General features: G+C 73.6%; 45 protein-coding genes and 2 pseudogenes (1 of these 47 running past the window's edge). 23 read left to right on the forward strand and 24 right to left on the reverse strand.

Annotation, left to right across the window (positions count from 1 at the left end):
• Positions 1 to 199 (forward strand): hypothetical protein (locus ACZ34W_RS25155; RefSeq protein ID WP_465607251.1); only part of this gene is annotated, 199 nt, incomplete at its 5' end.
• Between the two features lie 64 nt (positions 200 to 263).
• On the opposite strand, the gene ACZ34W_RS25160 is transcribed toward ACZ34W_RS25155, so the two are convergent.
• Entirely contained in the window at positions 264 to 2,351 is a 2,088-nt protein-coding gene (locus ACZ34W_RS25160; RefSeq protein WP_465607253.1) for a HelD family protein, read from the reverse strand.
• Positions 2,308 to 2,973, reverse strand: a complete 666-nt coding sequence (locus tag ACZ34W_RS25165) for a DUF8189 domain-containing protein (protein ID WP_465607255.1) — start codon at positions 2,971 to 2,973, stop codon at positions 2,308 to 2,310. The genes ACZ34W_RS25160 and ACZ34W_RS25165 overlap by 44 nt, the downstream gene beginning before the upstream one ends.
• 103 nt (positions 2,974 to 3,076) lie before the next feature.
• Between ACZ34W_RS25165 and ACZ34W_RS25170 the strand changes: the two genes are divergently transcribed.
• From ACZ34W_RS25170 to ACZ34W_RS25180, 3 genes are all read left to right on the forward strand, one after another.
• Complete coding sequence (locus ACZ34W_RS25170; RefSeq protein WP_396489303.1) at positions 3,077 to 4,060, forward strand: aldo/keto reductase; 984 nt, start codon at positions 3,077 to 3,079, stop codon at positions 4,058 to 4,060.
• Between the two features lie 278 nt (positions 4,061 to 4,338).
• Positions 4,339 to 5,202 (forward strand): helix-turn-helix domain-containing protein, encoded by an 864-nt coding sequence (locus ACZ34W_RS25175; protein WP_465607258.1) that lies wholly within the window; start codon positions 4,339 to 4,341, stop codon positions 5,200 to 5,202.
• A gap of 241 nt (positions 5,203 to 5,443) precedes the next feature.
• Positions 5,444 to 6,847 carry an amidohydrolase family protein gene (locus ACZ34W_RS25180; RefSeq protein ID WP_465607260.1) on the forward strand — a complete coding sequence of 468 codons (1,404 nt, stop codon included), beginning with the start codon at positions 5,444 to 5,446 and terminating at the stop codon, positions 6,845 to 6,847.
• A 190-nt stretch (positions 6,848 to 7,037) separates the two neighbouring features.
• On the opposite strand, the gene ACZ34W_RS25185 is transcribed toward ACZ34W_RS25180, so the two are convergent.
• On the reverse strand, positions 7,038 to 7,898 hold the full coding sequence (locus ACZ34W_RS25185; RefSeq protein ID WP_465607262.1) for an NAD(+)/NADH kinase: 861 nt from the start codon (positions 7,896 to 7,898) through the stop codon (positions 7,038 to 7,040).
• A gap of 163 nt (positions 7,899 to 8,061) precedes the next feature.
• On the opposite strand from ACZ34W_RS25185, the gene ACZ34W_RS25190 reads away from it, so the two are divergent.
• Positions 8,062 to 8,931 carry a serine hydrolase gene (locus ACZ34W_RS25190; RefSeq protein ID WP_465607264.1) on the forward strand — a complete coding sequence of 290 codons (870 nt, stop codon included), beginning with the start codon at positions 8,062 to 8,064 and terminating at the stop codon, positions 8,929 to 8,931.
• Between the two features lie 30 nt (positions 8,932 to 8,961).
• Here the strand turns inward: ACZ34W_RS25190 and ACZ34W_RS25195 are convergent.
• From ACZ34W_RS25195 to ACZ34W_RS25225, 7 genes and pseudogenes are all read right to left on the reverse strand, one after another.
• Positions 8,962 to 9,210: pseudogene (locus ACZ34W_RS25195) on the reverse strand (NAD(P)H-binding protein); the annotation flags it as partial.
• 74 nt (positions 9,211 to 9,284) lie between these two features.
• Positions 9,285 to 10,454, reverse strand: coding sequence for an acyl-CoA dehydrogenase family protein (locus tag ACZ34W_RS25200; RefSeq protein ID WP_329485452.1), 1,170 nt, complete (start codon positions 10,452 to 10,454; stop codon positions 9,285 to 9,287).
• Between the two features lie 170 nt (positions 10,455 to 10,624).
• Positions 10,625 to 10,939, reverse strand: coding sequence for a hypothetical protein (locus ACZ34W_RS25205; protein ID WP_465607267.1), 315 nt, complete (start codon positions 10,937 to 10,939; stop codon positions 10,625 to 10,627).
• Between the two features lie 156 nt (positions 10,940 to 11,095).
• Positions 11,096 to 13,471: a protein kinase domain-containing protein gene (locus ACZ34W_RS25210; protein WP_465607269.1), complete on the reverse strand. Its 2,376-nt coding sequence runs from the start codon at positions 13,469 to 13,471 to the stop codon at positions 11,096 to 11,098.
• A 2-nt stretch (positions 13,472 to 13,473) separates the two neighbouring features.
• On the reverse strand, positions 13,474 to 15,723 hold the full coding sequence (locus ACZ34W_RS25215) for a protein kinase domain-containing protein (protein WP_465607271.1): 2,250 nt from the start codon (positions 15,721 to 15,723) through the stop codon (positions 13,474 to 13,476).
• 180 nt (positions 15,724 to 15,903) lie between these two features.
• Entirely contained in the window at positions 15,904 to 17,403 is a 1,500-nt protein-coding gene (locus ACZ34W_RS25220; protein WP_465607273.1) for an FAD-dependent oxidoreductase, read from the reverse strand.
• A 225-nt stretch (positions 17,404 to 17,628) separates the two neighbouring features.
• Positions 17,629 to 18,138: a GNAT family N-acetyltransferase gene (locus tag ACZ34W_RS25225; protein WP_465607275.1), complete on the reverse strand. Its 510-nt coding sequence runs from the start codon at positions 18,136 to 18,138 to the stop codon at positions 17,629 to 17,631.
• Positions 18,139 to 18,332: 194 nt separating this feature from the next.
• Here ACZ34W_RS25225 and ACZ34W_RS25230 point away from each other — a divergent pair, with 194 nt between their 5' ends.
• The 4 genes from ACZ34W_RS25230 (at position 18,333) to gndA (ending at position 22,047) form a co-directional block, all read left to right on the forward strand.
• Positions 18,333 to 19,550, forward strand: coding sequence for an aminotransferase class V-fold PLP-dependent enzyme (locus ACZ34W_RS25230; RefSeq protein ID WP_329485445.1), 1,218 nt, complete (start codon positions 18,333 to 18,335; stop codon positions 19,548 to 19,550).
• 122 nt (positions 19,551 to 19,672) lie between these two features.
• Positions 19,673 to 20,059, forward strand: a complete 387-nt coding sequence (locus tag ACZ34W_RS25235) for a VOC family protein (RefSeq protein ID WP_465607278.1) — start codon at positions 19,673 to 19,675, stop codon at positions 20,057 to 20,059.
• A gap of 257 nt (positions 20,060 to 20,316) precedes the next feature.
• A complete protein-coding gene (locus ACZ34W_RS25240) occupies positions 20,317 to 20,577 on the forward strand; it encodes a co-chaperone GroES (RefSeq protein ID WP_465607280.1) in 261 nt (86 codons plus the stop codon).
• Positions 20,578 to 20,601: 24 nt separating this feature from the next.
• Positions 20,602 to 22,047, forward strand: a complete 1,446-nt coding sequence (gndA, locus tag ACZ34W_RS25245; RefSeq protein WP_465607282.1) for an NADP-dependent phosphogluconate dehydrogenase — start codon at positions 20,602 to 20,604, stop codon at positions 22,045 to 22,047.
• Positions 22,048 to 22,119: 72 nt separating this feature from the next.
• On the opposite strand, the pseudogene ACZ34W_RS25250 reads toward gndA, so the two are convergent.
• A pseudogene (locus ACZ34W_RS25250) lies at positions 22,120 to 22,323 on the reverse strand (alcohol dehydrogenase); the annotation flags it as partial.
• A gap of 335 nt (positions 22,324 to 22,658) precedes the next feature.
• Between ACZ34W_RS25250 and ACZ34W_RS25255 the strand changes: the two are divergent.
• Positions 22,659 to 23,843 carry a zinc-dependent alcohol dehydrogenase gene (locus ACZ34W_RS25255; protein WP_465607284.1) on the forward strand — a complete coding sequence of 395 codons (1,185 nt, stop codon included), beginning with the start codon at positions 22,659 to 22,661 and terminating at the stop codon, positions 23,841 to 23,843.
• Positions 23,844 to 23,946: 103 nt separating this feature from the next.
• The gene (locus ACZ34W_RS25260; RefSeq protein WP_396489285.1) at positions 23,947 to 24,930 is read left to right on the forward strand and encodes an SDR family NAD(P)-dependent oxidoreductase; all 984 of its coding nucleotides are present in this window, start codon (positions 23,947 to 23,949) and stop codon (positions 24,928 to 24,930) included.
• 126 nt (positions 24,931 to 25,056) lie between these two features.
• Here the strand turns inward: ACZ34W_RS25260 and ACZ34W_RS25265 are convergent, their stop codons facing one another.
• From ACZ34W_RS25265 to ACZ34W_RS25295, 7 genes are all read right to left on the reverse strand, one after another.
• Entirely contained in the window at positions 25,057 to 26,226 is a 1,170-nt protein-coding gene (locus ACZ34W_RS25265) for a hypothetical protein (RefSeq protein ID WP_329485439.1), read from the reverse strand.
• Between the two features lie 169 nt (positions 26,227 to 26,395).
• On the reverse strand, positions 26,396 to 26,884 hold the full coding sequence (locus ACZ34W_RS25270; protein WP_465607287.1) for a GNAT family N-acetyltransferase: 489 nt from the start codon (positions 26,882 to 26,884) through the stop codon (positions 26,396 to 26,398).
• 116 nt (positions 26,885 to 27,000) lie between these two features.
• Positions 27,001 to 27,360, reverse strand: a complete 360-nt coding sequence (locus ACZ34W_RS25275) for a nucleoside triphosphate pyrophosphohydrolase family protein (RefSeq protein WP_465607289.1) — start codon at positions 27,358 to 27,360, stop codon at positions 27,001 to 27,003.
• A 276-nt stretch (positions 27,361 to 27,636) separates the two neighbouring features.
• Positions 27,637 to 28,497 carry a hypothetical protein gene (locus ACZ34W_RS25280; RefSeq protein WP_465607291.1) on the reverse strand — a complete coding sequence of 287 codons (861 nt, stop codon included), beginning with the start codon at positions 28,495 to 28,497 and terminating at the stop codon, positions 27,637 to 27,639.
• Between the two features lie 25 nt (positions 28,498 to 28,522).
• The gene (locus ACZ34W_RS25285; RefSeq protein WP_329485435.1) at positions 28,523 to 29,086 is read right to left on the reverse strand and encodes a papain-like cysteine protease family protein; all 564 of its coding nucleotides are present in this window, start codon (positions 29,084 to 29,086) and stop codon (positions 28,523 to 28,525) included.
• A gap of 213 nt (positions 29,087 to 29,299) precedes the next feature.
• Positions 29,300 to 29,536 (reverse strand): hypothetical protein, encoded by a 237-nt coding sequence (locus ACZ34W_RS25290; RefSeq protein ID WP_465607293.1) that lies wholly within the window; start codon positions 29,534 to 29,536, stop codon positions 29,300 to 29,302.
• 5 nt (positions 29,537 to 29,541) lie between these two features.
• A complete protein-coding gene (locus ACZ34W_RS25295) occupies positions 29,542 to 30,027 on the reverse strand; it encodes an NUDIX domain-containing protein (RefSeq protein ID WP_465607295.1) in 486 nt (161 codons plus the stop codon).
• 782 nt (positions 30,028 to 30,809) lie between these two features.
• Between ACZ34W_RS25295 and ACZ34W_RS25300 the strand changes: the two genes are divergently transcribed.
• Both ACZ34W_RS25300 and ACZ34W_RS25305 read left to right on the forward strand, forming a co-directional pair.
• Entirely contained in the window at positions 30,810 to 33,515 is a 2,706-nt protein-coding gene (locus tag ACZ34W_RS25300) for an SdrD B-like domain-containing protein (protein WP_465607296.1), read from the forward strand.
• Positions 33,516 to 33,640: 125 nt separating this feature from the next.
• A complete protein-coding gene (locus ACZ34W_RS25305; RefSeq protein WP_465607298.1) occupies positions 33,641 to 34,519 on the forward strand; it encodes a hypothetical protein in 879 nt (292 codons plus the stop codon).
• A gap of 65 nt (positions 34,520 to 34,584) precedes the next feature.
• On the opposite strand, the gene ACZ34W_RS25310 is transcribed toward ACZ34W_RS25305, so the two are convergent.
• Positions 34,585 to 35,754 carry a right-handed parallel beta-helix repeat-containing protein gene (locus ACZ34W_RS25310; RefSeq protein ID WP_465607300.1) on the reverse strand — a complete coding sequence of 390 codons (1,170 nt, stop codon included), beginning with the start codon at positions 35,752 to 35,754 and terminating at the stop codon, positions 34,585 to 34,587.
• 235 nt (positions 35,755 to 35,989) lie between these two features.
• On the opposite strand from ACZ34W_RS25310, the gene ACZ34W_RS25315 reads away from it, so the two are divergent.
• Positions 35,990 to 37,201 (forward strand): Dyp-type peroxidase, encoded by a 1,212-nt coding sequence (locus ACZ34W_RS25315; RefSeq protein ID WP_465607302.1) that lies wholly within the window; start codon positions 35,990 to 35,992, stop codon positions 37,199 to 37,201.
• 161 nt (positions 37,202 to 37,362) lie between these two features.
• On the opposite strand, the gene ACZ34W_RS25320 is transcribed toward ACZ34W_RS25315, so the two are convergent.
• The 3 genes from ACZ34W_RS25320 to ACZ34W_RS25330 form a co-directional block, all read right to left on the reverse strand.
• Entirely contained in the window at positions 37,363 to 39,288 is a 1,926-nt protein-coding gene (locus tag ACZ34W_RS25320; RefSeq protein ID WP_465607304.1) for a family 20 glycosylhydrolase, read from the reverse strand.
• Positions 39,289 to 39,546: 258 nt separating this feature from the next.
• On the reverse strand, positions 39,547 to 41,352 hold the full coding sequence (locus ACZ34W_RS25325) for a hypothetical protein (protein ID WP_465607305.1): 1,806 nt from the start codon (positions 41,350 to 41,352) through the stop codon (positions 39,547 to 39,549).
• Between the two features lie 248 nt (positions 41,353 to 41,600).
• Positions 41,601 to 42,350 (reverse strand): FadR/GntR family transcriptional regulator, encoded by a 750-nt coding sequence (locus ACZ34W_RS25330; RefSeq protein WP_329485424.1) that lies wholly within the window; start codon positions 42,348 to 42,350, stop codon positions 41,601 to 41,603.
• Positions 42,351 to 42,575: 225 nt separating this feature from the next.
• Here ACZ34W_RS25330 and ACZ34W_RS25335 point away from each other — a divergent pair, with 225 nt between their 5' ends.
• From ACZ34W_RS25335 to ACZ34W_RS25370, 8 genes are all read left to right on the forward strand, one after another.
• Complete coding sequence (locus ACZ34W_RS25335) at positions 42,576 to 44,150, forward strand: amino acid permease (protein WP_465607308.1); 1,575 nt, start codon at positions 42,576 to 42,578, stop codon at positions 44,148 to 44,150.
• A complete protein-coding gene (locus ACZ34W_RS25340) occupies positions 44,147 to 45,502 on the forward strand; it encodes a glutamine synthetase family protein (protein WP_329485423.1) in 1,356 nt (451 codons plus the stop codon). Before ACZ34W_RS25335 ends, ACZ34W_RS25340 begins: the two co-directional genes overlap by 4 nt.
• Positions 45,503 to 45,656: 154 nt before the next feature.
• Positions 45,657 to 46,394: a gamma-glutamyl-gamma-aminobutyrate hydrolase family protein gene (locus tag ACZ34W_RS25345; RefSeq protein WP_465607310.1), complete on the forward strand. Its 738-nt coding sequence runs from the start codon at positions 45,657 to 45,659 to the stop codon at positions 46,392 to 46,394.
• Entirely contained in the window at positions 46,391 to 47,764 is a 1,374-nt protein-coding gene (locus tag ACZ34W_RS25350; protein ID WP_465607311.1) for an aldehyde dehydrogenase family protein, read from the forward strand. Before ACZ34W_RS25345 ends, ACZ34W_RS25350 begins: the two co-directional genes overlap by 4 nt.
• Positions 47,761 to 48,537, forward strand: coding sequence for a 3-oxoacyl-ACP reductase (locus ACZ34W_RS25355; RefSeq protein ID WP_465607313.1), 777 nt, complete (start codon positions 47,761 to 47,763; stop codon positions 48,535 to 48,537). The genes ACZ34W_RS25350 and ACZ34W_RS25355 overlap by 4 nt, the downstream gene beginning before the upstream one ends.
• A gap of 596 nt (positions 48,538 to 49,133) precedes the next feature.
• Entirely contained in the window at positions 49,134 to 51,224 is a 2,091-nt protein-coding gene (locus tag ACZ34W_RS25360; RefSeq protein ID WP_465607315.1) for a transglycosylase domain-containing protein, read from the forward strand.
• 134 nt (positions 51,225 to 51,358) lie between these two features.
• Positions 51,359 to 51,976 (forward strand): hypothetical protein, encoded by a 618-nt coding sequence (locus ACZ34W_RS25365; RefSeq protein WP_329485418.1) that lies wholly within the window; start codon positions 51,359 to 51,361, stop codon positions 51,974 to 51,976.
• Positions 51,973 to 52,740, forward strand: coding sequence for an isocitrate lyase/PEP mutase family protein (locus tag ACZ34W_RS25370; protein ID WP_465607317.1), 768 nt, complete (start codon positions 51,973 to 51,975; stop codon positions 52,738 to 52,740). The genes ACZ34W_RS25365 and ACZ34W_RS25370 overlap by 4 nt, the downstream gene beginning before the upstream one ends.
• 75 nt (positions 52,741 to 52,815) lie before the next feature.
• Here the strand turns inward: ACZ34W_RS25370 and ACZ34W_RS25375 are convergent, their stop codons facing one another.
• Entirely contained in the window at positions 52,816 to 54,075 is a 1,260-nt protein-coding gene (locus ACZ34W_RS25375) for a pyroglutamyl peptidase (RefSeq protein WP_329485416.1), read from the reverse strand.
• A 165-nt stretch (positions 54,076 to 54,240) separates the two neighbouring features.
• Between ACZ34W_RS25375 and ACZ34W_RS25380 the strand changes: the two genes are divergently transcribed.
• The gene (locus ACZ34W_RS25380; protein WP_465607320.1) at positions 54,241 to 55,464 is read left to right on the forward strand and encodes a saccharopine dehydrogenase family protein; all 1,224 of its coding nucleotides are present in this window, start codon (positions 54,241 to 54,243) and stop codon (positions 55,462 to 55,464) included.
• A gap of 69 nt (positions 55,465 to 55,533) precedes the next feature.
• Here the strand turns inward: ACZ34W_RS25380 and rph are convergent, their stop codons facing one another.
• Positions 55,534 to 57,671 carry the 3' portion of a rifamycin-inactivating phosphotransferase gene (gene rph / locus ACZ34W_RS25385; RefSeq protein WP_465607322.1) on the reverse strand. Its footprint extends 460 nt past the window's final position, so 2,138 of the gene's 2,598 nt are visible here — the last part of the coding sequence; its start codon lies off the right edge, out of view; the stop codon is at positions 55,534 to 55,536.

Below are 57,671 nucleotides of genomic sequence, written 5' to 3' on the forward strand. Positions count from 1 at the left end.
CAACGGCTCCAACGCAGGACCACGACGACGCACCGGCACATCCGAAGAATCACTCACGCAAGATCTAACGACGGATCTCGGGCGCAGGACACTAGCCTGGTGGCGGGAGGCCGGTGAACCGGGCGTCGACCGTCTCGGTCTCACCGTCACCCCACGCGGTTGGCACGCCTGGCTCGACGATCCCGGTCAGGTGGTCTGACGGGTGGTCTGACGGCTGCGGTGGCGGGCCCCGGCCGTCGGGTGACGGCCGGGGCCGGGCCGTGTCAGCCGGTGGCCTCCGCGGCGAGGGTGCACAGGCGCTTGGTGGCGCGGGTGAGGGCGACGTACAGGTCGCGATCGCCGCCGGGGCGGGCGGCGGTGATGCCGTCCGGGTCGAACACGACGGCGGTGTCGAACTCCAGCCCGCGCGCCTGTGAGGCCGGCACCAGCCGGGCGTGCCGTTCGACGCCCGCGGCCGCGAGCTGCGCCGTCCGGTCGTCGGCGCAGATCACCCCGATCAACTCGCCGGGGTGCGTGGCGCCTTGCTCGCGCAGCTCCCGCAGGAGGGCGGTGACGAGCGACGCGCGGTCCGCGGCGAGGGTGCGCGGCACCTCGCCGTGCCGGATCGAGCGGATCGGTGTGCGGTCCGGGGCGATCCGGGCGAGCAGGTCCTCGGTGACGGCGAGGATCTCCTGGGTGGTCCGGTAGCTGACGGTCAGGGTGCGCAGGTCGTAGCGCCGTCCGAGGTCCGGGCCGAGCGCCTCCTTCCAGTCCCGGGCCACCGTCGCCGGGCCCGCCTGGGCGAAGTCCCCGACCAGGGTCATCGACCGGCCCGGGCAGCGGCGCACGATCATCCGCCACTGCATGGCGGTGAGTTCCTGCGCCTCGTCGACGACGACGTGCCCGAACGTCTGCTCCGGCGGGCCGTCGACCAGGCCGGCCGCCTCGTCGAGGAGCGGCACGTCGCCGTCCGTCCAGGGCGCCTCCGGCGTGCGCCGCAGCAGGGCCAACTGCCCGTCCGTGAACCGCTGCAGGTGCCCGGCCGGATCGTCGCCCTCCGCCAGCAGGGTGTGGACCACCTGGCCCGGCGTGAGCCGGGGCCACAGGTCTTCGACGGCCCGGTCGAGCGAGGCGTCGTCCAGCAGGTCGGCGCGGACGGCGTCGGCGTCGAACTCGTCGGCCCCGGTGGCCGGCGCGTCGTCGAGACCGAGGCGGCGCAGGTCCGCCGCGGCGGCCCGGTCGAGGTCGAGTCCGGTCAGCTCGGCGACCTGGGCGTCGATCTCCTCCAGCACCTCGGCGCCGCTGCGGGCCAGCTCGTCGACGAGGGCGTCGACCAGCAGCTCCTTGAACAGCCGGCGCGCCGGGTTGTGCGCGATACCGTTGCTCCGCGCCGACTCCCGGGCCCGGACGACCTCCGCCTCCGGGAGCCGGATCCACTCCCGGCCGACCCGGACCTCGAAGTCGCCGCCCGGGGCCTGCCGGGACCGGACCACGGCGGCCAGCGCGTCGGCGAGTACGGAACTCCCCTTGAGGCGCGCCACCTCGAAGGGGTCCGCCGCGCCCGCTGCGACGCCTGCCAGTTCCTCGCACGTCGCCAGGACGACGTCGTTCTCGCCGAGCGAGGGCAGCACCTGGGAGATGTAGTCGAGGAACCGCGCGTTCGGCCCCAGCACGAGCACACCGCGCTCGGCCGCCCTCGGGAACGCGTACAGCACGTACGCGGCCCGGTGCAGCGCCACCACCGTCTTCCCGGTGCCCGGACCGCCCTGCACCACCGTCACCCCGCGGTGCGGCGACCGGACGATCGCGTCCTGCTCGACCTGGAGCGTGGCGACCGCCGCCCCCATCCGGCCGGTCCGCCTGGCCTGGAGCGCCGCCGCCAACGGACCGTCACCGACCACGTCCTGCTCGGTCGGTGCGGAGCCGTCGAGCAGTTCGTCGCTCACCCCCACCACCGTCCGGCCCGTCAGCCGCAGATGGCGCCGTCGCCGCAGCCCCATCGGGTGCACCGGCGTCGCCTCGTAGAACGGCCGTGCGGCCTCGGCCCGCCAGTCCACCAGTACCGGCAGCTCATCGGAGTCCCGTTGCAGCCCCAGCCGCCCGATCCGCAGGACGGTCCCGTCCGCCAGGTCGATCCGGCCGAAGGCCAGCCCGTCCTCGGCCCCTTCCAACCGTCGCACCTCGCGCGCCAGTTGTCCGGCCGCCAAGTCCCTCTCGTACACCTCGCCCGCGCCGTCGGACGGCGCCGCGAGGACGCGCGCCAGCTGCTCCCGCACCCCGGCCAGCCGCTGGTCGAACAGGTCGCCCAGGGCGGAGACGTGCACCCGCTCAAGCTCCACCTCGCGGGCGGCAACCTCGTTGATCTGAGACAAGAAAGCCCTCTCGGCTCGATCCACCACTGTTTCGAGGCGCCACTATGCAGAGGGAATCCGGGAAAGTAAATATTGACCGAACCGGGTGGAATATGACCTCTGGTGCACACCACCGGGCCGACCTGCCGTTCCGGGGGAGGATGCCCTCGCCCCGTCGCCCGGTCGCGTGCTCGGCCGCGCCGGCCGGTCGAGGACTGCCGAGTGACTGCCAGTCCGACCAGGCGGTCGAGCCGGCGGTGACCTGCCGGATGTGCCGGATGTGCCGGATGCTGCCGCCGGTGAAGGGGGCGAAGACCTCCAGGCGGCCGTCGGTGTTCCGGGCGACGACCGGGGCTCCGGCGACACCGCCGACGAGCGGCCGCCAGTTCGACCAGCTCCCGTCGTCACCGGCGGTGTACTGCCAGCTGTGCCAGAGCGGCCCGCTCGCGCCGTCGTGGACGAAGATTTCCGAGCGGCCGTCCGCATTGCGCCCGACCCAGGAGAATTGGGCACGGCGGCGCGGGTTTCTGACTAGACATCGGGAGACCGGGAAGGCGACTGCCCAGGGCTCCGGCCGAGGCGCTCCCGGTCCGCGCGCTCCCCGTGCCCGAGGGCGCGCCGGAGAGGCGTCCGAGGGCGTCACGGCCGGTGCGCGCGTAACGTACAGGTGTCAACTACCTGCCGCCGGCCCGCACCGGGCCGGCCGGTCACCGGTCACCGGTCACCGGTCACGTAAGGGGAAGATCATGGAAGACCGAGCACTGGGCAGCCAGGGCCTGACCGTAGGCGTACAGGGTCTCGGCTGCATGGGGATGAGCGCCTTCTACGGCGCCACCGACGAGACCGAGTCCCTGGCGACCATCGACCGTGCGCTGGAGCTCGGCGTCACCCTGCTGGACACCGCCGAGAGCTACGGACCGTTCCGCAACGAGCAGCTGCTGGCCAAAGCGCTGCACGGGCGCCGGGCGGACGCGGTGGTGGCCACCAAGACCGGAGTGGAGCTCGCGGACGACGGTCGGGCGTCCGGGCTCAACGGCCACCCGGAGTACGTGCGGCGGGCGCTCGACCGGTCGCTGCGGCATTTGGGCACGGACTACGTCGACCTGTACTACCTGCACCGCATCGACCCCGGGGTGCCGATCGAGGAGACCGTCGGCGCGCTGGCCGAGCTGGTGGCCGCCGGCAAGATCCGCTACATCGGCGTCTGCGAGGCGTCCGCGCGGACCATCCGGCGTGCCCACGCCGTCCACCCGCTCACCGCCGTGCAGACCGAGTACTCGCTCTTCGAGCGCGGCATCGAGCACGACGGGGTGCGGGAGACGCTGCGGGAGCTGGGCATCGGTCTGGTCGCCTACTCCCCGCTGGGCCGCGGCTTCCTCTCCGGCGCGATCACCAGCCCCGACGACTTCGCCGCGGACGACTGGCGCCGGACGGATCCGCGCTTCCAGGGGAAGAACTTCGACCGCAACCTGGAGGTCGTGCGCGAGGTTCGCCGGATCGCCGCCGCCAAGGGCGTGACGCCCTCCCAGCTGGCGCTCGCCTGGGTCCGGCACCAGGGCGCCGTCGCCATCCCCGGCACCAAGCGCCGCAGCTACCTGGAGGAGAACGTCGCCGCGACCGAGGTGGCCCTCACCCCCGAGGACATCGCCGCGATCGAGGCGGTCGCACCCCACGGCGCGGTCACCGGCGACCGGTACCCGCCGGAGTACATGAAGACGCTCAACGGCTGACCGCCGGCCGACGGAGCCCGCGCTCCGGGGGTGTCAGCGCCACCAGGAGGGTGCGGCGGCCCGCGGCGTCCGGGACCAGGGGCGGGGTTGCCTGGGTGCGGCAGGGCCAGGCTCACCGGCCGCCGACAGGGTAGGAATGACCTCGTGCCGCCGGGCACCGCGGACCGCGGCCCGGCGATCCGATCCGCGTCGGATCGGCCCCGCGGGTGCGGTGCGGGACGCCCGGGCCTCCCGCACCGCACCGACGGAGCCGGCCTCCTCCTCCACCGGGTCGGGTCATGAGCGACAGCAGCAGTTCCTTGGGCGAGCACCTCCGAGCACGGCGCGAAGCCCTCCGGCCGCAGGGCGTGGGCCTGCCGGAGCACGGCCGCCGTCGGGTCCCGGGGCTGCGCCGCGAGGAGGTCGCGATGCTGGCGGGCGTGAGCGCCGACTACTACACGCGCCTGGAGCAGGGGCGCGAGACCAATCCCTCGCCCCAGGTCGTCGACGCCGTCGCGGCCGCCCTCCACCTCGACGGCGAGGCGCTCGACCACCTGCGCCGACTCGTCCGGGCACCCCAGGAACGCCGGGGCGCGCCCGCCGGGCACGAACGCGTCGGCCCCCAGCTGCGGCGACTGCTCGACAGCTGGCCCGACACGCCCGCCTTCGTCCTGGGGCCCGCCCTGGACGTCCTGGCGCACAACCGCCTCGCCGGCGCCCTGCACAGCGGGTTCCAGAGGTTCGACAACCTGGCCGGGATGGCCTTCCTCGACCCCGCCGGCCGCTCCTTCTACCGGGACTGGGAGCGCTCCGCGCACTCCTGCGTCGCCGAACTCCGCGCCGCCCACGGACACCACCCCGACTCGCCGCGGATCGCCGAAGTCGTCGCCACCCTGCGCGCGCGGAGCCCGGAGTTCGGCGAGCTGTGGGCCCGGCACGACGTGCGGGCCAAGACCCAGCAGTCGAAGCGGCTCGCGCACCCCGAGGTGGGCGCCCTGGAGATCGAGTTCTCCGCCTTCACCGTCAACGGCGCACCGCACCAGCAACTGGTCGTCTACCAGGCCGAACCCACCGCTGTCGCCGCCCTGGCCGGGCTCCGCGCCCGGGCCGGGCTCACCCCGGCGACGCGGGTGGCACCCGCCCGCGCGCTCAGCACCGGCTGACCCGGCGCCCCCTTCGCGGCACACCCCCGACCCCGCGTGCCCTCCCGCCACACCCGCAACCCGGCCCGCCTCCATCGAGGCGGGCCGGGTGTTCCGCATTCCTCGGCGCGGGTCGGCACCGCCGCGCGCCGCGGCGGGTGGGTGCCCGGCACCCGGGGACGGCGCGGCCTGGTTCCGGCCACGGCGGAGCAGCAGGCTGGCTCCGCGGCAGTCGCCGCACCCACCGCCGGAAGGGAACCCCGTGCACGTCCCCCACACCCGCCCCACCGCCGAAGACGCCGCCCTCGCCCGGATCCGGAGCCTGCCCGCCGACCGGCGGCGGATCCTGTTCACCGGCGCCACCGTCGTCACCATGGACCCGGCGCTCGGCGTCCTCGACCGGGGCGACGTGCTCGTCGAGGGTGACACCGTCGCCGCCGTCGGGCCCGGCCTGAGCGCGGTCGACGCCGTGGTCGTCGACGCCACCGGCACGATCCTCTGCCCCGGTTTCGTCGACACCCACCGCCACGCCTGGGAGGCCCAGTTGCGCCGGATCATGCCGGACGTCGACGACCTGGGCGGCTACGTCACCGCGACCCTGGCCGGTTACGCCACCGTCTACCGGCCCGAGGACATGTACACCGGGACCAGGCTGGCCGCCCTGACCGCGATCGACAGCGGTATCACCACCATGCTCGACTTCTCCCACAACTCCCGCACCGGCGGCCACTCCGACGCCGCCGTCCAGGCCCTCCTCGACACCGGCATCCGCGGCGTGCACGCCTCCATGGGCCCGCACTTCGGCACCTGGGACCAGCAGTGGCCCGGCGACCTCACCCGGCTCAGGGACCGCTACTTCGGCAGCGACGACCAACTGCTCACCCTGCGCCTGGCAGCCCTGGCCACCGAGGAGATCGCCGGCCCCGCGCTCGCCTACGGTCCCGAACTCGCCCGCGTCGCCGAGGACCTGGGCATCGGCGTGAGCGTGGACGCCGTCTTCGGCACGGCCTCCTCCGAGGCCGTGCTCCGCTGGGCGGAGCACGGCATCCTCGGCCCCGACGTCACCCTGATCCACGCCACCGGGCTCACCTCCGACGCCTGGAAGGCCATCGGGGAGACCGGCACCACCGTGGCACTCGCCCCCACCTCCGACGCCCAGATCGGCCTGGAGACCGCGATCCCCGCCGTGGACGAGGCCCTCGCCGCCGGCGTCCGCCCCGGCCTGAGCATCGACGTCGAAGTCGCCCTGGCCAGCGACATGTTCACCCAGATGCGGACCCTGCACGCCATCCAGCGAATGCGCGCCGTCAACGCCGCCCACGGCACCGACCGGCAGCCCTCCCGGATCACCACCCACGACGTGCTGGACTTCGCCACCCTCCAGGGCGCCCGCACCAACGGCCTCGCCGCCGTCACCGGCTCCCTCACCCCCGGCAAGAAGGCCGACCTGCTGGTGGTCCGGGCCGAGGACCTCAACAACATGCCGCTCAACGACCCGATCGGCACGCTCGTCCTCGGCTCCGACGCCCGCAACATCGCCGCGGTCCTGATCGACGGTGAGCCCCGCAAGTGGAACGGACACGTCCTCGACGTCGACCTGACCGCCCTGCGCGCCGACGTCCACGCCTCCCGCGCCCACGTGCTGAGCGCCCCGCCCACGTCCTGAGCGCCCCTGAGGCCCGGGGGGCACGTCACCACACCGCCGGTGACGTGGCCGGGGCCGGTCCCTCACCGGCCGCCGACGAGCGGCTCAGGCGACGAGCGGCTCGGGCGACGACGACCGCCTCCGGCCGACCCGAGCAGCGCACCGGCCGGGCACCGTCGGGAGACGGCCCTTCCTCGGGAGAGGGCCTTCCTCAGGCGGGTTCCGCCGAGCCGGTGAGCCGGAGCTTGCGCTGGGCGCGCTGGTAGAAGGTGGTGCGGCCGAGCCGGACGACCCGCGAGGCGGCGGGGAGCATCGTCACCTCGACGACGTCGCCCGGCCGGACGCGGCCGACCAGCAGGCCGTCGGCCTCGATGGCGAGGTCCCCGCTGTGCGGCAGGACCTCCAGGGCGAGCCGCTCCCCAGCGGAGAGGAACACGGACCGGTTGAACGCCGCGTGCGGGGCCACCGGCGTCACCAGCAGGCCCTCGGCGTTGGGGGAGACGATCGGCCCGCCGGCGGAGAAGCTGTACGCCGTGGAGCCGGTCGGCGTGGCCACGACGACGGCGTCGGCGGTGTACGACACGAAGGGCTGCCCCTGGACCCGGACCGCCACGGCCGCCGACCTGTGCCCGGGGCTGCGCAGCAGCACCACGTCGTTGAGCGCCGTCTCCCGGGAGTCACCGAACGTGGCCTGGACACCGGAGCGGGACTCCACGGTGAACCGCAGATCGTCGATCGCGTCGAGGGCGTCCGGCAGCTCCGGGATGTCGACCTCGGCGAGGAAGCCCAGCCGCCCGACGTTCACGCCCAGCACCGGGACCCGGCTCCCGGCGACCAGCCGCATCGCGCGCAGCATCGTGCCGTCCCCGCCCAGGCTGATCAGCAGATCGGCGGTGGCGGCCATCTCCTCGGCCCCGACCGCCACGGCGTCGCACCCGATCCGGGCCACCTCCGCCGTCAGTCCGAGGACCTTGGCGTCCCGCGCCCGGCTCCAGCGGACCACGGTGGCCACGGTGGGTGCGCTGGTCCGTTCGGGGTGGAGCACCAGCCCCACCGTGCCGATGAATCCCATCCCGGACCTCCTCGATCCCGATCGGCCCGCCTCGCTCCTCCCAGCATCCACCCGGACCGGGGGCGACGTCACCGCGACCCGGGCCGGCGCCCCCGGCACGCCGCCCCGGGCGGCCACGGTGCGTCATCGGTCGGGCGCCCGTCCCGTCCGCGATGATCGGGCGATGACCCTTCCGCTCCCCGCCGGCAGCCGCACCACGACCAGGCTGATCACCGCCGCGACCCTGCTGTTCGTGGCCTCGGAACCCGCACCGGCCGTCACCGGCCCCGCAGGCCCGGAGTCCGGCCGCTGCTCCTCGGTGGCCCACTCCCGGCCCGCCGAGGAGCTGACCCGCGCGATCACCCGCGTGGTGTCGGAGCGTCACAGCACCGTCGCCGTCGCGGTCGAGGACCCGGGCACCGGGCTGTCCTGCGCGGTCCGGGCCCGCGAGCGGTTCGACTCGGCCAGTGTCATCAAGGTGACGATCATGGGTGCGGTGCTGCGCCGCGCCCAGGACGAAGGGCGCGCGCTGACGCCGTTCGAGGAGGACAACCTGCGGCCGATGATCGTCCAGTCGGACAACGACGCGGCCACCGCCCTCTGGCGGGACCTGGGGCGGGCGCGGCTGGCGGAGTTCCTGCGCCTCTCCGGCATGGCGGACACCGTCCTCGCGGACGGCGACCGGTGGGGGCGCACCCAGATCACCGCCGGAGACGAGATGAAGCAGCTCGCCGTCTTCGCCGCACCGGGCCCGGTGCTCACCCCGGAGCACCGCGCGTTCGGCCTGGACCTGATGAACCAGGTCGAGGAGGACCAGGCCTGGGGCGCCCCGCTCGGCGCCCCCGACGGCACCACCGTCCACGTGAAGAACGGCTGGGCGCCGCGGGAGCGCCACGCCTGGCACGTGCACAGCCTCGGGATCTTCACCGACCCGGGCGAGCCGTACCGCATCGCGATCCTCACCCGGGACAACCCCAGCGAGGAGTACGGGATCGACACCGTCCAGGCGGTCGCGCAGGTCGTCCACGCCGCCCGGGTGGCGGCGAGCCGGTGACCGACCGCCGCCCTCGATCGCCTTCGTGGTCCGTGCGGCGCCCCCGTTGGATCCGGCGGCGAAGACGACGGCGTCGGCGTTCCCGAAGGCCTCCGCCAGCTCCGGCACGGACGGTCCGGCGAGGTGTCCGACCAGCGCGTGGACACCCGGCTCGGCGAGCTCCGCCCGCTGTTCCTCATGGCGTACGAGGCCACGGACGGTGTCGCCGCTGGCGAGCGGCTCCCGCGTGAGCAGGGCGCCGACCTTGCCCGTGATACCGAGGATGAAGACGTCCACCACGAAGGCTCCGATCGTTTCGGCAGGTCGGTCCGGGGGAGGGGCATCCGGCAGCGCCCGGGGGTCCTGGGCGGGCGTCAGACGAAGGCGCCGATGCCCGTCGCGGCGCGGCCGACGATCAGGGTGTTGATCTCCCGGGTGCCCTCGTAGGAGTAGAGCGCCTCGGCGTCGGCGACGAAGCGGGCGATGCTGTAGTCCAGCACGATGCCGTTGCCCGCCAGCAGCTCGCGGCCCCAGCCGACGGTCTCCCGCATCCGGCTGGTGCAGTACGCCTTGGCCAGCGCGGAGTGCTCGTCCCGGAACGTGCCGGCGTCCTCCAGCTGCGCCAGCCGCACCACCATGCCCAGGCAGGCGGTGGCGTTGCCGAGCATCCGCACCAGCAGGTCCTGGACGAGCTGGAAGCGGGCGATCGGGCCGCCGAACTGCTCGCGCTCACGGGTGTAGTCCAGGGCGATCCGGTAGGCGCCCAGCATCACCCCGACCGCCTCCCAGGCCACCCCGCTCCGGGTGTGCCGCAGCACGTCGGCGGTGTCGCGGAAGCCCTCCGCCCGCTGCAGCCGGTCCGCTTCGGGGACCAGGCACTCGGTGAGCACCACGTCCGCGTTCTCCACGGTGCGCAGGGCCATCTTGTTCTCGATCCTGGTGGCGGTGAAGCCGGGGTTGTCACCGTGCACCACGAAGCCCAGGACGTGGCCGCTCTCCTCGTCCTTGGCCCAGACGACCACCAGGTCCGCGAAGGTCGCGTTGCCGATCCAGCGCTTGGCGCCGTTGAGCACCCAGGTGTCGCCCTCCCGCCGGGCGGTGGTGCGCAGCCCGGCGGCGACGTCGGAGCCGCCCTGCGGCTCGGTCAGCGCGAAGGCGCCGATCTGCTCCATCCGGGTCATCGCCGGGAGCCAGCGCTCGCGCTGCTCCGGCGAGCCGCAACGGGCGATGCTGCCCATCGCCAGCCCGGCGTGGACCCCGTAGAAGGTCGACAGGGAGGCGTCCACCCTGGCCATCTCCAGGGCGATGAAGCCGTTCAGCAGGCTGCTGGCGGGATTCTCCCGGTAGGCGAGGCCGCAGATGCCCAGCTCGGCGTAGCGGGGGATCAGGTGGTGCGGGAACGCGGCCCGGCCCCACCACTCGTTGGCGTGCGGGGCGACCTCCTGCCGCAGGAAGTCACGGACCCGCCGCAGCACCTCGGCCTCCTCGGGGACCAGCAGGTCCTCGAACCGGTACAGGTCCTCGACCAGTACGTCGTCGGTCATGGGTGTGCTCCTCGGCTCGGTGACGACAGGGGCGGCGACATCGGTGCCGCCACCGTGCCCCGCCTACCCCTTGATCGCCCTCCAAACGCAGCCCGGCGGACGGGTGACCCCGTACGGCACCGGCCCGGCCGCGGTCGACGTGCGGGAGGCGCGGATGCCGGCGGGCCGCCTCACGGCTCCTGGGCGCGGCCCGCGGCGGCGGCCCAGGCGAGGCCGATCACCACGGCGAGCACCATCAGCACCGCGCCGAGCCCGATGGACGTCCAGCCGCCGCTGGTCAGGCTGTTCAACTGCTCCTGGTAGGTGGAGTCGTGGGGCTCGGGCATGCCCTCGGAGAACGAGCCGGTGACCTTGGGGTGACAGACGTCGCCCGGCACCATCGGTTTGCCGTAGCAGGTGGGTACGGCGGTGTTCAGCTTGCTGACGCCGGACAGGATCAGGCCCGCCCCGCCGGCGAGTACGAGCAGCAGGATGACGAATCCCATGACCGGTGCGGACCCCCGTCCCGGCGCTGCCGCCGAACCGGCGCGCCCTCGTTCGCTTCGACGCGGCACCCGGCCCGGCCGGTTCCGCTGCCCGGCGGGTTCCTCGCCCCGACCGGGTTCCCCGCCTCGCCCGGCTCCCGGCCCGGGCGGGCGGGTTCAGCCGTGGGCCGCCTTGCCGTCGGCGGCGATCGCCGCCAGTCCCTTGTCGGTCGGGCCGTAGATCCGCCCGCCGCCCGCCCAGTACGGCACGGGGGTCGTCGAACCTCCGTTGGGGTGGAACCCGAAGGTCCAGCGGGGTGCGCCGGTGGCCGGGTCCAGCGCCCAGACCTTGCCGTGGACCCAGATGTAGACGGTGCCGTCCGCGTAGTGCGCCGCCATGTCGAGGAGCGGCGCGCTCGGCAGCGAGCCCGACCAGTGGACGGCGCCGGTCCGGGCGTCGAAGGACTGGACGACCACCACTCCCTTCGCGTAGTGCGATCCCACGGCGAAGACGGCGGTGCCGTCGGGGCTCGCCACGGCGCTCCGGAAGTTCCACTCCCCGGCCGACTGCCACACCACCTTGCCGTCCGCCGGGTCGACCGCGTACAGCCGGTCGGCGAGGTGGAGGAAGTAGCCGCCGGCCGAGGTGTGCGGGCCGTCGGCGAAGTAGGGCAGCCCGGGCACGAGGGCGCCACTGCCGGGGGCCGGCTGCTCCCAGAGGCTCTTTCCGCCGTTGCCGGTGTCGAGCGCCTCCAGCTTCCCGGTCCTCCGGTAGGTGGTGAGGTCCATCGCGTAGGTCTCGAACAGCAGGCGGGTCCCGGCGGACGGGACGGCGAGCCTGGAGTTCTCCAGGACGTCGTGCGGGCGCACCAGTTGCCACCGGAGCCGGCCCGTGGCCGGCTCCACCGCCCAGACGAAGGCCGCCGCGTAGGTGACCGGTGCGGTCGGGTCGGCCAGGTGGAAGGTGCCCTTCGCCTCGCCGGCGACGTAGACGAGGCCGTCGAGGAGGCCGACCACCGAGGCGGACGGCGAGACGTGCAGGTCCGGCGGGGAGAGGGTCCAGGCGGCGGCGCCGGTCGCGAGGTCGACGGCCTTGAGGGCGTACGTCAGGTTGCCGGGGCCGCCGTAGCCCATCAGGTAGGCCATGGTGGCGTCGACGGCCACCGGGCGGTCGCCGAGGCCGGCGCCGGACGGCGAGGTGTAGTTGGTCAACGGCCCCCAGCGGGTCTGCCCGGCGCGGTCGACCGCCCACACGCCCGTCATCCCGGCGGCCACGACGGTGTCGCCGCTCCCGGTCAGCGCGATCACCGGTTCGACCAGCGGAGCCGTCCAGAGCGGGGTGGCCACCACGTCCGTGTCCAGCGAGCGCGAGGAGTCGGTCGGGTCGGCGGCCGGCGCCGTCGCCGGCGGGCCACCGGCACCGGGGGTCTTCGGCTTCTCGGGCGCGCCGCCGCCGGTGAGGAACACCGTGCCGCCGCCGGCCGCGGCCACCACGACCCCGCCGGCCAGGCCGAGCAGCAGCTTGCGGCGACCGGGCCGGGGCCGGACGTCGACCGGTCCGAGCCGCACCGTCTGCCGCGCGGTCGGCGGCGAGTCCGGGCCCGCCGCCGGCTGCCCGGGCGGCAGGGGCGGCAGGGGAGACAGCCCGGACGGCGGCTGGGCCGCCGCGGCGGACGACGGGGCCATCACGGCCGCCGCCTCCTCGATCGCCGCGACCAGCGCGGGGTGCAGCCACGTCCCCGGGGTCAGCGGTCCCGCGCCCTGGGAGGCGGCGAGCTGCTGCGGCGTCGGCCGGTCGCCCGGGGCCTTGGCCAGGCAGGCGGCGACCAGCAACCGAACTCCGGCGGGCACCGCCGTGAGGTCCGGCTCCTCGTGCACCACCTGGTACAGGACCTGTAGCGGATGCCCGCCGCCGAACGGCGCGGTCCCGCCGGTACCGGCGTAGGCCAGCGTCGAGCCGAGCGAGAACACGTCGCTCGGCGGGCCCGCCCGCTCGCCGCTCGCCTGTTCCGGCGACATGAAGGCGGCCGAGCCGAGGACGGTGCCCTCGGCGGTCAGTGCGGTGCCGTCGGCCGCCCGGGCGATGCCGAAGTCGATGACGTGCGGCCCGTCCAGCGCCAGCAGCACGTTGCTCGGCTTGAGGTCCCGGTGGGTCAGCCCGGCGGCGTGGATGTTCCTCAGTTCCTCGGCTATCCCGGCCGCCAGGATGCGCAGCACGTGCTCGGGGAACGCGCCGACCAGCCGGACCGCCTCGTCCAGCGCGATCCCGGGCACGAAGGCGGTCGCCATCCAGGGCACGGGCGCGTCGGTGTCGGCGTCCACGACCGGGGCGGTGAACGCGGAGGAGGCCGCCCGGGCCGCGTTCACCTCGGCCCGGAAGCGGGCGCGGAACCCCGGGTCGGCGGCCAGTTCGGGCCGGACCACCTTGACCGCGACGGTCCGGCCGCCCGCCGACCGGCCGAGGTAGACCACCCCCATGCCCCCGGCGCCCAGCCTGCCGAGCAGGGCGTACGGGCCGATCCGGGTGGGGTCGGCGGGTTCCAGCCGGCGCATGCTCAGGCCCCTTTCGCGGGCAGCGAGGTGATCGTCCGGGTCGTCGTGTCGGAGACGCAGAGCCGTCCGGCGCCGGCGCTCCAGGCCAGCTTCGTGGCGTCCCGGCCCTTGAGCCCGGAGTACTTCCAGCGGGCCTTGCCGTCGGCCGGGTCGAGCGCCCACAGCACGGCGTCGGCGCCCATCCGGTAGAGGTTGCCGTCGGCGCGGAGCAGGCGGGCCCCGAGGAAGGGGGCGTCGGGGGAGTCGGGCGGCAGCGGGGTCCGCCAGCCGGGGCGGCCGTTCGCCGGGTCCACGGTGCCGATCGAGCAACCGCCGTCCCCGTCCCGCCAGAGGAGGTAGAGCAGGCGGCCGTCCTCGCTGGTGGCGAAGCCGTCACCGAGCTTCGAGGCGCCGACGACGCCGCTCGCCGTCCACGCCGGGCCGCCGGTGTCCGGGTCCAGGGCGGTCAGCGTGCCGTCCTTGTCCGGGGCGAGCACGTACCTCCCGGCGGTTCCGAGACCGAACGCGGCGAGCCTGCGTTCCCAGACGGTCCCGCCCTTCGCGTCCAGGGCCTTCAGCTGGTCGAGGTCGGAGACCACGATCCGGTCGTCCGTCGGCACCGTCGACTGGAGCAGCATGGTGTCCTCGCCGTGGAACCAGAGGCTCTGCCGGGTGGCGAGGTCCACCGCCCAGACGTGGGTGCCGGCCGGGACGAGGTCACCGTGGTCGTTGCCGTCGCCGAAGCCGAGCCAGTAGGCCTTGCCGGCGCGGATCCCGGCGAAGGAGAGGACGCCCGCCGCGTTCTTCCGGCCCTGCGGCAGCCGCCAGTCGAGTCTGCCCTCGGCCAGGGTGAACGCCAGGAGCTCGGGCGCCGTGGGTGACCCTCCGATGGCGTAGAGCCGGTCGCCGTCGAGCCCGGCGACGGACCGCGGGGTGGTCGGGTCGATCGCGAAGGCGCCGCCCACGGTGGCGCCGTCCACCGTCCACTTGGTGCGGCCGGTGTCGTCCACCCCCCAGATGTTGAGGATGGAGACGCCGACCACCACGCCGTCCGCGGAGAGCACCTGGGGACAGGGGTTCGGCTGGGTCGCCTGCCAGCTCGGCCCGATCTCGGGCACGTCGGCGCCCGAGGGGCGGACGGGGGCGGACGGCGTGCTGCCGCCCGTGCTGCCGGCCGTGGCGCCGCGGCCGCCCCGGTCGTTCAGCAGCGCGATCGTGGTGGCGGCCCCCGCCGCCGCGAGCACGCCGCCGCCGACGCCGAACAGCACCGTCCGGCGGCTCGGGCGGCGGGCGGGCACCGCGTCCTCGGGCGGCCGGCCCCCGGGGCCGGGGTCGGCGGGCAGCGGAGTCGTCGCGGGGGGAGCGCCGGGCGGGCCCGGGTCCGGGAGGGGCAGGGCGGTCAGCACACCGCGTGCGGCGATCACGTCCGTCGCGACGGCCGGCGGGAGCCAGCCGTCCGCCGGGTCCGGGCGGCCGATCCGCTCCACCAGCTCGACCAGTTGGCGCGGTGTCGGGCGGTGGTTCGGGTTCTTTGCGAGGCACCCGGCGACCAGGTGCCGGATCCCGTCCGGGAGGCCGCTCAGGTCCGGGTCGGTGTTCACCACCCGGAACAGCACCGCCGCGCCGGCGCCGTCGCCGAACAGCCGGGTGCCGAGCGCGGCGTAGGCGACCGTCGAGCCCAGCGCGAACACGTCGCTCGCCGGGGTGAGCGGCTCGCCCAGCGCCTGTTCCGGCGACATGTACGGCGCCGACCCGATGACCGCGCCGGTCGTGGTCAGCCCGGTGCCGTCGGCCGCCCGGGAGATCCCGAAGTCGATGACGTGCGGCCCGTCCAGTGCCAGCAGCACGTTGCCGGGCTTCAGGTCACGGTGGATCAGCCCGGCCCGGTGCACCTCGGTTAGCGCCTCCGCCAGCCCGGCGGCCAGCGTCCGCACGGTCACCCCGGGCAGCGGGCCGTGCCGGGCCACCGCGTCCTGGAGCGGGACGCCGACCACGAACGCGGTCGCCATCCAGGGCGTGGCGGCCTCGGTGTCGGCGTCCACCACCGGGGCGGTGAACGCCCCGGAGACCTGCCGGGCCGCCGCGACCTCCTGCCGGAAGCGCGCCCGGAAGGACCCGTCCCCGGCCAGCTCCGGCCGCACCACCTTGACCGCGACGGTCCGCCCGCCGGCCGACCGCCCCAGATACACCGCGCCCATGCCGCCGGCCCCGAGCCGCCCCATCAGCGTGTACGGCCCGGCCTGACGTGGGTCCCCGGCCCCGAGTCGCTCCAACGTGTCCCCCTCCCGTGAGCCCTCACAGGCTAGGGGGAACGGTGGGGTCATGACAGGCGATCACCGGTTTCCCGCAGGAACCCGATCCGGCCGGCTGCTCACGGGCAACCGGCGATCGTCATGGGCGTGCTCCTGGAACTCGGTCGAGCAGGGGAGAGGAGGGGAGGAGCCGGGACCGCGTCAGGACGCCGGAGCGCCGAACCACCGGTCGGCGGCGGAGGCGAGCGACTTGCGGTCGGGGTCGTGGCCGTCCGCCCACGCGACGGTGCCGTCGGGCCGGACGAGTACGGCGCCGAACCCGAGGTCGTTCGCGGCCGGCCCGGCCGCGTACCGGATCCGGCTCTCCCGGTCCCCGGCCACCTCGCGCAGGTGCCGGTCGACCGTGAAGTCGAGCAGGACGCCCCGGCCGTCCCGCAGCAGCTCGCCGAGGCGGGTGCCGTCCCCGAGGAGGAAGTCCGGGGCGCTGCGGCCGACCAGCGGGTTCTCGTCGCCGAGGTCGTAGCGGACCGAGGCGCCCGATATCCGCTCGAACACGAAGGTCGCTCCGTCACGGGTGCCGATCAGCTCGCGCACCACCGCCTGGATCGCCCGCCCGTGCGGGTCCGGCCGCATGGCCGCCACCTGGGCGCGCGTCCAGTCGAGCACCGCGGCGCCGACCGGGTGGCGCTCCCGGGTGTAGCTGTCGAGGAGTCCGTCCGGCGCGTGCCCGCGCACGGTCGCCGCGAGCTTCCAGCCCAGGTTCACGGCGTCGCCGATGCCGGTGTTGAGCCCCTGGCCGCCCAGCGGGGAGTGGATGTGCGCGGCGTCGCCCGCGAGCAGGACGCGCCCCTGCCGGTAGGTCGTCGTCTGCATCGCCCGGTCGGTGAAGGTCGACACCAGGTCGACCTCGCCCAGCGTCACGTCCGTCCCGGAGACCCGGCGCAGCACCGACTGGAGGTGCGCGCGGGTGGGCGGCTGCGAGCGGTCGAACGCGCCGCCGTCGAAGTCCATCATGGCGAGGTGGCCCTTGCCGGGCATCCGGACGTACAGGCCCGTCGGCGTGAGGTTGAAGCCGAAAGCCAGCTCCTCGGGATCGGCCAGGGTGGCGCGCATCGAGTAGCCGGTGAGCTGCGGCCCGGTGCCGACGAAGTCGAAGCCCGTGAGCCGGCGCACGGCGCTGCGTCCGCCGTCGCAGCCGACCAGCCAGCGCGCCGGGTACGCGTCCTCGCCCGCCCGGGCCACCACGCCCTCGTCGTCCTGGGTGACCGCCGAGACCGTGACGCCGCGCCTGATCTCCACGCCGAGTGCGGTCGCCCGCTCGGACAGCAGCCCCTCGACCACGTCGAGGGACGCCATCATGCTCTCCGTGGCCGAGCCGGGAAGCCGGAACGGCAGGGCGGCGACGTCGATCCTGGCCGGGTCGAGCATCATTCCGCCGAAGTGGCCGCCCAGGCGCGGCCGGGCCGACCCGGGCGCGTCGTCGAGACCCGCGGCCTTCCGCAGCCGGTCCAGCAGCCCCCGGCGGTGGAACGCCTCGGCCGACGCGGTGTTGAGGCCCCGGCTCCCGAGCGGCGCCGCCCGCCAGGGGGAGCCGGGCTCGGCCTCCCGTTCGAGAACCAGGACCGAACAGCCCGCGAGGCCGAGCTCACAGGCGAGGAACAGACCGACCGGGCCGGCGCCCACGATTACCACGTCATGCACGGGAACTCCCCTCCGAAGCCTGAACCCTTCAGGCACTCCGAGGTTCCACCGGGCCACTGATGGATCGCACACAGCTCACTGACACGGCATCACAGGCCGCTGACAGCAAGCCTGCACGGGCGGGCGATCCAGGCGGTGCGCGGGCAGCACGACCGGCAGGAGGGGGCGGCCGCGGCCGGCGCGGTGTGGCGCGGGGGCAACCGCGGCCGGCGGGAGGCGGCCCGGTCAGGCGCCCTCGACGGTCTCGGTGCGGTGGACGCGCAAACCCCGGCGCAGGTAGTTGCCCAGCGCGGTCGGGTGGTCGTTCGAATCGGTGTGCAGCCACACCCTGCGGACCGACTCCGCCTCGAACGGCTCGGTCGCCCAGGCCTGCCGCAGGGCGAGGGTGAGCGCGTGGCCGCCGAGCCCCTGCCCGACGTACTCCGGCAGGAGCCCGAAGGTGACGATCTCCACCTCCCCGCCGGCCTGGGGCTCCAGGGCGGCGATCCCGGCCGTCGTGCCCGACAGTTCGACCAGCCAGTACTGGCGGTGCGGGTGCGCCCGAGCCAGCTCCGCCCACTGCTGGTCGGTCCGGCTGGAACTGCGCCAGCCGTACGCGGCCCCGACCCGGGCCTGGACCGAACGCACCAGCGCCGACAAGCCCTCCTCGCGCCGGAGCTCCATCCCGGGCACCGCCCGACCCGGCGTCAGCTCCTCGCGACCGGTCATCTCCAGATACGTGACGATCTTTCCCATCCCGGCACGCTACCGGGCCGGGCGCCGCTCCCGCACCGGAGGGCGCGAGCACCACGGGCCGCCCGGGGCCCGGGGCCCGAACCGGGGGCCGCGGTAGGCACCGTAGGCCTCGGACGTCATGATGGACCGGATTCTCCGGCAGCCCCACCGGACGACCCTCACCCTGCGACCGACGGCACCCTCCTGGAGACGACATGAGTCCCGCCCCGCTTCCCCTGCTGCTGCCGGACGGCCGGCCCGCCGCCGGCGCCTGGACGCTGGACCCGGCGCTGACCCACCTCAACCACGGCTCCTTCGGCGCCGTCCCGGAGGCCGCGCAGCAGGAGCAGCAGCGGCTGCGCGCCGAGATGGACCGGGCGCCGGTGGTGTGGTTCCCGGCCCTGCCCGGGCGGGTGGCGGCCGCCCGGTCGAAGGTCGCGGACTTCCTGCGGGTCGACCCGCGCGACCTCGCCCTCGTGCCCAACGCCAGCGCGGGCGCGAGCGTCGTGTACGGCAACCTCCCGGCCCGGCCCGGCGGCGAGGTGCTGGTCACCGACCACGGCTACGGCGCCGTCACCATGGGCGCCGAGCGGCTGGCCCGCCGCTGGGGCGGCAGCGTCCGGACAGCACGGGTGCCGCTTGACGCCACGGCCGAGGAGGCCTGCGCCGCGGTGCTCGCCGAGGTCACCGACCGGACCGCGCTGATCGTCCTCGACCACATCACCTCGGCCACCGCCCGCTGGATGCCGGTGAAGGAGATCGGAGCGGCGGCCCGGGAGCTGGGCATCCCCCTGCTGATAGACGGGGCCCACGTACCGGGCCTGGCCGAAGACCCCCTGGCCGGGCTGGAGTTTGACGTCTGGGTCGGCAACCTGCACAAGTTCGGCTGCTCCCCGCGCGGCGCCTCGGCCCTGGTGGTCCGCAGCGAACTCCGTCACCAGCTCTACCCGTTGATCGACTCCTGGGCGGCCGAAGCCCCGTTCCCCGAGCGCTTCGACACCCAGGGCACGATCGACGCCAGCAGCTACCTGGCGGCCCCGGAGGCGCTGGGCTTCATCGAGCGGACCTGGGGCTGGGCGGCCGCCCGCGACTACCTGCGCGAGCTGGCGGACTACGCCGAACGCATCGTCGGCGAGGCCGTCACGAAGCTGACCGGCGAGAGCGCCGCCGTCGACGTCGGCATGCCGGTGAACGCCCTGCGGCTGGTCCGGCTCCCCGACGGCCTGGCCGCCACCCGACTCGAAGCCGACGCCCTGCGCGACCGGGTCGCGGCCGAGCTGGGCGTCGAGGCCGCGTTCACCAGCTTCGACGGCGTCGGCTACTTCCGCCTCTCGACCCACGTCTACAACACGGCCGCCGACTACGAGGACTTCGCCGAACGCTGCGTCCCCGTGCTCGGCAGCTGGGCCCGCGGTACGGCGGAGCGGCACTGAGCCGGCCTCCGACGGGAGGCCGCCACCTCCCGTCGGAGTCCTCCGAGCCGCCGGGGACGGAACCGGCGGCTCGGGGGAGCACCGAGGCCGGCCGCCCGGCCCGGCTCCGTACACTGGCGGGCATGGCGTGCCGCATCAGTGAGCTGGTCATCGACTGTGCCGACCCCGAGCAACTCGCCGCGTTCTGGAACGAGGTCCTCGGTTACGTCGAACTCGGCCGGGAGGCCGACGGGAGCATCGAGATCGGGCCGCCCGGCGTCGGCTTCGGCGGCCCGCAGCCCACCCTGGTCCTCAGCCCCAGTGGTGACCCCCGGCCGGGGAGGAAGCTCCGGCTGCACATCGACGTCAGCCCCACCGACCGGGACCAGGACGCCGAACTGGCCCGGCTGCTCGCGCTCGGCGCCAGGCCCGTCGACATCGGCCAGACCGGCGCCGAGGACTGGCACGTGCTGGCCGACCCGGAGGGCAACGAGTTCTGCCTCCTGCGCACCCGGCTCCAGCCCCGCTGACCGCTGAGCGACCGCCCGCGGCGCTGCGCTGTCCGGGTGTGGTCCGGGCGAGGTGGCGGTGCGGTCCGCGTGTGCTCCGGGTGAGGCCCACGGAAGGACCCGGCGAGCCCCGGGAGGCCGAAGGCGCGCGGCCAGACCGTGCAGGATCCGGGAACCCCGGGAGAATCGGAGGCGGACCGGTTCGGCCGCGCGTCGGCCGCCCGGTTCCGCCGATTCCACCGGCCGTACCCGTACCGCCCAGTGCAGAGGAGCACCCCATGCCCGACTTCCGCCCGGAGCACGATCGCCTGGTCGTCAGGCCGATCGGGGAACCCGCCGCCGACGCCGACACCCGTACGGGCGAGGTGGTGGCGGTGGGACCCGGCCGGCCGCTGGAGAGCGGCAAGCCGCACCCGGTGGACGTCAAGGTCGGCGACCGGATCGTCTTCGCCACGTTCTCGGGCTCGGAGATCGAGGTCGCGGGGGAGCGTTACCTGGAGGTCCCCGAGGACGAGGTCCTCTCGCTGTCCGCCGAGTAGGAGCCCGCCGAGGAGGAGAAGGTCATGACCGAGCAGTCGAAGGCCCGGATCGGCGTCACCGGACTGGCCGTGATGGGCCGCAACCTGGCCAGGAACTTCGCCCGCCACGGCTACCGCGTCGCCGTGCACAACCGCACCCGGGCCAGGACCACCGCCCTGCTGGAGGAGTTCGGGCACGAGGGCGAGTTCGTCCCGGCCGACTCGCCGGAGGCGTTCGTCGCGGCGATCGAACGCCCGCGCATGATCGTCGTCATGGTCAAGGCCGGGGAGCCGACCGACGCGGTCATCGACGAACTCGTCCCGCTGCTCGACGAGGGCGACGTGCTGGTGGACGGCGGGAACGCCCACTTCCTCGACACCCGACGGCGGGAGGCCGCCCTGCGCGGGCGCGGGCTGCACTTCGTGGGCAGCGGCATCTCCGGCGGCGAGCAGGGCGCGCTGGAGGGCCCCAGCATCATGCCGGGCGGCACGGCGGATGCGTACCGGCTGCTGGGACCGCTGCTGGAGGACATCGCGGCCCGGGTCGACGGCAAGCCCTGCTGCACGCACGTCGGACCGGACGGCGCCGGCCACTTCGTCAAGATGGTGCACAACGGCATCGAGTACGCGGACATGCAGCTGATCGCCGAGGCCTACGACCTGCTGCGGCACGTCGCGGGCCTGCAGCCGCCGCAGATCGCCGAGGTGTTCCGAACCTGGAACGGCGGGCGGCTGGAGTCCTACCTGATCGAGATCACCGCGGACATCCTGGCCCACACCGACGCGGACACCGGCCGGCCCTTCGTCGACGTCGTGCTGGACCGGGCCGAGCAGAAGGGCACCGGGCGCTGGACGGTCCAGACCGCGCTGGAGCTCGGGGTGCCCGTCGGCGGCATCGCCGAGGCGGTCTTCGCCCGGTCGCTGTCCGGCGGCGTGTCCCTGCGCGAGGCGGGCCGCGGCCTGCCCGGACCGACCGAGACCTGGCTGGACAGCGCCGCCGCGGACCGCTTCGCCGACGACGTCGAGCAGGCCCTGTACGCCTCCAAGATGGTCGCGTACGCCCAGGGCTTCCAGCAGATCCAGGCCGGCAGCGCCGAGTACTCCTGGCGGATCGACCCCGGCGAGATGGCCGCCATCTGGCGCGGCGGATGCATCATCAGGGCCAGGTTCCTCGACCGGATCAAGGCCGCCTACGACGGGAACCGGGAGCTGCCCACCCTGCTGACCGACGCCCACTTCACGGAGGCGCTCGGGTCCGCCCAGTCGGCCTGGCGGCGGGTGGTCTCGACGGCGGCCCAGCTGGGCGTGCCGGCGCCGGGCTTCGCGACCGCGCTCGCGTACTACGACAGCCTGCGGGCCGAGCGGCTGCCGGCCGCCCTGGTCCAGGGGCAGCGGGACTTCTTCGGCGCGCACACCTACCGGCGGGTCGACCGCGACGGGGTCTTCCACACCCGCTGGGAGGAGCCGCAGCGCCCGGAGGAGCGGCGCTGAGCGGCCCGCCCGCAGCGTGGCTCGGCCCTCCCGGGTGCACCCCGGAGGGCCGAGCCACGCGGGCGCCACGGGTCAGCCGGTGGTGACGACCAGCCGCAAGCGGGCGGCGCCGGCCGGCATCCGCTCGTAGGCCGCGGTGGTCCCGTCCAGCGGCACCGTCTCGATCATCGGCCGGATGCCGTGGAGCACGCTGAACTCCATGGTGTCCTGCACGTCCCGCGCGGTGCCCGAGGGATGACCGCGGATGATCTTGCCGCTCATCAGCAGCTGGTTCGGCCCGGACCTCTCCCGAGCGCTGGCACGACCGGGTACTGATGCGCACGACCGGGTACGGGCACGACCGGGTGCGGGTACGGCATCCCGCGCGGAAGGCACATCCGCACCCAGCAGAGCAGTTTCGGCCCGATCGCGCACGGCGGGCGAGGGCGACGGCGGCGACCCGCCCCCCCCTGCGCGGGGGGCGTTTCACGTTCCCGCGCCCGGGCAGGCGCGGGCCGTGCGGGAGGGCGGGCACCAGTCGCCTCCCGGTGGGCGCGCACCGGCAATCGCGCGTCCGCGCGGCTCGCGTGCGAGCCGCGGCGCCGAGGGGGGATCCAGTGAGAGGAGTGGCCGTGAAGGCTCTGACCTGGCAAGGAAGGCGGGACGTACGGGTCGAATCGGTGCCCGATCCCGTGATCGAGGACCCGACCGACGTCATCGTGAAGATCACCACCACCGGACTGTGCGGATCGGACCTCCACCTCTACGAGGTCCTCGGCCCGTTCCTGGATCCGGGCGACATCCTCGGCCACGAACCGATGGGCGTGGTCCAGGAGGTCGGCCCCGAGGTCACCGCCGTCCGGCCCGGCGACCGGGTCGTGGTGCCCTTCAACGTCTCCTGCGGCACCTGCTTCACCTGCGCGCAGGGTCTGCACTCGCAGTGCGAGACGACCCAGGTCCGCGAGTACGGCACCGGGGCGTCACTGTTCGGGTACACGAAGCTCTACGGCCAGGTGCCCGGTGGGCAGGCCGAGCTACTGCGCGTACCGTTCGGCAACACGCTGCCCATCAAGGTGCCGCAGGGCCCGCCCGACGACCGGTACGTCCTGCTCTCCGACGTCCTCCCGACCGCCTGGCAGGCCGTGGAGTACGCCGACGTGCCCGATGGCGGCAGCCTGGTCGTCCTGGGCCTCGGGCCGATCGGCGACATGTGCACCCGGATCGCCGCCCACCGCGGCGCCGGCCAGGTGATCGGGGTGGACCTCGTACCGGAACGCCTGGAGCGGGTCCGCGCCCGCGGGACCACCGTCCTCGACCTCGACCGGCACGGCAAGAACCTGGCCGACACGATCCGTGAGATGACCGAGGGCCGCGGCCCGCACGCCGTCATCGACGCCGTCGGCATGGAGGCGCACGGCTCGCCGGCCGCGACCCTCGCCCAGCAGTCCACGGCCCTGCTGCCGAGCGCCCTGGCCGCCCGGCTCATGCAGCACGTGGGAGTGGACCGCCTCCACGCCCTCCACCTCGCCATCGACATCGTCCGCCGCGGCGGCACCATCTCCCTGTCCGGGGTCTACGGCGGCATGACCGATCCGCTCCCGATGCTCACCCTGTTCGACAAGCAGATCCAGCTGCGCATGGGCCAGGCCAACGTCCACCGCTGGTCCGACGACATCCTCCCGCTTCTCTCCGACGACGACCCGCTGGGCGTGGAGGCCTTCGCCACCCACCATCTCCCGCTCGCCGAGGCGCCCGACGCCTACCGCCTCTTCCAGAAGAAGCAGGACGGCGCCGTCAAGATCCTCTTCAATCCCTGATCCCGGTCCCCGACTGATCTCGCCCCCCGCCCCCGACTGATCCCGCCCCCGACTGATCCCCGTCCCCGACGCCGCACCGGCGTGACCGCTCCCGGGAGCCCCCATGTCCCGAACGCTGCACCGCTTCGCCGACCGGACCGCCCTGGTCACGGGCTCGTCGCGAGGCCTCGGCCTGCTCATCGCCCAGGAACTCGCCCGGCGCGGCTGCCGGGTGATGCTCTGCGCCCGCGACCCGCGCGAGCTCGGATTCGCCGAGAGCCGTCTGCGTGCCGAGGGCGCCGAGGTGGCGTCCGTGGTCTGCGACATCACCGACGAGTCCGCCCCGCGCGCGTTGCTGGACGCGGTGCACGACCGCTTCGGGCCCCTGGACGTGCTGGTCAACAACGCCGGCATCATCCAGGTCGGCCCTTTGGACGCGCTGCGGGAGGAGGACTTCCGCGAGGCGATGGAGACGATGCTCTTCGCCCCCTTGCGGCTGACCCTCGCGGCCTTGCCCGACCTACGGGCCAGTACGGCCGGCACGCTGGTGAACATCTCCTCCGTCGGCGGACGCATCGCCGCACCCCACCTGCTCCCGTACGCCACCGCGAAGTTCGCCGCGGCCGGCCTGTCGCAGGGACTGCGGGCCGAACTCGCCGGAGCGGGAGCCGGAGCGGGCGAGGGGGCCGGGGTCAGTGTCACCACCGTGCTGCCCGGCCTGATGCGGACCGGCTCGCACACCGCGGCCCGCTTCCACGGCAGGCCCGGCGCCGAGTACAGCTGGTTCGCCGCGGCGGCGTCGCTCCCCCTGCTGTCCATGGACGCGGAGCGCGCCGCCCGCGCCATCGTCCGCGCCGCCGAGCGCCGCAGGCCCGAACTCGTCCTCACCCCGGCGGCCAAGGTGGGCGTCCGGCTCCAGGGCCTCGCTCCCGCCACCACGACCCGCCTGCTCGGCCTCGCCGCACGGATCCTGCCGGGGCCGGGGCAGGACCCGCGCCGCAACGTCCGCGGGTCCCGGGCCGCGGCCGACTCGCCGCTCCCCGCAGCCGTCACCGTGCTCGGCGACCGCGCGGGGCGCCGCTACGGCGAACCCGGACCCGGCCGCTGACGAGCTCCGGGCGGACGCCCGATCCCGGCGGCGTGTCGGGTCCGTCGCCGCCGGCACGCGCCGGGTCGCGTCGGGTCGCGCCGGCGGAGCGGCCGCGGCCGGTGGCGGTTCGACAGCGCTGCGGCGTCAGACCAGCCGGTCGCGATCGCGGGCCGCGACGGCGCGCACCCGGGCGGCGAACTGACCACGGCTGCGCTGCTGGTGCAACTCCTCAGCGGCCTCCTCGTCGTCCTCGTGGGCGGGGGTCTCCGGGGTCGCGTCCTCGTCGTGGTCGGCGTCGGTGTACTGGTCGTGGAGGAGCCAGCAACCGTGGATGCCGGCGAGGAGGTCTTCGAGGAGGTCGCGGGCAGGGCGCCGCGGGTCGAGGGGAGTCAGGCGCAGGCCGGTGTCCTCCGGGGCGAGGCCCTCGTCGCCGTCGTCCTCCGCGTACTCGGCGAGGGCCTCCTCGAAGTCGTTGAGCTGGTCCCGCAGGGCGGTGGGGTCGGGCAGCAGACCGTCGGCCACCTGAAGGGCGTGCCGGACGAGCCCGGCGACGGCGTCGTGCGGGGACGCTCCGGCGTCGATGAGTTCGAGGACGAGGGTGGGGGTCTCGTGGGCGAGCGCCTCGATGGCGTCGGCTTCGACCACGACGGTGGCGCGGTCGTGGCCGGAGGCCTCGGCGGCGATCTCGGCCGCGGCGGTGAGCCAGTGGGCCGCGGCGACGGCCGCGGCGGTGGGGTCGATGCCGGAGAAGAGCTCAGCGGGGCCGAACGGGTCCTGACGGAAGAGGTGGTCCGCGGCGGCGACCTGGGCGGGCGAGGCGTCCTCGCGGCTGAGCAGGACGGCCTGCTGGGCGCGGCCGGAGAGGTCGCCGAGTTCGGCGCTCTCCACGGCGGCGAGCTCCTGGGCGGCCTCGGCCAGGACGGTGGCGGTGAGTTCCGGGTCGCCCAGGGCCACCAGGGCACGGCCGATCCGGTTCGCGGACTCCACCAGGGGGCTGTAGGAGACGGTCAGCATCCCGCCCTGGGGCAGGTTGGGGCGGGCGACGGCGGCGGCGACCTCGCCGAAGGCCTCGCGCTCCCGCTCGCGCCGCCATCCCTCGCTGCCGGACTCCAGGGAGTCGGCGGCGCTGGCCGGGTGGGTGTAGGTGCGCCAGGCCGCCTCGGACAGCTGGGTGAGCGTGCCGGCCAGGCGCAGCAGCGCGGCGGTGTCGGCCTCGGCGGGGAGGACGGCGACGCGGGCGGAGAGGTCGCCGCCGCCGGTTCCCCAGGCGGCGATCAGCTCGTGCCGGGCGGGGTCGACACTGTAGCGGGTCATGGCGGCGCTCCTTCGGATCGTGTCGGCGCACCGACTGGCCTGAGGTGATTCTGGCGTGCGCCGCGGCCGGGGGTGAGCTTTTCCGCCCGGTGACGCACCGCACGAGGACGGGGTACTTCGGCGGAGCCTGCGGCACCCAGCCGACTTCGTCGGTGCAGCCCGTCCTCGGCTACGTGAGGTCCTTGCGCCTCAACGTGCACACGGTCTCGTACCGTTCGACCGAGCCCTCCGCGGTCTCCACCTCCCAGGAGTCCGGTTCGCGGCCGTAGGCCCGGTAGCCGAGCCGCTCGTAGAGGGCGCGGGCCCTGGGGTTGCCCTCCTCCACGCCCAGTTCGGCCACCGTCAGGCCCCGGGCGGTGATCCGGGCCTCCGCGGAGGCGATCAGCAGAGTGCCGATGCCGCACGACCGGAGCGCCGGATGGACGCCGAGCTGCCAGAGCGTGCCGGCACCGCTCCTGACCGTGTAGTCGACGCCGCCGATCGCCACCGGCAGGCCGGCGGGCCCGTGCACGGCCAGGTAGTCGACCTCACCGCGCTCGGCCCGCCGCACCTGGTCGGCGAGCCGGCGCACGTGCAGGGCGGAGCCCGCCCAGCCGCACGAGGGCAGGTCCTCGTGGGTGAGGTCGCGCACGGACAGCGAGACCCTGATGTCGGTCACCTGGACCACCTCCAGCCTGAGAGGCTCCACCACACGTCGGCGAGGCGCAACACCATTCGGGGCATCCGCCCCGGGGCGGGGCGTTCGTCGCTCGTACTGCGTGGCACCCGGTTGGGTCAGGGGGTGGCGGGAGGCGGCGTCGCTCCCGTGGTGAGCTGCGCGCGGACCCGGGCGGCGAGGGCGGACATGTCGGCCGCGAACCGGGCTTCGAGGTCGATGCCGGTCTCCTCGGCGATCACCAGGAGGGAGAACATGCAGTCCGACAGCTCGTGGGCGAGCAGCTCGCGGCCGCCCGCCACGTCGGTGCGGTGGCCCTCGTGGGCCATCACCAGCTTCGCGAGGTCGCCCACGTCGCCCACGAAACCGAGCGCGTAGTCGGTGAGGTCCCACCGGCGGCCGAGCCGCTGCTCGTTCAGCCGGTCGTAGGACTCGCGGACTTCGAGCACCGCGTCGTGCAGCCGCTCCCGGTCGGACATGGTCGGCTCCCGTACGGACGGCGTCGGGCGTGCGTCGTCATCACGTCGACGCACGCCCGGCGATTCACCTGAGTCGCTGTCAGTCCCCGTTGTATGACGCCTCGTCAGTCCTGACAAGTCGATTCCCGGTCGAACCTCTCCCGACGGATTCACCCTGCGGTACGTCGTGCCGTTCGATGGCGTCGTGGGACAGCACCGGTGGGCGGCCTCGCCCCGACCCCGGTCGGCGGCGGGGCCGGGGCGACGGTGGCCGCGTTCAGGCGGCGGTGGCCGCGTTCAGGCGACGTTGTCGCGCCGACGGCGGCGGAGGAGGGCGAAGGCGCCACCCGCGAGCGCCAGGGCCACGCCCGAACCGCCGACGAGCACGGGTGTCGAGGAAGGGGCGGCTGCCGACTTCTTCGCGACGCCGTAGCCGCTGGACATGCCCGTGGTGTCGTACACCGAGCCGGGCAGCTTGTCGGCATAGCGGGCCTTGACCAGCTTCTGGTAGGTGCTCAGCGATACCGCCGACTGGCCGTCCAGCCCCTGCCGCGCCTGGTCGTTGAGCGGTTCGACCGTGGTGAGCTTCAGCTGGTACCAGCCGCGGATCTGCGGCTCGGAGAACACCAGCGTCCCCACCGTGGCCCTGCCCGCGAACGTGGCGTCGCTGTCGCCCTCGCGCACGGCCGCCAGGTGCCACCCGCCGCCCTGCGTGGGGGCGAGCATGACGGTGGCGTTCCGCCCGTTGACCGGGGCGTTCAGCGCGGAGACCAGATAGCTCAGCTTGACCGCCTCGGTGGCGATCGGCAGTGACGTCCCCGCGGCGAAGCCGGGAGTGATCTCGTTCAGCGCCAACGGGTCCTTGACGGTGAACGCCGGCAGGCCCTCGCACGGGTCGGCCTTGTCGGGGATCGCCTGCGGTGCGCCGACCGCGTCCCCCTGGGGCACCGGCACGCTGAGGAACCGGCAGACGGTGGCGCGGACGTCGGCCGACTTCACCAGGTCGAGGGCGGCCTGGTAGTCCGGGATGTCGGCCGGGAGCGGGTCCATGGGCGCGGTCGCGTGGGCGGGGCCGGCGACTGTCAGCAGCGCGGCCGCGCTCAGTACCAGGACGGTGGTCAGGCGGGAGCGGCGGGAGGCCGCCCGCTTGCTGGACATTCTTGCTCGGTGCATGCCGCCTGCCTTAACGGGAGATGCCGATCCGGGAGTGGGTCCACTTGAACGAGCTGTTGCTGACGTAGTCGTTGTAGTTCCACCACGTGTAGGTGGCGGTGTCCGGCCACGGGTCTGCGACGCCGATGGTGTTGTTCGACGTGTCGAAGCCGTAGACGACGTTCATGTGGCCACCGCCGGACGTCCACCCGATGCGGGCGGCGACCGGGCGGGCCGCCTTGACGTCGGTGTAGACCTGGTTGAACGTGGCCGCGCTGTTCAGGCCCGAGCCGGGGTGGGCCATGCCGAGGCTGTTCCAGCCCCTGGCCATGTCGTCGAGTGTGGCGGGCTGGTTGTTGCAGCCGTAGGAGGGCTGGGCCCGGGTGCAGAAGTCCGTCTGTGTGCTGCCGTAGCCCTGGAACTTGGCGATCGTCAGCCCGGAGGCGACCCAGCACCACTGGGTCTTCTCCTGTTTGTACATGCCGATGTTGTCCTGCCCCGCCTCGGCGTGGGCCGGGCTCCCTACGGCGGCGAGCAACCCCGAAACCGTCAGTGCGACGGCCATCGTCGTGGCCGCGAACGTGGATCTGCCCATCTTCCTGCCTTCCCGCGAAGGTGCGATGCGTGCCGGGGGATCTGGCGCAGCTATGACAGCACGAATTCGCGCTGTCACCCATGGTGTGTATAGAAACTGCACCTACAAGGATGAATCGTCATATATGCAGGGCCGACGACGCCGAGGACCTCACGCCGGGGGAGGTGATCCCCGCGGTGTGGTTCCACGGCGGGGCCGGGGCGGGCGCGGGCGTCATCGCGGTTCACCCGGCCAGGGGGAGAGCGGGGGCGGCGGGGGATCGAGGCGGACGAGGTGGTGGTCGACTCCGCCGTCCGGCCGGTGCACCGTCCGGTAGGCGTACGGGGCGGCGCTGCCGGGGAGGACGGCGACGCCCTCCTCCACGACGTTCTGCTGCCGCGCGATCGCGCGCAGCCGCAGGTCGGCGTCGTCCGGCAGGTGCGGGTCGGGCGGTCGGCGGTGTCGGCCCACCGGTCTCACGCGCCGACGAGCGCACGCGGGTCGGACCCTTCGCCGCCCCAGCCGTGGGTGGAGAAGCCGCGGCCCCCGCCCCGGTAGAGCGTGAGGGCGGCGTGGGCGGTGGCGAACATCGGCAGCGGTGGCGCGTCGACCGGGGACCAGTGGGCGCCGAGGTGCTTGTCCGGCTCGGTGTTCGTCAGTTCCCCGCTCCAGGCGGTGGCGAGGAACACCGACAGCAGGAACGGGCCCTCGCCGTCCCAGCCCTGGCGGACCTGGATCGTGTGCACGAGCTGTAGGCCCCCGGGATCGGTGATCAGCCCGGTCTCCTCCCGCAGCTCGCGGGCGGCGGCCTCGTCGAGCCGCTCGCCCTCCTCGACCTTGCCGCCGGGGATCGTCCACGCCGGCGTCGCGCGCCAGCCGTGCGCGGCGTAGCGGAGCGTCGCGACCAGATCTCGGTCCTGGTCGTGGACGATGACGGACACGGCCTGGCGAAGGATCTCCACGGTGCTACCTCCGGGACTGCTCGGCTGACGGGGCTCGCGGTGGTCGGCGGGGTGCGGCGGGGCACCCGTGCTCAGGCCGGCCGGCGCGCCGTCTGGCCGGCGGTGAGCGTCAAGTGGGCTGTGGGCTGGTCGAGTTCGCGTGGTCACCTCGGGTCGGGTGGCGTCTGATGATGGTGCTGTTCGAGTGCGGCGTTCAAGCGGATATCCGTCGGGCGTGCCCGGGGCGAACGGGGACTTTTCGAGCACCGTGCGCGCTTCCGAGGACACCCCGAGGTGGTCGCGAGGGAGTGCGGCGAGGGTGGCGGAGCCCAGTGCACGGGCGGCGAGCGCGCGTTCGAGCACTGGCCGACCGTGCGGCTTCGCGCCGGTGGCGGGTGCTCGTCGGGTGGGGAGGGTGCGCGGCGGACAGTCGTCGGCGGATTCACCCGTTCGGCTGGCGAGTTGCCCGGGAAGGTTTGGGGCGTCGGTATGTCGGGGTCGGCGGTCGGTCCGCAGGCGTACCGCCCGCGGACCTCCTGGTCGCCGCCGAGATCGGGGAGAGTCACCTGATGGAGCGTCAAAATGACGATTGTGCCCGCACCTTCCTTACGACGCCTTTAAGCTTCCGCTGAATGGCGGGTGCTCCGTCACTCCACACGGCTCCTCAGGCGGCCGGGCGCAGGCCCTCGACGATGAGAGTGGGAATGACATCTACAAGTGATCGGTTGAACGGCTCCGCGCGCGGGCCGGGTCGGGGGCGGTCGGGTTCGCCCGGCCGCCGGGCCGTGGCGAGAACCGCGGCAGTGGCACTGGGGATCGCGGGCTGCTCGCTGGCCGTGGCGCCGGCGGCGTTCCCGCAGTCCGGCGACGGGTCGGTGACGGTCCGGGTGGTGCGGGCGGTGGACACGAGCGGGGTCTGGACGCCGGCGCTGGAACCCGGCCTCGCGGGTGTCACGGTGACGCTCACCGATGACGCCGGCACCGCGGTCCAGGGGGCGACGGCGGCGGACGGCACGGTCACCCTCGCCCCGGCGGCGAAGCTGTCCGGCGGCAAGTACCGCGTCCAGGTGGTGAATCCGAAGCCGGGCGTGCTGTTCCCGGCCTTCGCCTCCCGGGAGGGACTGGACGGCGCTCCGAACAGGCTGAGCAGCAACGAGGAGTTCGTCGACCTCTCCGGCGGCAAGAACGTCGCGTTCACGACGGGGCTGTGGAACCCCGGTGACTACTGCCAGAAGAACGCGCCGCTGGTGACGACCTGTCAGCCCACCTCGCGCGAGGGCGGCGCCCAGCGCACGCTGGTGTCCTTCCCCTACAGCGCACGCGGCCAGGACGGCGTGGACGTGAACGCCACGGACATCGCCACCGACGCCGAGACCGGCACGCTCTACGGCATCGGGTGGAACCGCTCCGACCGGCGGGTGTTCTCCTCCGCGCTGGCCAAGCGCACCACCGACTACGGTCCGGGCGGCGCCGGGGCGATCTACGTCACCGACCTCGCCCAGAAGAGGACGACCCTGTTCACCACCGTCCCGGAGGCCGGTGCGACGGTTCACGGCGGTGGCACCGACGACGCCTTCCTCGGTGTGCCGGGCAAGGAGAGCCTGGGTGGCCTCAAGATCACCGATGACGGCCGGGACCTGTTCGTCGTGAACCTCAACGACCGCAGGCTCTACCGCTACGACGCCACCGCGCCCACCGCGGCGGCGCCTAAGGCCTCCTACGCCGTCCCGGACCCGGGCTGCCCGGCGGCGGGGGACTGGCGCCCCTTCGGCCTGGGCCTCCAGGACGGCAAGGGCTACCTCGGCGGGGTGTGCTCCGGCGAGTCCACCGGCAAGGTCGCCGACCTCCGCGCGGTCGTCCTGCCGTTCGACCTCGCCACCGGGGTGTTCGGCAAGCCGGTGCTGGACCAGCCGCTCGACTACCCGCGGCAGTCGACCGTCGGCGGTGGCCCGTGCGACGGCGCGGGCTGGTTCCCGTGGACGAGCACCTACCCGACGTCGCAGAACGGCAATCCGTGCGGCGCCTCCACCATCGCCAACCCCGAGCCCGAGCTGGGCGAGATCGCCTTCGAGAGCGACGGCTCGATGCTGCTGGCCTTCCGCGACCGCTTCGCCGACCGCGCCCCGGCCGCCCCGGCACCGGGCTCCGTCGCCGTCGTCATGTCCGGCGGCGACCTGAACAAGGCCTGCCCGGCGGGCGGCACGTTCGTGCTGGACACCAACAACGGCTGCGGGCTGTCCCCCCGGGGCACCCGGTTCTTCGACACGAGCTGGGGCGGCCACCGCAACACGGCGTTCGCCGGCATGGCGCTCTCCAAGGTCGAGAACACCATCGCGGTCTCCGCCTTCGACCCCAACCACACCGCCTTGGGGTACGGCACGTCGTTCCTCCAGCGCGACGGGAAGCAGGACCCGAAGTTCGGCCTGCGGCTCAACCCGCCGGGAACGGTGGCCCCGTTCGGCAAGGGCGCGTCGATGGGCGACCTGGAGGTCCTCTGCGACCAGGCGCCGCTGCAGATCGGCAACCGGGTCTGGTACGACCCGGAGCGCACCGGCGTCCAGCGCCCGGGCCAGCGCCCCGTCCCGGGCGCGACCGTCCACCTCTACGACGAGTCGGGGAAGCTCGTCGGCACGACGAGGACGACCACCCGCGGCGAGTACTACTTCGACGACTCCGACGTCGACGGCGGCCTCAAGCCGCGCACCAAGTACACCATCAGGCTGGACAACCCGGCCGACTACGCCAAGGGCGGCCCCCTGTACCAGTGGGTGCCCACCGACGCGGACGTCGGCGACAACCACTTCATCGACTCCAAGGGCGTCGTCCCCGACGGCGGACGGTTCCCCGAACGGGCGCTGACCACCGGCGGGCCGGGCGAGAACGACCACACCTTCGACTTCGGGTTCCGCCGGCAGGAGGGCGCGCTGCGCCTGGTCAAGCACGACCAGGACGGCAAGCCGCTGGCGGGGGCGAGGTTCCAGCTGTGGCACGAGACGAACGGCACCGACGGGCTGCAGCCCACCGGTGACAAGCCGGACGCGAAGCTGGGGAGCCCGTGCACCACCGGTGCCGACGGCCTGTGCCGGGGCGCCGGTGAGCCGGGGACGTACTACTGGCAGGAGCTCAGCCCGCCCGAGGGCTACGCGGCGCCGGACACCACGGTGTTCGGTCCGCTGGTGCTGACGTCCGAGAACCTCGCGGACGGCGTCTCGGTCACGGCGGTCAACCGGCTGCTGCCCACCCCGTCGCCCACCCCCACCCCGTCGCCCACCCCCACGCCGACGACGCCGACCCCGACGGAGACGGCCGGCGTCCCGCCCGCGTCGTACCCGCCGGAGCCGCCCGTCGTGCCGGCCGCCGCACCGGGCCCGCCGCGGCCCGCGCCGGGTTCGCCCCTGGCGAGCACCGGCACGGGGCCGCTCGTACCGATGGCCCTCGTCGCCGTGGCGCTCACGGCGCTCGGCGGGGTGCTGGTAGGACTGCGCGGGCGTAGGGCCCGGCACCGGTAACACCCCGGCCCGGCCGTCGGAGCCCGACGGGCCGGCGGCCGGCAGGGGCGGATCGGGCGGGTTCGCTGACCATCGGGTCCGCGAACCCGCCCGAGTGTGTCACCGACGTGAGAGAAGGCATGGGCATGGCCCTGAGCAAGTCCGGCGACAAGGCGGCCGGGCGGAATCCCGGCGGTTTCACGGCCCGGTGGAAGTCCGGTGGCGCCACGGCGCGGGAGCGGTCCGGCGGCGCCCGCGTGCCGCGGCGGACCGTCTGGCTCAGGGCACTGCTGGCGGTCACCGTGTGCGGGGCCGCCACGGGCGGCGTGGTCGTCTACCGGAACGTGTCCGACAGCACCACCAACCGGCCGGTGACCGTCGACGAGGCATCGCGCATCGCGGTGTCGCGCCTCAACCTGTACCAGGCGAGCCCGGCGAGGGTGACCCTCACCGCCGCCGAGGGCGGTGGCGTGATGGTGCGGGTGGAGGGGGTCGTGGACTACCGCACCCACCGGGCGGCGGGCAGTTACCGGGTCACCGGGCCCACGGGTGAGCTGGACCACGGGCTGATCGTGTGGGACGGCGCCGGACTGGGGCTGGCGCCGCAGGCGGGTGGTGGCGGCGGCCCGGCCTGGCAGCAGGCCGAGCACATCCCCCGCCCGGGCTGGTCGCCGCGCGGCTACACGGCGGACCCCCTGGACTCCGGCCTCCAACTGCTGATCCAGCTGGGCGCGGACCGGCCCGACAACCCGTTGCTGCTCGCGCAGTCCGGTCCGCGATGGCTGGGCCGCGACCTGATCGACGGCCGGAGCTACGACCGGTTCTCCGGGCCGCGCTCCGGCGACGCCGCGCACGGGGCGGGGGCCGACGGTGAGTTGTCGCCGCTGACCTACTGGATCGACGGTGACGGCGGTCTGCGGCGGGTGACGATGCGGATGCCCGGCCTCGGCACCCCGACGACCGTCGAGATCACCGGGCGCGACGAGGCGGCGAAGCTGCCCGAGGCACCCTGGGCCGCCGGCTGAACCGGCGCCGCCGGCCGGGCGCCGCCGGGCCCCGACCGGCGGGCAGCGCTGGCGGCCGGTCGGGCTCAGTTCGGCCGCGGCATGGCGGCGACGTCGGTCGGCAGCGGGTAGCGGTTCGGATCGACCGGGCCGGGCAGGTCCGTCGCCGGGCGGCCGGGCGCGGTCGGATCGGGCATCGACGGCTGGGCGGCCGGCACGGGCACGGAGTTGAACGGTGTGCCGGGCGGTGGTTCGACGGGGGCCGGCCGACCGGCCGGGACGGCCTGGCGCGCGGCGGCGCCGCACCCGGCCACGTCCTCCAGGCCGTTCGGGCTCTGCGTCGCGGGCGAGTTGCCGGTGAAGCAGTTCGCGGGATCGGTCGAGGCCAGCACGAGGTCGACGCCGTTGGCCGTGGCGTGGTTGCCCTCGACGCGGTTGCCGACGGCGGGGTGTCTGGGCGGGTCGGTGATGACGACCCCGGCCGCGCGGTTGTCCCGGACGAGGTTGCGCAGCACCTGGTTCGCGGTGCCACCGCCGATGCCGATGCCGATCCCGAAGCCGCCGTCGGCCTGCTCGGGCGAGTCCGCGGCGTTGTTGCCGGCGATCACGTTGCCGGCGATCACCGCGCCGTGCTGCGGGGCGAGGGCCTCCAGGTCGTTGGAGTTGACCGTCACGCCGACGCGGTTGCCGACCACGCGGTTGCCGAGCACCGTGAGGTTGTCCGAGGCGTTGGTGATCTCGATGCCGACCGCGTTGCGTTCGACCGTGTTGCCGCGCACCAGCGTGTCGCAGGGCTTGCACTGGCCGACGTAGATGCCGGAGTCGGCGCCGCCGGAGGCGTAGGAGTCCTCGATGACGCCGCCGCGCGCGTCGAAGGCGTAGATGCCGTAGAGCCCGTTGTTGTACGCCGTCACCCGGGAGGCGCGGAAGCCCTGCACCGGCGGGAAGCGGACGGTGTCCAGCGGGTCGTAGGCCGAGCCGCCGGCGCCGTGACGCTGCAGTTGGTCGTCGGTGACCCCGGTGAACAGGACGCCGTTGGCGAGGAAGCCGCGGACGGTGAGGTTCTCCACCACCGAGCCGGCGCCGGTGACGGTGATGCCGTTGACGAGCCGCACCCCGCCGTCGAGGACCACCGCGTTCCGGTCCGTGCCGCGCACGACCACCCGCGGCACGGTGACCCGCACGCTCTCGCGGTACACCCCCGGCTGGATCAGCACGGTGTCACCCTCGCGCGCGATGTCCACCGCCTGCTGCACCGTGGCGAAGTCCTCCGGTACGCGAACGACGTTCCCGGCCGGATGCGGTTTCCCGGGCGGCTGGGAATCCGTCGCCGAGCACCCCGTGGCCGCCACCGCGACCAGGGTGACCAGCACCGACAGGCGTCTCGGCAGCGAAGCCCGGAATGCGGCGGGCCGGGCGGCCCGAGCGGACAACAGGCGCTGAGGAGAGGGGATTTGCATGATACGTGTTCTATCGTCTCCAATATCGGCCATGCATACCGAACCGGGAAATCCGCAGGAACCGGCACGACCAGCCGCGGCCGGTTTGGGACGCAGGGCCGTGCTCGCGGCGGGCGCGGTGCTGGCCGCCGGGATCGGCGCGGCCGCCGAGGCGCTGGCGGGCGACGTCCTGGCGCCGGACGACCGTTCGCACCCCGCCGGCCCGCCGCCCGGGTCGGCGGTACCCTTCCACGGGCCCCGGCAGGCCGGGGTGACGGAGCCTCAACTGCCCGTCGCACAGCTGCTGTCGTTCGACCTCCCGGCGACCACCGCGGCCGCGGACCGGCAGACCCTCCGCGCCGTCCTCGACGCGCTGACCCGCACCCTCTCCGGCGCGGCCGCCGGTACGCTGCCCGACCCGCGCCTGGGGACGGGCGTGCCGACCCGGCTCGCCTCCCTGGTCGGCGTGGGTCCCGGACTCGGCTCCCGACTCGGCCTGAACGTGCCCGCCGGACTGGCCGACCTGCCGCCGTTCCCCGGCGAGCGCCTCGACCCGGCGCGCAGCCACGGCGATCTGGTGGTCCAGCTGTGCGCCGCCGACCGCTGGACCCCGACCGTCGTCGCGGAACTGGCCACCGCCGCCGCGAAGGCCGCCGGCCTCGTCCCCCGCTGGACCCAGTCCGGTTTCCTGCCCCTCACGCCCCGGGGCGTGACACCGCGGAACCTGTTCGGCTTCAAGGACGGCACCGCCAATCCCGACGACGACGCCGCCCGGCAGTGGGTCTGGGGCCCGCCGGGCCCGCACGAGAACGGGACCTTCCTCGTGTACCGCCGGATCCGGATGGACGTCGCCGGCTTCGCGGCGCTCCCCGGGGAGCGGCAGGACGCGGTGATGGGCCGCCGCGGCGGCGACGGCGTCCCGCTCACCGGTACCGCCGAGCACGACGACCCGGACATCTACGCCAAGAACCCGGACGGCTCCTACGTCATCCCCGCGTCCGCGCACGTCCGCCTCAGCAGCCCCCGTCTCGACGGCGGCGCCCGGATGCTCCGCCGCAGCTACAGCTACGACGACGGCCTGAACGACCGCGGCCTGCTGTTCTGCGCCTTCATGCGCGATCCCGCCCTGTTCACCCGGGTCCAGAACCGCCTGGCCGAACGCGACGCGCTGGGTCCGTTCGTCGAGCACCAGGCGTCGGCCGTGGCCTACGTGCTCCCCGGCGCCGCACCGGGCGGGACGCTCGGCGAACAGCTCTGGGCATAGGGCCACCGGCGGTCGCGCCCGCCGGGCCGAATGAGAGCTACGACCCCCGAGCACGTCGCTGGGAGGACCGGCGACCGGTCCTCCCAGCTCGCGTCCGCCCTGACCCGGCTCCGGGCCCGGAAGAGGCGCAGAGCCGGGACGGGACACCTGACCCACGCCGGCTAGACGCCGCGGACTTCGAACTCCCAGAGGGAGTAGCCCCAGGTGGTCGCACGCTGGGTGGCGTACATCCGGATGTAGCGGCCGGTGCCGTCGAGTCCGGTGAGGGTGCTGGTTCCACCGGTGCCGGTGGCGGTGGAGTAGACGGTGCGCCAGGTGACGGCGTCGTCGGAGACCTGGATCCGGAAGGCCCGGGCGTAGGCGGCCTCCCAGGTCAGCTTCACCTCGTGGACGGTGCGGGTGGTGCCGAGGTCGACCTGCAGCCACTGGGGGTCGGAGTACTGGCTGGACCACCGGGTGCCATAGCTGCCGTCGGTGGCGCCGGTGGCCGGCAGGTCCGCCGTCTCGGTGGACGACGCGGTGGTCGGCCGGTTCAGCGCCAGGTCACCCGGGCCGGTGTCGGTGGGCTGCCCGGGAGCACCGCCGACGGCCGCGATCACCTGCTGGAACCCGGTGTAGGAGGCCGCCGGCTTCGGTGATCCCCAGGTCTGCTGGGCCAGGGCCCGCAGGGGGTTCCTGATGCCGGCCGCGATCTGGGTCGTGGTCTCCGCGTCGGGCCGGTCGCACCACACGTGCAGGAGCGACCCGCTGTTGCGCGAGCGGTCGTCGATCGTGCCCCCGTTCTGGAAGATCCCCGGGTTCCACTGCTCGTACATGTAGGTGGTGTTGGGCTTCGCGCCACCGAGGACGTAGTAGGTGGGCGTCCAGGAGCTGTTGACGATCCGGTGGCCGGTGTTCAGCAGTTGCTGAGGGGTCATCCCGAGGTTGTACCAGTAGTCGACGGTGATGTCGGCGTTCACGGGGATGGTGCCGTCGCCGCCGCTGATGCCGTCGTTCCACATGCGTGCCGTCCTGCCGCCGGCGCGCACGATGCCGTCGGCCCACCGCACGAACCCGTAGTAGACGTCCTTGGCCTTGGCGTTCGCGCCGTACTGCTGCCTGGCGTAGGCGAGCAGCTGGGGGTAGGACCCGTAGTCGACGCCGTACTCGTCGGCGCCCAGGTGCCAGGTGCCGTGCGGGAACAGCGGCATGAACTCGGTGATCAGGTCCTTCATCAGGACGTAGGAGGCGGGGTTGGAGAGGTCGATGTTGCTGCCGTCCGGGGGGCTCCCGTTGGCCGCCCGGAGCTTGAGCTCGGGGTGCGCGGCGAGGACGGCGTCCATGTGCCCGGGCATGTCCAGCTCGGGCAGGACGGTCACGTGGTACTTCGCGGCGAACGCGACGAGGTCGGTGATCTCCTGCTTGCTGTAGTGGTCGGCGGAGACGATCTCCGGGTGGGTGGAGCTCTCCAGGCGGAAGCCGAAGGTGTCGTTGAGGTGCAGGTGCAGGGTGTTGAGCTTGGTGTACGCCATGTCCCTGATCTGGTTCCGCAGCCAGGGGATGGGGAAGAACTTGCGGCCGGTGTCGACCATGAGGCCGCGCTCGGGGTAGGCCGCCCAGTCGCGGGCGGTGCCGGCCGGGATGGTGGGGGAGAGTTTCAGCAGCTGCAGCACCGAGCGGGTGCCGTAGAACGCGCCGCCGTCGGTCGCGGCCTGGATCCGGACGGACGGGCCGACGGTGAGCGAGTAGCCCTCGCTGCCGAGACCGGTGTCGGCGGAGCCCAGCGTGAGGAAGATGTCGCCGGTCGCGACCGAGGCGGCCGTTCCGGTGGTCCGGGCCACGGTGATGCCGGTCAGCGCGGCGATGTCCTCGGCGAACACGGCGGATTCGTCGGCCAGTTGGGAGGCGTAGGCGCTGTCGGTGACGATCCGCGAGCCGGTGCCGAGCGTGTACGAGGGGCCGGAGCCCGCACTCCACTGCTGGAGCGCGGGGATCGTCTGCGGGGCGGTGCCCGCCGCGACCGCCTGCGGCGTGGTGGTGGCCGTCACCCCCGCGACGACCAGAGCGAGCACGCCCAGTAGGCGTACCGGGAGTCGAAGACCCTTCATGGGTGGTCCTCCTTGGTGGGCAGGGCGTTGTGACGCCCATGGTCTAGACCAATAGCACGCACCTTGCGTCGGAAGTACAGTGCAAACTCCTGATCGATGTCAATGGACTACGAGCAATCATTGGCAGGCATTGATCAACGATCGTCATTCGGCTGGTTCTGGTCCAGGAGACGCCCCCCGGTTCCGGTGCATGGGACGGCCCCGCCCTCCGAAATCGCGGGGGCGGGGCCTGGCGCCGGTCAGGTGCCGCGGGGTTCTTCACAGCTCCCGGACCTGCGGCGGGTTGCCGCCGGAGGAAATGGAGAGCGTCCCGTGCTGGATCTGGAGGTTGCTGTTCCTGACCAGCATCCCGTTGCCCTTGGCCATCGAGACGCTGCTGTCGCCGTAGGTGACGGCGATGCCCTGGGCGAAGGTCACCCACTGCGCGAACTCGTTGATCCCGTAGAAGAGGATCCGGTCCGGCATGGTGACGAACATCCGCTCGCCCTCGTGGTAGAGCTTCATCCCCCCGGTGGCGGTGAGCAGGCCCTTCACCCGTACCCCACCGGTGACCCGGGCCTCACCGGAGACGCGGGCCTGGTCGGTGCGCAGCACGTTGAGATCGGCCTCGCCGGCGGTGAGGCTGCCGAGTTCGTGGCCGCCGTCGCGCAGGACGCGGACGCCGTTGCCGGGGAATTCGATCCAGCCGTCGGTGGTGTTCCGGCCCTGGACCCATTTGGTGTTGATGCCGTTGAGGTCGGCCTTGTCGGCGGCGATGACGCCCCATTCCTGGCCGCCGTCCTTGTGGACGTCGATGCCGTTCTGCAGGAAGTCGATCCAGCCCTTTCCGCCGTCGCGGTCGCCGACCCATGTGGTGTTCAGGCCGTTCAGGTCGGCCTTGTCGGCGGTGAGGGTGCCGAGGTCCTGGTTGCCGTCCTTGTGGAGGGTGGCGCCGGGCCGGGTGAAGTCGATCCAGCCCTTCCCGCCGGCCCGGCTGCCCGCCCACGTGGTGTTGACGCCCTCCACGTCGGCCCGGGCGGCCGTGAGGACGCCCGGGTCGCTGTTCGTGCCGTGGTACACGTTGACGCCGGTGTCCGGGAAGGTGATCCAGCCGGCGCTGCCGGTCCGTCCCTGGACCAGCCGGGTGGTCACGTTGTCCACGTCGACCTTGCCGGCCTTCACCGTCCCCAGGTCGCGCTTGGCGTCGCGGACCTCCAGGCCGTCCGCGGTGAAGGTGACGAGGGCCTTGTTCGCCGTCCCCTCGATCCACGGCGTGCGCGCCCCGCTCTCGAACTCGGGGACGAGTGCGTGGACGGTGGTGGTGAGGAAGTACCCTCGCTGCTGCCCGCCGCCGGGCGCCTTGGCGACCAGGGTGTACGTGGTACCGCGCTTCGGTGCGGCGGTGGGCCAGCTGTAGTCCCGGTGCGCCCCCGCGGCTCCCTGCACGGCCGGCTCGCGGTGGACCTCGGCCCCCGTCGGATCCAGGATCGCGTAGTCGAGACCGGTCGGCCCGTCCCACTGGAGCACCAGGGTCTCGCCCGCGTCCCCGTTCACCAGGGACCGCTGCGCGCGGAAGTTGCGCGGGACCCTCGGGGTCTGCTTCACCAGGCCCAGGGTGGTGGTGCAGTGGTCCCGCCGCATGGGTTCGTTGCCGTCGCCGCCGCCGGCCTTCTCGCGGATCTCCAGGAGGGTGAGGCCCGCGCCCTCGGAGAGCGGGACGCTCTCCAGTTTCAGGATCAGCGCCCCGTGGCTGCTCAGGAGCGCGTTCTTCCTCGTCGGGGGCTGCGCCTGGGAGAGCTGTGCCCGGAAGTGGCCCTGGGTGCTGTCCCAGCGGAACTCCAGCGCGTCGTCGAACGGGCTCTGGTACGTCCGCTCGACGCTCGCGGTGACCGCCGCGGCGTTGTCCGTCAGGTCGGAGGACATGGCGAGCAACGGCATCACCACGTCGATGTACTCCCACTCCACCTGGGACTGGTGCGTGTTGGAGACGATCACGTAGACCGTCCCCAGGGAGGGTTCGTCCTGGAGCGACGCCTGGAGGGACGTCGGATCGGCGACGAGCTCGTAGTGCAGCAAGGATGACACAGCGCGGACTCCCTACCTCGGTGTTCCACACGACGGGGCGGCCGACGGGACGGGTGCCAACCGACCATCGACGGTAGGCACCGCCCTGCGGCCCGGGTGTCGCGATTGCCCGGAGCTGGCTCGAACAGCTCCTCGTCTGGCCTGAACTCCATTGAAAGCAAAGGAGGTTGGGGAGATTGGTGGTTCGTCCGGGGCGGGAGCGGAGTCCGGCCGGGGGCGGCCGTGTGCCTCCATGCCCGGGCGGCCCCTCAGGCCAGGAAGCCCCGGAGCAGGGCGGCCGTCCCGGCGAGGTGCTCCTCGGTGGCGCGGCGGGCGGCCTCGCCGTCGCCGTCCAGGATCGCCCGGACCATCGCCCGGTGCTGGTCGGCGGCGTGCTCGATGTTGCGGTCGAGCATCGGGATGGCGTTCAGCAGGTCGTTGAGGCGCATCCGGGCCTCGGCGATGCCGGTGGCCAGCGTGCGCGAGCCGGTGAGTTCGCCGACGGCGAGGTGGAAGCGCGAGTCCAGCTGGCGGTACCGCTCCGCGGGTGCGCCCTCCAGGTCGGCCAGCCGGCGCTCCAGGTAGGCGCGCTGGTCGGGGGAGAGGGTGCGCCGGGCGGCGGCCTCGGCGGCGCCGGTCTCCAGCACCAGGCGGTAGGTCAGCGCGTCCTCCAGTTCGCCGCCGAGGTCGCGGACGGCGCGGCGCAGCTCGCCGACGTCCGGCGGCGGCATCCGGTAGGTGACGAAGGTGCCGCCGTAGCGGCCGCGGCGCGACTCGACGCAGTCGGCCTCCTGGAGCGTGTGGAGGGCCTCGCGCAGGGTCTCGCGGCTGACCCCGAGCCGGGCGGCGAGGTCGCGTTCGGCGGGCAGCCGGTCGCCGTGCCCGAAGACCCCGAGCTTGATCGCCTGCAGCAGGCGTTCGACGGTCTCCTCGAAGGCGTTGCCGGTCCGGACGGGCCGGAAGATCGCCCCGGCCTGCCAGTCCAGGCGCGCCTGTTCGCGTGCTTCGTCGACGTCCACGCCGGAATCGTACCTATGAGCGCCCTCCGGCACGCACCTTCCGACTCGCGCCCCCGGAGCCCTTGACGCGGCCCTGCCGCTGGGTGAACGATGCTGCTCACCCACCTCAATGGTCTGGTTCCAGACCATTGGAGAGCCGCCCGACCGTCTGACCCGCCGGGAGCCGCGCACCACACCGCCGTGGTCGCGCACGGCCCGGCACACCCTCAACCCCCAGGGGTGCCCATGACCGACGAACGCTCACCCGACCACCCTGCCCCGCCGGTGTTTCCGGACGGCGCACCACCCGTTTCCGCCGACGAACAACGCCTCCGCGAGCTGGGCTACACCCAGGAGCTCGCCCGCTCGATGTCGGGATTCTCCAACTTCGCCGTCTCCTTCTCCATCGTCTCGATCCTGTCCGGCTGCCTCACCCTGTACGGGACGGGGATGAACGCGGGCGGACCCGCCATGATCATCTGGGGCTGGCCGGTGGTCGGCCTGCTGACGCTCTGCGTCGGGCTGGCGATGGCCGAGATCTGCTCCAGCTACCCGACCGCCGGCGGCCTCTACTACTGGTCCGCCAAACTCGCCCGCAGCCGGGGCCCGGCGTGGAGCTGGTTCACCGGCTGGTTCAACTTCCTCGGCCAGGTCGCGGTCACCGCCGGGGTCGACTACGGCGCCGCCTTCTTCACGAACGCCTTCCTCAGCCTCCAGTTCGGCTTCGCGGCCGGCCCCGCGCACACCGTGGAGATCTTCGCCGTCATCCTGGTGCTGCACGGCCTGCTCAACACCCGGGGCGTGCGGCTCGTCGCCTTCCTCAACAACCTGTCCGTCTGGTGGCACCTGGTCGGCGTCGCCGTCATCGTCGGGGTGCTCGTCCTCGTGCCGGACCGGCACGCCTCCGCGTCCTTCGTCCTCACCGAGTTCGTCAACAACACCGGCTTCCACAACCAGCTCTACGTGGCCATGCTCGGTCTGCTCCTCGCCCAGTACACCCTCACCGGCTACGACGCCTCCGCGCACATGACCGAGGAGACCCAGGACGCGGCCCGCTCCGGCCCGCGCGGCATCGTCAACGCCATCACCGTCTCCCTGGTGGCCGGCTGGATCCTGCTGCTCGGCATCACCTTCGCCATCCGCGACTACGACGGCGCGCTGCACAGCGACACCGGGGTGGCGCCGGCCCAGATCTTCATCGACGCGATCGGCACCAACGGCGCCGAGCTGCTCCTGCTGATCGTCATCGGTGCCCAGTTCTTCTGCGGCATGGCCTCCGTCACCGCCAACTCCCGTATGATCTACGCCTTCTCGCGCGACGGCGCACTGCCCGGCTCCGCCCTCTGGCACCGCATCGACCCGCGCACCCAGACCCCCACCAACGCGGTCTGGCTGGCGACCGGCGGCGCGCTCCTGCTCGGCCTGCCCGCGCTCTGGAACTCCACCGCGTACACCGCCGTCACCTCGATCTCGGTCATCGGCCTGTACATCTCCTACGTCATCCCGGTCTACCTGCGGCTGCGCCAGGGCGAGGCCTTCCCGCGCGGCCCGTGGCACCTGGGCCGCTGGAGCCGGCTGATCGGCGCCGTCGCGGTCGGCTGGACCGCCGTGATCACCGTCCTGTTCATGCTCCCCACCGTCAGCCCGATCACCGCCGAGAGCTTCAACTACACGCCCGTCGCCGTCACCGCGGTGGTCGGCTTCGCCGGCCTCTGGTGGCTCGCCTCCGCCCGCCACTGGTTCACCGGCCCCCGCATCCACGAGACCCCGCCGGGGCCCGCCGCACCGGACGCCGAAGACGCCGAACTGGAGATCCGTTGAACAGCAGGCTCACCCTCGACGAGCTGCGCGCCCGCGTGGCCGACGGCTCCGTCGACACCGTCGTGCTCGCGATGACCGACATGCAGGGCCGCCTCCAGGGCAAACGCGTCGCCGCCGGCTACTTCCTGACCGACGTCGTCCCGAACGCCGCCGAGGGCTGCGGCTACCTGCTCGCCGTCGACATCGACATGAACACCGTGGACGGCTACGACATCTCCTCCTGGGAGAGCGGCTACGGCGACCTCACCCTGCGCCCCGACCTCGCCACCCTGCGCGCGGTGCCCTGGCACCCGGCCACCGTCATGGTCCAGTGCGACATCACCCAGCACGACGGCACGCCCGTCGCCGTCTCCCCGCGCCAGGTGCTGCGCCGCCAGCTGGACCGGCTGGCCGGGTACGGCTGGCAGGCCCAGGCCGCCACCGAGCTGGAGTTCATCGTCTTCCGGGACACCTACGAACAGGCCTGGGACAAGGACTACACCAAGCTCACCCCGGCCAACCAGTACAACGTGGACTACTCCGTCCTCGGCACCGGCCGGATCGAACCCCTGCTGCGCAGGCTGCGCAACGGCATGGCGGGCGCCGGCCTCACCGTGGAGTCGGCGAAGGGCGAGTGCAACCTCGGCCAGCACGAGATCGCCTTCAAGTACGCCGACGCCCTCACCACCTGCGACGACCACTCCGTCTACAAGACCGGCGCCAAGGAGATCGCCGCGCAGGAGGGCTACAGCCTCACCTTCATGGCCAAGTACGACGAGCGCGAGGGCAACTCCTGCCACATCCACCTCAGCCTCCGCGACGAACAGGGCGCGCCGGTGTTCGCCGGGGACCGGCCGAACGGGTTCTCCCGCACCATGGAGCACTTCCTGGCCGGACAGCTCGCCTGCCTCGCGGACTTCGCGCTGCTGTTCGCCCCCACCGTCAACTCCTACAAGCGGTACGTACCCGGCAGCTTCGCGCCCACCGCGATCGCCTGGGGACGGGACAACCGCACCTGCGCCCTGCGGGTGGTCGGCCACGGCCCCTCGCTGCGCTTCGAGAACCGCGTCCCCGGCGGCGACGTCAACCCCTACCTCGCGGTCGCCGCCCTGATCGCGGCCGGCCTGCACGGCATCGAGCAACAGCTGGAACTCGAACCGGAGTTCACCGGGAACGCCTACGCCTCCGACGCCCCCCGGGTACCGGCCAACCTGCGCGACGCGGTCACCGCCTTCGAGCGGAGCGCCGCCGCGGGCGAGGCCTTCGGCAAGGACGTCGTCCGCCACTACGCCCACGCCGGCCGGGTCGAACTCGCCGCCTACGACCGGGCGGTGACCGACTGGGAGCGCCGCCGCGGCTTCGAACGGCTGTGACCGCGCCCGATGCCCCCGCCCGACACCGACCCGCCCCCCGGGCGCCCGACACCGATGCCCCCGCCCGACACCGACCCGCCCCCCGGGCGCCCGACACCGATGCCCCCGCCCGACACCGACCCGCCTCCGGCGACCGTGACCACAGAGAGCGACCGTGAACCCTGACCGACGCCCCCTGATCGGCATCACCAGCTACCAGGACGAGGCCGCCTGGTCCGTCTGGCGCCAGCGCGCCAGCCTCGTCCCGCAGACCTACGTGGACTCCGTCGCCGCGGCGGGCGGCACGCCCGTGCTGCTACCGCCGCAGCCCGGCGACGCCGGCCCTCTGCTGGACGCGCTGGACGGCCTGGTGCTGGCCGGCGGACCCGACATCGACCCCGCCCGCTACGCCGCCGAGGCCGACCCGCGGACCGGCCCACCGCACCAGGCCCGCGACGACTGGGAGCTGACCCTGCTGCGCGGCGCCCTCGACCGCGACCTGCCGGTGCTCGGCGTCTGCCGCGGCATGCAGCTGCTGAACGTCGCCCTCGGCGGCACCCTCCGGCAGCACCTGCCCGAGCGGAGCCACCAGGTCGTCCCGGCCGAGTTCGTCCGCCGCCGCGTCGACGTCGAGGCGGGCAGCCGACTGGCCGCCGTCCTCGGCCCGGCCGCCGAGGTCAACTGCTACCACCACCAGGCCACCGACCGCACCGGAAGCGGGCTGCGCGTCACCGCCCGGGCCGACGACGGGACGGTCGAAGCACTCGAACTGCCCGGCCACCGCTTCGCGCTGGGCGTCCAGTGGCACCCCGAGACGGACCCGGACGACCCGCGCCTGTTCCGCGCGCTCGTCGAGGCGAGCCGCCTTCCCGCCGATCACGCTTCCGCACGCCCCAGGGAGACGACCCGATGACCGACCCCGACCTCTACCAGGTGGTCAACCCCGCCACCGAGGAGGTGATCAGCACCGTCGAACTGGCCGGCCTCGCCGAGACCGACGCCGCCGTCGCCCGCGCCCGGGCCGCCTTCGACACCTGGCGCCGGGTCGCCCCCGCCGACCGGGCCCGGCTGCTGCGCGCCTTCGCCGCCGCCGTCGACGGCGACCGGGAGCACCTCGCCGCCCTGGAGGTGGCCAACGCCGGCCACACCATCGGCAACGCCCGCTGGGAGGCCGGCAACGCCCGCGACGTCATCGAGTACTACGCCGCCGCCCCCGAACGGCTCTTCGGCCGCCAGATCCCGGTGGCCGGCGGCCTTAACGTCACCTTCCAGGAACCGCTCGGCGTCGTCGGCGTCATCGTGCCCTGGAACTTCCCGATGCCGATCGCCGCCTGGGCCCTGGCCCCGGCGCTGGCCGCCGGCAACACCGTCATCGTCAAGCCCGCCGAACTCACCCCCCTCACCGCCTTGCGGCTGGGCGAACTCGCCCTCGAAGCCGGCCTCCCCGAGGGCGTGCTGCAGATCCTGCCCGGCCGCGGCCCGGTGGTCGGCGCACGCTTCGTCACCCACCCGGACGTGCGCAAGGTGGTGTTCACCGGCTCGACCCGGGTCGGCAAGGAGATCATGGCGGGCTGCGCCGCCCAGGTGAAGCCGGTCACCCTCGAACTCGGCGGCAAGAGCGCCAACCTCGTGTTCGCCGACGCCGACCTCGCCAAGGCCGCCGCCACCGCCCCCTACGCCGTCTTCGACAACGCCGGCCAGGACTGCTGCGCCCGCTCCCGGATCCTCGTCGAGGCCTCCGTCCACGACGAGTTCATGGCGCTGCTGGAGCCGGCCGTCCGGGCCGTGCGGGTCGGCGACCCGGCCGACGAGAAGACCGAGATGGGCCCGCTGATCTCCGCCGCCCACCACGCCCGGGTCGCCTCCTACGTCCGGGACGAGTCGGCGGTCGCGTTCCGGGGCACCGCCCCGGACGGCCCCGGCTTCTGGTTCCCGCCGACGGTGCTGGCGCCCGTCCGGCACGACGACCCGGCGTTCACCGAGGAGATCTTCGGACCGGTCGTCACCGTCGTCCCGTTCCGCGACGAGGAGGACGCGCTGCGGATCGCCAACGCCACCGAGTACGGCCTCTCCGGGTCCATCTGGACCAGGGACGTCGGCCGCGCACTGCGGGTCTCCCGCGGCGTCGAGGCCGGCAACCTCTCCGTCAACTCGCACTCGTCGGTGCGCTACTCGACGCCCTTCGGCGGCTTCAAGCAGTCCGGGCTCGGCCGCGAGCTCGGCCCGGACGCCCTCGCCGCCTTCACCCAGACCAAGAACGTTTTCATCTCCACGGAGGAATGATCAGCATGAGCGAGCGACTCGACGGCCGGGTGGCCGTCATCACCGGCGCGGGCAGCGGCATCGGTCTGGCCACCGCCCGGCGGTTCGCCGCCGAGGGCGCCAAGGTGGTCTGCGTGGACCTCGACCCGGAGACCGGGTCCAAGGCCGCCAACGAGGTCGGCGGCCTCTTCATCCAGGCCGACGTCACCGACGAGGACGCCGTCCGCGACCTCTTCCAGCGGGCCGTGGACGAGTACGGGCGGCTCGACATCGCCTTCAACAACGCGGGCATCTCCCCGCCGGACGACGACTCGATCCTCACCACCGGCCTGGACGCCTGGAAGCGCGTCCAGGAGGTCAACCTGACCTCCGTCTACCTCTGCTGCAAGTACGCGATCCCGCACATGCAGCGCCAGGGCAGGGGCTCGATCATCAACACCGCCTCCTTCGTGGCGGTGATGGGCGCCGCCACCTCGCAGATCTCCTACAGCGCCTCCAAGGGCGGGGTACTGGCGATGTCGCGCGAGCTGGGCGTGCAGTTCGCCCGCGAGGGCATCCGCGTCAACGCCCTCTGCCCGGGGCCGGTCAACACCCCGCTGCTCCAAGAGCTCTTCGCCAAGGACCCGGAGCGCGCTGCCCGCCGCCTCGTCCACATCCCCGTCGGCCGCTTCGCCGAGCCGGAGGAGATCGCCGCGGCGGTCGCCTTCCTGGCCTCCGACGACTCGTCCTTCATGACCGCCAACACCTTCCTCGTCGACGGCGGCATCTCCGGCGCTTACGTCACCCCGCAGTAGTCCCCACCGCACCGCCAGGACCGGCCGGCGCACCACGGGGTGCGCCGGCCGGCCGCTTGACGATCACTGGCCGTGGCGTCCGGGGCGACGTCGCGGCGATCTCGCGTGGGCACTCCGTGAGAACGCTCCGAGGTGAGGCTCCGGCCACCGTGAAGCGGAAACCCGGTGTGCGTGCAACCTTTCGACCCGCTCATCGCATCTACCTGATGTCAGGGTGCTGTGAGGGGGAGGGGTGCTTCAGGTGTAGTCACGGACACGCGGACCCGGGGCGGGTGTCGGCGCCCGGTCGTCGCCGGACCGGTGGTTCGTCAGCGTTCTCCTCATCGGCGGGGTCTTCTCGGGAATTCACCGGAGACCCTTTTCCGCATGCCGTCCGAAGAAATGCGCGGCGGAATTCACGGGCAGGCTCCGGGTATCTGTGACACGGCCGGGACACCACCGTTCGACTGATCGTTCGATGCGTCAGAAATGGGCGCTAGCATTCCGGCATGGCTTCTCAACTTCCCCCGACATGGAATGCGTCCGACGCCGGAGAGAACCCGCCGGCGCGAAGTTCGCCGTTGCGGCTGGTCCGCCACGGTGGGACCTTCCTGGGCGTGAGCGTGGTGTCCGGTGCGCTGCTGGCCGGTGTGGCCCTGCCCGCCGTCGGCGCGTTCGGGCTGACCGCCAAGAGCACGGCGGAGAGCTTCGAGGACATTCCGGGCGAATTCAAGACGCCGCCGCTGACGCAGGCCACGCAGATCTTCGACGCCAAGGGCGGGCTGATCGCCAAGGTCTACGAGCGCGACCGCACCGTCATTCCCGCCGACCAGATGTCCCCGTTCATGCGCCAGGCGCAGGTCGACATCGAGGACGCGCGGTTCTACGAGCACGGCGCCGTGGACCTCAAGGGCGTGCTGCGGGCGGCCGGCAAGAACGCGGAGAGCGGCACCGCCTCGCAGGGTGCCTCGACGCTGACCCAGCAGTACGTGAAGAACGTCAATGTGGAGAAGGCCGGCGAGGACCAGGCGGCCGTCCTGGAGGCGCAGCGCAAGACGCTGGGCCGCAAGATCCAGGAGCTGAAGGTCGCCATCAAACTGGAAGAGGAGATGACGAAGGACGAGATCCTCACCAACTACCTGAACATCACCTTCTACGGTCACGGCGCGTACGGGGTGGAGGCGGCCTCGCAGCGCTACTTCGGCAAGAGCAACAAGGACCTCACCGTCGCCGAGGCCGCCACGCTGGCCGGCATGGTGCAGAACCCCTCGCTGTACGACCCGGTGCGCTTTCCGGAGAACACGGTGAAGCGCCGGAACGTGGTGCTCGACAAGATGGTCGAGAACAAGCACCTCACCGCGGACCAGGCGAAGGAGGCGAAGGCCGCGCCGCTGGGTCTGCAGTACCGGGAGCCGCAGAACGGCTGCATCACTGCCCAGGCGGGCATGGGCTTCTTCTGCGACTACGTCCGGCACGTGGTGAAGCAGGATCCGGCGTTCGGCGCGAGTGCCGCCGAGCGGAAGAGGTTCTGGGACCAGGGCGGTCTCAACATCTACACCACCATGGACCCGGACAAGCAGGCCGCCGCCCAGAACGCGGTGACCACCAAAGTGAAGGTCACCGACTCGGTGTCGGCCGCCGCGACGATGATGGAGCCGGGCACCGGCAAGATCCTGGCGATGGCCCAGACCCGCCCCTACGGCCTGGACGCGAAGAAGAACCAGACGGTCGTCAACCTCAACGTCGACGCGGCGATGGGCGGCGGCAACGGCTTCCAGCCCGGGTCGACCTTCAAGCCGATCGTCGCGGCCGCCGCGATGGAGGCGGGCCTGTCGCCGGTCACCGAGTACTCCTCCCCGAACAAGCTCGAGTACCCGACGATGAAGACCTGTGCGGGCACCTGGAAGAACACCGACAAGCCCAAGACGGTGGTGCCGAACGAGTCCGCCAGTGAGAAGGGCCCCTACCAGCTGAAGGAGGCGATGGCCCGCTCGATCAACACCTACTTCGTGCAGATGGAGCAGGAGATCGGCCTCTGCTCGGTCAAGCAGATGGCGAACAAGCTCGGCATCACCACCCGGGCCAGCGGCAAGCCCCTGGACGAGGTGCCGGCGATGGCGCTGGGCGTGGAGGAGATGAGCCCGCTGACCATGGCCAACGTCTACGCGACCTTCGCCGCCGGGGGCAAGTACTGCGCCCCGACCGCGATCAACAAGATCACCACCGTGGACGGCAAGGACGTCGCCGTCCCGGTCGCCAACTGCGGCCAGGCGTTCTCCGATTCGACGGCCCAGGTGCTGAACACCATCCTCAACGGCGTGACCGCGGACGGCACCGGCTCGGCGCTCAACCTGGAGGGCGACCGGCAGATCGCCGGCAAGACCGGCACCTCGGACAAGAAGCGGGCCGCCTGGTTCAGCGGTTACACCCCGCAGCTCGCCACGTCGGTCTGGCTCGGCGGGCCGGCCGGCGGTGTCGAGATGCGCAACATCACCATCGGGGGCAAGCACTTCTCGGAGGTGTTCGGCGCCGACGGCCCCGGCCCGATCTGGCAGCTGGCGATGAACCTGGCCCTTCGCGGGGAGCCGAAGAAGTCCTTGAAGATGGCCGACATCCCCGACCCGGCGCCGAAGACCGACCCCAGTGCCAGCGGCTCGACCCCGCCGTCCGCTCCGCCGGCCACCACCCCGGCCGGTCCGCAGCACTGACGCCCGCGGATGGTCGGGGTGCGCGCCCCGACCACCTGCCGTGGTTCTCCCGTCGCCGGGCTGCCGGACAACCGGGCGGCCCGGCAGCCCGGCGGCTCAGGGGCGGTGTCGGAGGCGCCCGTTAGCCTGGCGCCATGCCTTTGCTGAGTCACGCCGTGCTGACCGACCCGGAGTTCCTCGTCCCACCGGTCCCCGACTCCCCGCCGGGCGGCGTCGCCTGGCTGAGGTCGTCCGTCGCGCGCTTCAGCAGCGGCGCGGCCCACCGCCGCAGACGTGCGCTGGCGGAGGCCGAGCTGGCGTCCGTCGACCCGGACGCTCTTCGGCTGCGGGCGGCCGAGCGGGGGGACGGGCCGGTCGAGGTGCTCGCCGAGGCGCTCGGCCTGCCGCCGGAGGTGGCCGGGGACGTCGCCGTCGTGGCGGCGTCGTACCAGCCGCACACCGCGGTCACGGAGGAGGCGGACCGGGCGCTCGCCCGGCTGGTCGAGGTGTGCGGAGGTGTCGCCGACGAGGCCACGGCCAACCGGATCGGGCTGCTCGTCCAGGCCTGCGACGCGACCAAGGCCCTGGTGGCCCACACGGCGGCGGGGCGCACCGATCCGCCGGTGCCCCTGACCCGCCGGGTGGCGCCGGACGGCACGCTCGTGGAGGTCGGCCTGGCGGACGAACCGTTCGGCGCCGGCCCGCACGCCTGCCCCGGCCGTGCGCACGCGCTCGCCCTCGCGGCCGGCCTGGTGGAGGCGACGGCCCGATGACCACCGCCTTCCACGCCCTGCACCACGCGGACCGGCCGTTGCTGCTGCCCAACGCCTGGGACTTCGCCTCGGCCGCGGCGCTGTCCGCCGCCGGGTTCGCCGCCATCGGCACCACCAGCCTCGGCGTGGCCGCGGCCAACGGCATTCCCGACGCCGCGGGCCTGGCCCGGGACGAGACCGTGGCACTGGCCGGGCGGCTGGTCCGGCTGCCCTGTCCGGTCACCGTCGACATCGAGGCCGGCTTCAGTACGGACCCGGCCGAAGTGGGCGACCTGGCAGTCGAGTTGGCCGAGCTGGGAGTCGCCGGGGTCAACCTGGAGGACGGCCGCGACGACCACCTGGCCGACCCCGCGGCGCAGGAGGCGCTGGTCCGCGAGGTGAAGCGCCGGGCGCCGGGGATCTTCCTCAACGCCCGCACGGACACCTACTGGCTCGGGGTCGAGGCCTCGGTGCCCGCGACGCTGGACCGGGCGCGACGGTACGTGGACGCGGGCGCCGACGGCGTCTTCGTGCCCGGCCTGGCGCGCGAGGAGGACATCGCCGCCGTGACGGCCGCGGTGCCGGTCCCGGTGAACGTCCTGCACCTGCCGGCGCTGGGCCTGGACCGGCTGGCGGAGCTGGGCGTGCGCCGGGTCAGCACCGGCTCCCTGCTGTTCCGTGCGGCCCTGGGCGCCGCGGTCGGCACGGCGGTCGCCGTCCGGGACGGCGGACAGCTGCCCGCCGGCATCCCCGGCTACGCGGAGGTCGACGCGCTCAGCGGCTAGCCCGGGGCCGACCGGCCGGGGTGGCCGACGCCGCCGCACGGGGCAGGCGCCGGACACCCCGGCGGTCCGGGGAGGTCACGGCGTGGCGTGGCGGAGGATGTCGAGGACTTCGTCGGTGATCGCGGCCTCGTTCCGTTCCAGGTCCGGGCCGGTGAGCCGGTCGGCGTGCTCGGGGAGGCCGGTGAGCACGGGGGTGTGGAGGTGGCCGCCGGGCAGCCGCGGGGCGAGTTCCAGCCGCAGTCGATTGGAGCGGTAGGCCACCTCGTTGGACAGGTACCCGCCGCCCCCGCCCTCGACGGCCCGGGAGCCCGGGGTGGGACCGTCCTCGCGGTCGACCGGCGCGTCGCCCCCGGCGGGGATCTCGGTGACCACGGTGTTCAGCTGGACGGGGTACGGCTGCTGCACGGCGGTCATGGCCGCGGCGGGCAGGGTGGTGGCGATGAACTCGGCACCGGGCCCCATGCCCGGGGCGGTCACCGGGTGCTCCCGGGTGCCGCCGGAGAGCGTGCCGGTGTTGTCCGGGTACGGGTCGGCGGAGCGGGCGCGGCCGGCCCAGGCCTCCACGGTGAACAGCCCGGGGTAGCCCTGGCTGATGGTGGTGATCTGGTCGGCGGACCGCGGGCCGGGGGAGAGGCGCGGGCCGAAGGCGCGCTCGACGATGCCGTGGTCGAAGTCGGCGTAGCGGACGGGGAGCAGTACGGCCCGGATCTCGGCCCGGGTGCCGTCCGCCAGGGTGATCCGCAGACCGTTCAGCCGCAGGGCGGCGGCTCCGGAGGGGTTGGCACGGCGGAGCTCGCCGTCGAGGCCGAAGGGGTCGAAGCCGCTGACGAACACCCGGCGCAGGCCCGGCGTCCCGCTGAACTCGTTGTCCAGCAGCCCGCGGGAGGCGTCCTCGAACCGCGAGCGGAGGTCGGCGGTGTCGACGGGGAAGGCGGGCTGCCACTGGGCGAGCCGGACGGTCATGGCCAGCCGCGTCCAGTAGAGCGGGCGGTCGTCCCGGGCGGGCAGGTCGCCGCCGCGCCGCCGGTCCTGGGCGCGGTCCACCGCCGCCCGCCAGAGCGCCCGGCCCCAGGCGTCCACGAGCTCCCGGGCCTCGGCGGCGTTCCGCGCGGAGCACAGGGCGGCGGGGAACCTCCCGACGAAGTCACCGAGCCCGGCCCGCTCGGTGAAGGCGGCCGCCCTCGGATCCGCCAGCCGTGCCTGTTCGGCGTCGACCGGGGGCGCGGTGGCGGTGCGACAGGCGGGCTGGGCCTGGGCCGCCGCGCTGGTCGGGAACAGGGGGAGGGCGAGCGCGCCGACGAGGCTCGCGGCCAGGAGATAGCGGGTGCATGTCATGAAGTGTGACATTACATCGGTCTGCTGACGCTCCGCCAGATCGCCCCGGGGCGGCCTGCCCCGCCGCTGCCGGCGGCGCCGGGCCCCGGCGTGGACGGTTGACACCGTCGTACCCCGGTCCCTAGCGTGAGGCGCTCCGTCATTACCGGCCGGTAGGGAACGCTCATGGACGCCGAACGCCCGTACGACCTGGTCCTGTTCGGTGCCACCGGCTTCACCGGCGCACTGACGGCCGAGTACCTGGCCCGGAACGCGCCGGCCGGCTGCCGCTGGGCGCTGGCCGGCCGCACCCGGGGCAAGCTGGAGGCGCTGCGCGCGCACCTCGCCACCCTGGAGCCGGGCTGCGCCGACCTCCCGCTGCTCATCGCGGACTCCACCGACCCCGGCTCGCTGCGGGAGGTGGCGGCCGCGGCCCGGGTGGTGGTCTCCACCGTCGGCCCCTACCTCAGCCACGGGGAGCCGCTGGTGGCCGCCTGCGCGGACGCCGGCACCGACTACGTCGACCTCACCGGCGAACCCGAGTTCGTCGACCGGATGTACCTGCTGCACCACCGCCGGGCCGTCGAGACCGGCGCCCGGCTGGTGCACTCCTGCGGCTTCGACTCGGTGCCGCACGACCTGGGAGTGCTCTTCACCCTGGAGCGGATGCGCGAACTCGGCGCCCTGCCCGACGGCGCCGCGGTCTCGGTACGGGGCTTCGTCCGGGCCGGCGGGACGTTCTCCGGCGGCACCTTCGCCTCCGCGCTGACCGTGATGTCCCGCCCCCGCGCGGCCGCCCGGGCGGCCCGGGAACGCCGCGCCGCCGACCCCCGTCCGGCCGGCCGCAGGATCAGCGCCAAGGCCGGACCGGTCCGGCGGTCGGCCGAGGCCCGCGCCTGGGCGGTGCCGATGCCCACCATCGATCCGCTGGTGGTCGCCCGCTCGGCCGCCGCGCGGCCGGACTACGGCCCGGTCTTCCGCTACGGCCACTACGCGGCGGTCCGGCGGCTCCCGGTGCTGCTGGCCGGCGGCGCCGGACTCGCCCTGCTGGCGCTCGCCGCCCAACTGCCACCGCTGCGAAGGGCGCTGACCGGCCTGCGCAAGCCCGGCGCGGGGCCCAGCGCCGAGCAGCGCGCGGCCTCCTGGTTCACCGTCCGCTTCGTCGGCGAGACCGGCCCCGGTCAACGGGTCTTCACCGAGGTGTCCGGGGGCGACCCGGGCTACACGGAGACCGCCAAGATGCTCGCCGAGTCGGCGCTCAGCCTCGCCTACGACGAACTGCCGCCCACCGCCGGCCAGGTCACCCCGGCGGTGGCGATGGGCAGCGCGCTGATCGACCGCCTGACCGCGGCCGGTCTGCGCTTCACCGTCCTGGACGCTCCGCCGGCCACCGCCCCGAGCCGGGGTTAGCGCCGGGCACCACGACGGCAGGGCCCCAACGCCCCGGCCCGGCCCGCCCCGGCCGGGCCGGGGCGTCGGTCAGGACAGGATCTCGACGAACCCGTCGGTCCCGTGCACGCGGATCCGCTGCCCGTCCCGGATCAGCCGGGTGGCCCGCTCGACGCCGACGACGGCCGGCAGGCCGTACTCCCGGGCGATGACCGCGCCGTGGGTCATCAGGCCGCCCACCTCCGTCACCAGCCCCGCGATGCCGACGAACACCGGCGACCAGCTGGGGTCCGTGAAGGCCGTGACCAGGATGTCGCCCGCTTCGAGATCGGCCTTCGCCATGTCGAGGACGACACGGGCCCTTCCCTCGACCGTCCCGGCGGACACCGGTACGCCGACCAGGGCCCCGGCCGGCACGTCGTCGCGCCGGTACGACCCGGTGAGGGCCTCACCGTCCGAGGTGAGCACCCGGGGCGGCGTGAGCGCGTGGTACGAGCGGAACGCGTCCTCGCGCCGCCGGAGGAGCCCGGCGTCCACCCGGTGCGTTCGCACGACGGTGTGGAGTTCCTGGAACGTGAGGTGGAAGGCGTCCTCCCGCTCGGTCAGCACACCGGCCTCCACCAGGCGTTCGGCCTCCCGGAGCAGGGCCTGCTTGTAGACGGCGTAGCGGCTGATGATGCCGTACTTGGGGTACTCCCGGTACCCGATGAAGGTGCGGACCCGGTCGATCATCGCCTTGGTCTCGGCGGCCTTGAGGTCCCCCTCCGGCAGGGCCCGCAGGCGGGTGAGCACGTCCTGTTCCTTCTGCTCGGCCTTCCGCCGCCCCTGCTCGAAGCGGCGTGCGGCGGCGCCCGGTTCGAAGTTCCGGACGTGGTCGAGGATCACGGGCACCAGCGTGTCGGGGCGCTCGCGCCACCGCGGCCTGGTGATGTCGATCTCGCCGACGCAGCGCATGCCGTACCGGTCGAGGTAGGCCTCGATGGCGTCCCGCGCCTCGGTCCCGCCCGCGAGCTTCGCCAGGTCGTCCAGGAAGTCCTCGTCCCCGACGCCCCGCAGGAACGCCACCACCTCCGGGTGCGGGCGGATCACGTCCGCGACGTCGAGCAGCGCCAGCCCCATCTCCGACGTGACGTTGTCAGGGGCGGACAGCGTCAGGGTGTCGGCCGCGTTCTTCTCGCCCAGCCACTCCCGCAGCTTGTCGTTGAGCCACCAGGTGGCCTCCATCCCCGCCATGATCGCCTGGAGGCTCAGCGGGTCGCTGAGCACCCGCTTGTGCTCCTCGAAGGCCTCCAGCAGGAAGTCGAACAGCGCCGGTCCGATCTTCGTCCGGATGTCGCGCTCCAGAGCGGCGACGGACGCCCGGCTGCGTTCGATCAGCCCGGTGACGATCGCCGGATCGGTCGCGATCGGGGTGGGCGCGCCACCGGCCGGCGGGCCGACGGGCGCCGCGTCCGGGACCGTCGGGACGAAGTCACCGCGGTCCAGGACGGTCTCCAGCGCGTCCCTGACCAGCGGATCGCCCCTCCCGATGAGGTCCAGGAGGGCGACCCGGCCGGTGGGCGAGGCGAGGCGCGGGGTGACGTCCACGAACAGCCTGCCGCCGGCCTCGTGCATCGCCACCATGGCCGTCAGCTGCCACATGGAGTACCCCAGCGGCTTCATGGGGTCGGTCATCATCTGACCGTGACCGACGGAGACGTAGACGTGGTTCTCCCGGTCGCCGCGCTCGGGGACGGGGAACAGCGTCGTGACCGGCCGGCTCTGCACGATCCGGAAGCCGTCGTCGACCAGGCACCACTCGATGTCCTGCGGGGTGCCGAAGTGCGCCTCGATCCGCCGCCCGAGCCGCACGAGCCGGAGGACCTGCGCATCCGTCAGCGCGGGCTGCTCGCGGCGCCGCGGCTCGACCGCCACCTCCCGCGTACCGCCGCCCGGCAGGGCGTACAGGGCGCGCTGCTTGGCGGCGATCGTCCGGACGACGATCTCGTCGCCGCGCACCTTGAAGACGTCCGGGTTCACCAGCCCGGAGACCAGGGCCTCGCCGAGGCCGAAACCGGCGTCCACGGTGGCGACCGTCCGGTCGCCCGTGACGGGGTCGGCCGTGAACAGGATGCCGGCCGCCTCCGGGAGGACCATCCGCTGCACGACCACGGCCATCCGGACCGTACGGTCGTCGATGCCGTTGCGCCGGCGGTAGACCACCGCCCGCTCGGTGAACAGCGAGGCCC

It is taken from the genome of Kitasatospora sp. NPDC022856 (assembly GCF_055561235.1).

Bases quoted from the DNA above. Each gene is read 5' to 3' on its own strand.
- ACZ34W_RS25170 (WP_396489303.1), top strand. From the start codon at position 3,077: ATGGAAGACCGAGCACTGGGCAGCCAGGGCCTGACCGTAGGCGTACAG.
- ACZ34W_RS25175 (WP_465607258.1), top strand. From the start codon at position 4,339: ATGAGCGACAGCAGCAGTTCCTTGGGCGAGCACCTCCGAGCACGGCGC.
- ACZ34W_RS25185 (WP_465607262.1), bottom strand. From the start codon at position 7,898: ATGGGATTCATCGGCACGGTGGGGCTGGTGCTCCACCCCGAACGGACC.
- ACZ34W_RS25190 (WP_465607264.1), top strand. From the start codon at position 8,062: ATGACCCTTCCGCTCCCCGCCGGCAGCCGCACCACGACCAGGCTGATC.
- ACZ34W_RS25200 (WP_329485452.1), bottom strand. From the start codon at position 10,454: ATGACCGACGACGTACTGGTCGAGGACCTGTACCGGTTCGAGGACCTG.
- ACZ34W_RS25205 (WP_465607267.1), bottom strand. From the start codon at position 10,939: ATGGGATTCGTCATCCTGCTGCTCGTACTCGCCGGCGGGGCGGGCCTG.
- ACZ34W_RS25210 (WP_465607269.1), bottom strand. From the start codon at position 13,471: ATGCGCCGGCTGGAACCCGCCGACCCCACCCGGATCGGCCCGTACGCC.
- ACZ34W_RS25225 (WP_465607275.1), bottom strand. From the start codon at position 18,138: ATGGGAAAGATCGTCACGTATCTGGAGATGACCGGTCGCGAGGAGCTG.
- ACZ34W_RS25230 (WP_329485445.1), top strand. From the start codon at position 18,333: ATGAGTCCCGCCCCGCTTCCCCTGCTGCTGCCGGACGGCCGGCCCGCC.
- ACZ34W_RS25235 (WP_465607278.1), top strand. From the start codon at position 19,673: ATGGCGTGCCGCATCAGTGAGCTGGTCATCGACTGTGCCGACCCCGAG.
- ACZ34W_RS25240 (WP_465607280.1), top strand. From the start codon at position 20,317: ATGCCCGACTTCCGCCCGGAGCACGATCGCCTGGTCGTCAGGCCGATC.
- gndA (WP_465607282.1), top strand. From the start codon at position 20,602: ATGACCGAGCAGTCGAAGGCCCGGATCGGCGTCACCGGACTGGCCGTG.
- ACZ34W_RS25260 (WP_396489285.1), top strand. From the start codon at position 23,947: ATGTCCCGAACGCTGCACCGCTTCGCCGACCGGACCGCCCTGGTCACG.
- ACZ34W_RS25265 (WP_329485439.1), bottom strand. From the start codon at position 26,226: ATGACCCGCTACAGTGTCGACCCCGCCCGGCACGAGCTGATCGCCGCC.
- ACZ34W_RS25275 (WP_465607289.1), bottom strand. From the start codon at position 27,360: ATGTCCGACCGGGAGCGGCTGCACGACGCGGTGCTCGAAGTCCGCGAG.
- ACZ34W_RS25280 (WP_465607291.1), bottom strand. From the start codon at position 28,497: ATGTCCAGCAAGCGGGCGGCCTCCCGCCGCTCCCGCCTGACCACCGTC.
- ACZ34W_RS25285 (WP_329485435.1), bottom strand. From the start codon at position 29,086: ATGGGCAGATCCACGTTCGCGGCCACGACGATGGCCGTCGCACTGACG.
- ACZ34W_RS25305 (WP_465607298.1), top strand. From the start codon at position 33,641: ATGGCCCTGAGCAAGTCCGGCGACAAGGCGGCCGGGCGGAATCCCGGC.
- ACZ34W_RS25315 (WP_465607302.1), top strand. From the start codon at position 35,990: ATGCATACCGAACCGGGAAATCCGCAGGAACCGGCACGACCAGCCGCG.
- ACZ34W_RS25320 (WP_465607304.1), bottom strand. From the start codon at position 39,288: ATGAAGGGTCTTCGACTCCCGGTACGCCTACTGGGCGTGCTCGCTCTG.
- ACZ34W_RS25335 (WP_465607308.1), top strand. From the start codon at position 42,576: ATGACCGACGAACGCTCACCCGACCACCCTGCCCCGCCGGTGTTTCCG.
- ACZ34W_RS25350 (WP_465607311.1), top strand. From the start codon at position 46,391: ATGACCGACCCCGACCTCTACCAGGTGGTCAACCCCGCCACCGAGGAG.
- ACZ34W_RS25355 (WP_465607313.1), top strand. From the start codon at position 47,761: ATGATCAGCATGAGCGAGCGACTCGACGGCCGGGTGGCCGTCATCACC.
- ACZ34W_RS25365 (WP_329485418.1), top strand. From the start codon at position 51,359: ATGCCTTTGCTGAGTCACGCCGTGCTGACCGACCCGGAGTTCCTCGTC.
- ACZ34W_RS25370 (WP_465607317.1), top strand. From the start codon at position 51,973: ATGACCACCGCCTTCCACGCCCTGCACCACGCGGACCGGCCGTTGCTG.
- ACZ34W_RS25375 (WP_329485416.1), bottom strand. From the start codon at position 54,075: ATGACATGCACCCGCTATCTCCTGGCCGCGAGCCTCGTCGGCGCGCTC.
- ACZ34W_RS25380 (WP_465607320.1), top strand. From the start codon at position 54,241: ATGGACGCCGAACGCCCGTACGACCTGGTCCTGTTCGGTGCCACCGGC.